9 protein-coding genes (1 of these 9 running past the window's edge) are annotated in these 57671 nt (G+C 45.7%); all 9 read right to left on the bottom strand.

The window, feature by feature from the left end; genetic code table 11:
• On the bottom strand, window positions 1-5165 hold the 5' portion of the coding sequence (locus D1136_RS09330; RefSeq protein ID WP_161877372.1) for a gliding motility-associated C-terminal domain-containing protein. Its footprint begins 763 nt before the window's first position; 5165 of the gene's 5928 nt are visible here — the first part of the coding sequence; its start codon is at window positions 5163-5165; the stop codon falls past the left edge of the window.
• Window positions 5166-5170: 5 nt separating this feature from the next.
• A complete protein-coding gene (locus tag D1136_RS09325; protein WP_161877371.1) occupies window positions 5171-11656 on the bottom strand; it encodes a hypothetical protein in 6486 nt (2161 codons plus the stop codon).
• Between the two features lie 353 nt (window positions 11657-12009).
• Window positions 12010-14376, bottom strand: coding sequence for a hypothetical protein (locus tag D1136_RS09320; protein WP_161877370.1), 2367 nt, complete (start codon window positions 14374-14376; stop codon window positions 12010-12012).
• Between the two features lie 80 nt (window positions 14377-14456).
• A complete protein-coding gene (locus D1136_RS09315; RefSeq protein ID WP_161877369.1) occupies window positions 14457-26114 on the bottom strand; it encodes an immunoglobulin domain-containing protein in 11658 nt (3885 codons plus the stop codon).
• 23 nt (window positions 26115-26137) lie between these two features.
• Window positions 26138-29164, bottom strand: coding sequence for an FISUMP domain-containing protein (locus D1136_RS09310; RefSeq protein ID WP_161877368.1), 3027 nt, complete (start codon window positions 29162-29164; stop codon window positions 26138-26140).
• Window positions 29165-29237: 73 nt separating this feature from the next.
• Window positions 29238-49466 carry a hypothetical protein gene (locus D1136_RS09305; protein ID WP_161877367.1) on the bottom strand — a complete coding sequence of 6743 codons (20229 nt, stop codon included), beginning with the start codon at window positions 49464-49466 and terminating at the stop codon, window positions 29238-29240.
• Between the two features lie 44 nt (window positions 49467-49510).
• Entirely contained in the window at window positions 49511-53026 is a 3516-nt protein-coding gene (locus tag D1136_RS09300; RefSeq protein WP_161877366.1) for an FISUMP domain-containing protein, read from the bottom strand.
• Window positions 53027-53049: 23 nt separating this feature from the next.
• Window positions 53050-56475 (bottom strand): FISUMP domain-containing protein, encoded by a 3426-nt coding sequence (locus D1136_RS09295; RefSeq protein WP_161877365.1) that lies wholly within the window; start codon window positions 56473-56475, stop codon window positions 53050-53052.
• A gap of 146 nt (window positions 56476-56621) precedes the next feature.
• Window positions 56622-57671: glycine-rich protein (locus D1136_RS09290; RefSeq protein ID WP_237567041.1), on the bottom strand; the 1050-nt coding region annotated here is incomplete at its 5' end.

Raw genomic sequence — 57671 nt, 5'->3', positions numbered from 1 at the left:
GTAATATCAGATTCTACGACAATCTCATCTCCTTCAACCTTACCATCCAAATCGGCAAAAATATACACCTTGGGATCTTTGATCGCCTTAATCTGCACAGCATCGGCAAAGACAGTATCCTGATTAAAACAAACTTCATCGGAAGGTTTCAGAATACATTTAATCCACATATCATCATTATCCAATATTGTTTTGGCATTATAAGCATATCCCAAATTCCAGTAAGGATAACCAATACTGCGGGTCCACTCGAAAGTCGGATTTTCACCGGCATTTTCCCATTGGGCTTCCAGATAAATCTCATCGTTCAGACAAGCCAGCGTATCCTCACACCAAATAGAAAACTTAGGTTCAACAATCTGTTTCACTCTTAAGAAAGCAGTGTCCAGATACTGAGGTTCACGGGTACAAATTTCAGGCGAAGGAGTCATAATCACTTTCACCCACGTATCTTGTTGTCCCATCACCATCACAACATTATCATTCTCCAAACTAACCACTTTATTATTAGGACACTCCTCTTCTGACAAATCAAAAATATCATTATACCATTTGTAAGTCGGATTCAAACCGGCTGTCTGGTTCGGGTCATCAATCCAGCAAGTAACGGTATCTCCCGGACAGAACATTCTCGGCTCATCAACAGAAGTCCTCAGCTTCCAGGCCAAATCAGCAAACGGAGTTGCTTTCAAACGCAGATAGCTCTTGCAAAGGGTATCACAGGCACCATCAATATAGGCACATAATCCAACGGTAATATTATCCTGCCACATCATCGGCGGAATCCAACTCAATTTGCTGGAATCAGAAATAAATACCATTTCACCCCAACGACCATCATCCGTACGCAAACCGTCAACGGTCCATTTAAAGACTGCATCCCGCATATCCACATCAACCTCGACATCTTCATCCAGCACCAGACGGGCACAGATACCAATCCGGGAACCCGGACAATACCAACCATCTACCTGAACGTCAGGGTCAACTTCCGGACGGATACCTTCACACATATCCCATTCTATATCCAGAATTTCAAAACATTCTTTCACATGCAACAAGAATGTAGTATCTGCCGTACCGCAATCATTCGTCACAACACATTGGAACTGGGCTCCATCCCAACTCTGCGGAACATCTCCCAATCTCAAAGAATCAGTCTGGGATCCTGCAATCGTCGGCATGGAACTATTGTCATCCGTCAAACCGAACCAAGCAGCTCCATCCCAGCGTTTCCACTGATATTTCAAATTTTTACCGGTAGATTTCACTGAAAAGACAACTCCCTTGCCAATAGCAATACTACGTTCCACCCGACCGGTAGAAACAATCATCGGAGGCTCATTCACATTAATGGTAACCGGAGCTTCCTGCGAACACCCGTTCACTGCCTCCGTACCCGTTACAATATAAGTAACCGTACCTCCCACATTCGGCTGCACTGTAATAGTTTCACCCGTCTCATCGTTATTCCAAAGATATTCAGCAGCACCACCTGCAGTCAGAGTAACCGATTCTCCAAGGCAAATATCATCATCAGAAGCCGTAATGGTCACGGTCGGTTTCGGTACCATGGTTACATTTACGGTAGAAGTAGACTTACATCCCTGCTCACTTGTTGCCGTAACCGTATAAACGCCGGAAGCTGTCGGGAAGAAAGGCTGACCGTTCTGTACATCATTATCCCACTCATAAACCGTATTAGCCAACTGACTGCTTGCCTTTAAAGAAAGCTCATCTCCTTCGCAAACAGATACCACATTCCCCTCTGCAATGGTAATCACCGGAGTAGAATGGAACAACGCTTCTATCTCCATCGGAATAACCTGACTCGGATTAACCTGCAATCCATTTTTAAAAGCTTTAAAGTCAGATACAAAATAAGTATCCTGATCTCCTAAAGATATCGGATGGGTCCATGGGCCTGCTCCGTCAAAATCCAGCGCAAGTCCTTTGTTATTCCGGAGGGTAAAGCTATATGTCGTACCTCCTGAGGGAGTCATGGTCAAAAGCATATCTTCTCCGGAATCGGCACATTTCCTTTCCAAAGACAATTCCAACAAACCACCGGTGTCAGGTTTCTTCACAGTAACGGTAACTGATTGGGTAGCTGTACAACCATCACCAGACCTTGCAGTCAGCGTAAAGGTATTCATTCCAGATACAGGTTTGGTATTTACTGTACTACCGTTCGCAGACTGCAAATCAGATCCTGTCTCCGACCAAGTGCAAGTTGCTGTATTCGGATCAACCGTACCTACCAATTCCAATAAATCCCCATAATCAGCCGTAGTGACATTCGTAGTTCCTTTCGTAAGATTATTTACTACTATAGAATTAATAACCGGTTTACGGGAAATGTTAACCGTAATATCTTTATATTGAGAAGGCGCAGGATCAGCACCGCCGTCCGTAACAGTTACCCTGACGGTATGAGAACCGACAGAACCGCCCGTAACAGACACCAGATTACCGAAAGTTGTACTCAACTGCAAATCTCCGCTTATCACAGTCCAGTTATAACTTAACGTACCCGAACCACCAGTCGCACTCGCACTCAATTTATTATTCGTCATATCACCTTCACAGATGGTGGCATTATTTGCAGCAATCACAATATCAGCCGTTTTTTCAACGACATTCACCAAAATGGTAGAATCGATGGAACATCCGTCAAGAGTTGCAGTAATTGTATAAGGATAAGCGCCACCTGCTGCATTAAAAGTTCCGGCATTAATTGAAGCCGTTCCTGCCGTTCCTACCTGAGCATCAGCAGGAGTACCAGCCCATTTCAACTCTGTCGTAGCCGGATTGGCGGAAGCTGTCAGCATCACTTTATTTCCTGCTTTCACCGTCTGAGGACTGACAGGCACAGCAGTAAATACCGGCATCGGTTTCACTTTTACCGTAAAGTTCTGTGTCGCTGTATTTCCTTTACTATCTTCCACTTCCACAGAACCATTATAGGTTCCAACCGGAGTATTCGCTTTCACCGTCAACGATGCTTTATCAGCCGACAAAGTATATTCCAATCCAGCACCGCAATTCCAGGTATAAGATTTAATCGGCTTCACCCCACCGTTAGTCTGAGCAGTCAGTGTTGTGGTTGAACCTTCACAAACCGATGCATTTCCCTGTACGGCCAAAGTAAATTCAGTACCGTTGACATTCAGGCAAACCTGTTGTTCATCGGGACATTTGTTATCAGCATTCGTCACAACCAATTTAACACAAGGATTTCCCTTTGTCAATGCTTTGGTGGTAACCGACAAATGGTCAGCTCCCTCGCTATCAACAATATGGCTTGCATCCGTCCAGGCATACTTGGTACCGTTAGGCAAATGAATACCTTGAATCTGAATATCCACCACACTTCCCGGCAAGATCACATCACTACTTCCCAACGCTGTACCATTCTTATAAACCGTTGCTGTTCCCAATTCAGGTTGGTCTCCGATGGTTATGGTAGCCTCATTCGAGGTTGCCTTCTGAGGTAGCTTCTCCACCTCTACTTTCACATGATAAGTACCCGGAGTAGTCGTCGTTATCTTAGGTGTTGCCGAATTCGCATTGTCAAAAGTCAGTCCATCGGAAGAACTCCACTTATAAGTTGGAGTCGCACTACCTGAACCACCGGAAAGATTACAACTTAATTGTTGTTTAACACCGGCACACACATACAAATCGGTCAGGGTCACACTCAAAGGTCCGCCTTGCATCGTATACACTACATTTCCGCTGGCTTCACACTGATAAGCATCAACTACCTTCAACGTATAAGTACCTCCTGTTGTCAAAGGATTAGTAGTCGCCTTCGTTTTATCGCTCGCATCCGTTCCCGAAGTCGCTATGCCTCCTCCTCCGGACCATGTATAGGTAGCACCCGTAGATCCCGAAGTCGGAGTAAACGTCACCGTACCTGTCAATGTAGCCGAAGCATTATAAGGAACAGTAGCTGTACTTCCGGCACCATTAATCTTGGCCTGTACACTCACTTCATGTCCCGTCAACTTCACAGCTGTGGAAGCATTGGATTTACATTTTCCGTCATTAGCCGTTACCGTATAATTCTGTCCGCTTGTCGGTACTCCGCTATGAGCGACATCTAAGGATTTCCCTGTTCCTGACGGTGACCAGTTATAGGTATAACTGTTATTCGCATTATTCACAGTTAAAGTAGTCTTTCCGCCATCTTTCCGGCAAACATCTGTTTTAGCAGGAGTAGCAATAACAGGAGCACTCGGAGCTGTCAATTTTTCCACTGTAATAGTAGCCTCTGCAGGACATCCTGCGCCGGCATTTTTCGGAGTCACCTTCACCGTATAATTACCGGCTGCTGTCGCATTCAAAGTAGCAGCCGTTCCCGTCCCGGCACCACTCCACTGATAATTATAATTGGCTATATTCGTAGCGGTCAAGGTTACGGAAGAATTATTAGAACCTCCGGAGCAAATATACCCCTTGCCGGCATTAGACAAACTCGGCGTGATAGCCAGCGTCGGACCTGCATTCACCGTAAATTGTTTCGTCCAGGGACCGGCACTTCCGTCTTTCGCAGTCAGTGTCAAAGTATGAGCACCGGCAGCAGCCGTATTGGCCACCTGAATAGAAGTTGTTGCCCCCAACGTTCCCAACGTAATTCCTGCAGAAGGATTAACCGTTAAAGTATATTTTGAAAAATCGGTTACATTCGTAATGGTGATATTCCCCGATGCTCCTTTACAAAGATTTGGTGCAGTAATCTCCGGATCAGGAGCAGCAGGAGGTGTTAAAGTTATATTCAAGAATACACCCACACCATCATTATATAAACACCCACTCATATCATAAGCTATAGTCACACTTCCCGAATAGTCTGCAGCACAATCGCTTGTCGATTTAATGGTGACAGAGATAGTCACAGATTCTCCGTCTTTATTAAATGGAGATTGTGCATGTAACTCCTGAGGATTTATTGATATCATATCCTCGTCTAACACCCAGTCAGTAGTCGAAGTCTCTGTCGCAGTTCCTCCCTGTTTTACAATAGACCAAGTGATATGGGATGGATCTGTTATTTGGCATGGTAACCCCTGCATCACTATCAAAGCAGAAGGACATCCTTGCCCGAAAATATTCAACTGAATACCAATAATAAATAAAACTACAACAAGTAATCGTTTCATAATCCTTATTTCCAAATTAATGAATTTTCAGCTGGAAGTAAATCCGTTGAAAATACTTCCAGAGGGATAAACGGAGATTTATTAGCACCTATAATAGATGTTCCTCCAGATATATTAGTTATTATCACTGTTTTTTGCTTTGCAAAATCCCATCGGTATAATTTCATAACCTTAGCAAAATCAGTTTTACACAAAGAAGTTAAATCTAATTTATCGGTTTTTTGCAGTAATGCATAAATCCAATTATAGTTTGTTGTCGTTGTATTCGTATGTTTTATTTCAAAAGAATTCTGCGACAATACACCATATTGCATAAACTTAGTTTTATTCGTAGGTCTGATAATAACATATCCGTTATCAACAGTTAGTTGTGTTCCATCATCCGGAATTAACTTGTTGAGAGTTGCAAGATATTTGAACATCTTGGTACTCTGAGTTGGATAATCATATAAGTAGAAACTTAAAGTTGTACCACCATCTCCTAATCGTTGAGCAAGATCCTTGATTGTTGAGCATCCCATTGCAGCAAAATCAAAATAAATTGCCATATAATTATCGGAGCTTAAACCGCTATTTACATTTAAATCAAATAAATAATACCCAACCGTATCACTTGTAACTTTACTTTCCCATTCACGGGCTTGTATCGTTTTGATAGAAGTAGCATAATAAAATTTTAAAGTATCGCTCATATCAGGCTCACTCCAAATATGATCAGAAACGGTTGCCTCTTTTTTATATACCTGATCACCCGTAAACTTTGTAGTCAAGCAATACGGATCCCACTTCCGGCTCCAGATGGTATACTTATCAGCTCCATCCAGGTAAAGAGCGGCATTTACCAGGCTTCCGTCCACCGTATCGATTCGGATGCTCGGTGCTTCCGGATAGAGGTAAAGCGGCATCGTATCGGAAACCATACAGGTCTCAGCTTCTTTATTGGCAATCCTGATATAAACTGAATCATCCTGCTGGATAGAATTAACGGTACAAGAAGTCTGGTTGGCAGAAGGAGTCAGACTTGATGTATGTTCCGCTGTCCAGTCGATATTTACGGCCGCCATGGCAGACGTAAGGTTCCAGTTTGCCTGATTCAAACTCAGGGTTACATTATCGTTTTTCTCTACCATCATATAAGGCAAACCGGTAGTTTCTCCATCCGGAGTCCAGGCTGCAAACTCAGCACGCGGCTTAAAGTAAATCTTACCTGTCACATCTTTAGTAGCCTTACATCCGCCATTTTGCGGAGTAGCTTCAACATTCACCGTATAAGAAGCCGAAGCTGCATTCAATATTCCCTGATAAACCACCCGACAGGTGTCATTATTCGCAGAAGCCTGAACAGAACCGGATTTAATCGTCCAGCTATAAGCAGCACCCGCTCCCGCATCTGCAACCAGGATAACCTGACCGCAACTATCGATAACCTGCAGTTTTTGTAATTCTACTGCCGGATCAATCGTAAAGTCATCTTCATAAGTAGTAGAAATACAGTGGTCCGTACTCTTTGCCGTTACCTTCACATGGTAATTTGCCGTCAAACCGGTCGCCGGCCAGGTATAGGTATTGCCTGTTACAGACTGCACTGTTCCGTTCACCGTCCAGGTATAAGTCAAATTCACACTACTACCGATATTATTGGCAGTCAAAACCAAATCATTTCCGGCACAATGTGCTCCCGAACCGGCATCCACCACCAGATTCGGAATAACACCCGGGACAACTACAATATCAGCACGTCCTGCAGCCACCATACCGTTTACATTTACCAATACCGTATAGGAATAATCTCCCGATGTACTTACCGGACCAAATTTCACACTGGCAGAAGATACATCCGCTCCCAGATGAGTTGAAGGTTTCCAACTATAGGTCGGAGTACCGCCAATAGAAGACCATACCTCGGCACGCAAATCCAATTCATTGCCTTCACAAATGGTATCTCTCGGAGGAATTACTTTTACAAACAGTTCCGGATCAAAAGTTCCCGGATTCAAACCGTTCATCATATTTACCTGAACATCGTCATCAACTCCGATACAACCGTTTCCATCCACACCGCAAACGGTATATATCGTCTGTGCCGACAACAAAGTAGTATAGGGAGAAGGCAACGTATTCTCTCCGGAAGCCAGTTTATTTTCCGGATACCATTTCCAGGATTGAATATCAGCAGTGGTATTAGCTACCAACGCTGTTTTGGTTCCGGTCGGAATTCTCATATCCACACCTGCTATATCAGGAGCAATTCCTGATTTTTGCGTCAAAGTAACAAACGAAGATTCTCCGGTTCTGGTCGCATCACTTTTCAAAGATACTTTCACCTTATACTGGTCTGTCGTATTCGGATTTGCCACAACCAATTCCGGCCCCGTTGCTCCACTAATCCGGATTGTTCCCTTATACCATTCAAAATTCACATTGGAATTGGCCACTCCAGTCACTTCAGCCTGCAATATAGCAGCACCTCCCTGACAGAATCCACCGTTCAAGGCCTCCAATTTTACTGACAAAGCAGCACCGTCTACCGTAATAATAGAATCTATTTCCAAAGACTCACAACCATTTCCATCCCTGACTTTCACTTTGAAATAATAAGGCTGTGTAGCAACATCAGCCGTTCCATCGGCAGTACTGCTTACTTCCGTTAAATTACCCGCTGTAGTACCTTCATCGGTAAAATGAACCGAACTTGAGGTGCCGGCATGATTCCACGTATACGTATATTGTCCGGAAGTCACCGGATCCAGATAAGCCGTCACTTTTACCACATCTCCTGGTGCAGCCTGAGCCATTCCAGCATCCCTCCATGCCAATACCGGCTTCGGATGTACAATTATTCCGACCTCCGTAGCTCCGGTAGCCGGACATCCGGCAGAAGACAATGCAGATACTTTGATATTCTGGAATTCATCAGCACTGGCTGAAGGTTTATAAGTAACAGAATTTCCTTTTTGTTTTTCAACCCCTCCGACATACCACGTACAAGTACCTAAAGCAACTCCGTTCGTTGAAGATACTCTCAAGTCTTCCAGGGAACAAATATTATTTGTACCACTGCTGGTATTAAAGCCGGTAATCTGTAAAACCGGAGCCATAGCATTCTGCAAAGTTACCGTAATCTTATCGGTTGCTGCAACATTGGCATTATCAGTCACTTTCACGATAATATCAGCAGAAGAAGCCGTAACATTCGTGATAGTAAAGAGAGGATTTTTATTTGTAACAGCATCAAAACTACCGTCTGCAGCAGCTAAAGAGGTTCCCCACTTCCACGCACTGATAGCCCGGTCCTGAGGGGTTACCACTGCATTCATGGTCACTTCACTTCCCCGGCACAACAAAGCAATAGGGTCTATCTTCACCGCCAACTTATAATTATGGTCATCCGTCACCCTGACAGTCACCTGATCTGCCGCGCTGGTACATTGGTTAGCATCCGTAGCGTAAGCAGTATAAATCGTCTCGCTTGTCAAAGCCACCGTATACGGATTAGCCGTATTCTTACCGGAAGCCAGCATAGCTGCATCAGCCCAGGTCCAACTCGTCGGATTACCGCTGATCACCGTACCCAACAAATAAGTCTGCGTATTATAAGCAATCGTCATCGGATCGCCGGCATCAATCTGAGGTGCAGTCAAATCATTTCTGACTTTAATCAATACGGTATCGCGGCTGATCAGTCCGGTAGCATCCGTTACCCTTACCACCATCTTCGTATCTGTCGTATAACTTCCCGAAGCAATATAAGTATTGGTCGTCTCAGCTGGTCCGCCTTGTTTCGTATACAAAATCGAACTTTCGTTCCCGGCCTGATACCATTCAAATTTATAAGAAGGAGTACCTCCCGTTACCGTAGCGGTCATAACCGGAGCACCTTGCCGGCACAAATTTACTTCATCCGGTACTGTTACTTTCAAACCTCCGGAAATAGTGTTTTCTACTTTTTCTTCAATGGTCTTGCTACAACCATTAGCATCCGTAGCAGTTACCCTGAAGGTATATTCCGGAGCACTGGCCCCGACCAGTTTAAAATTATTCGGATTGATTGTGTTCCCGCTCAAAGCCACACCTTCGGCAGGAGAAGTCCAATTGAAAGTATAAGGCTGTGCTCCGTTAGAAGCTGTAACCCCGGCCTCTATGGTTGCTCCCAGCTTATAATTGGACGGATGGGTTGTAAAGGCCAGATCAAATCCGTTTACCTTCACCGCAACTCCCTTACCGGTAGTATCAGAAGCACAGGCAGCCGTTTTTCCCGATACCCAGACATAATAATCACCCCGGGTTCCCAATTTGATAGTATCTTTCGCAGCCGAAGCCATTCTCGTATAAATAGCCCCGGTTGTATTATCCCGGATATACCATACATAACCCCCCGTCAGAGCAGCAGCATTGCCTCCGGTAACAGTCAGGACATTTCCCTCGCATACCGCACCTCCACCGGAGATTCCCAAATTGGGATTAGGAGTCGTCACAATCTGAACTACAGTTTTAGCCACTCCGGTATGTCCGGCTCCGTCGGTCACCGTCAATATTTTATTCACCAAACGGGTCGAACCGGTTGCAAATAACGCATCATCCTGGAAAAAACAGGATGCGGATGTACTGGAACCGTATTCGTCACTGCTCCAGCTATAAGTATAGGCACCATCACCACCGCTCACTTCTGCTTTTAAGGTAACACTACCTCCCTGGCAGACAATCGGATTCTCCGGTTTTATTTTCACATTCAACGCATCATTGGAAATCCTTACCCATGTACTATCCATCAACCAGCAGGTGTACTGATCCTGAGCATACACATAAAATTTAACAGGAGCAGAAAGAGAGGCTGTGGTCGGATACTGGGAAGTAGCACCCGTAGCTATCATACCGGCAGGCTCAGACTCCCAGGACCAACTGGAAATAGGAGCAGAAGGATTCGGAGTCAGCAAAGTACTTCCTCCACTGGTTACCAAATAGGTATCCGGCATCGTAATGGTTGCAGCAGCCTGGTTGCGTCTGGAAATCGTCACCGACTTCGTCAGCATTCCCCGGTAAGTATATACCTTCACTGTATAATCTCCATCCTCCACGGCATTGAAGATGTTCTTTTTCTCTCCTTTAGAAACCACAATGGAATCTAATTTTACTCCATTTCTGTACCACACATAATCCGTCACGGTTGTAGAGCAAGCATTTGTCAACTCAGCCGTCAGGCGACAGATACCGTTAGGCAGACAAATCCGGTTATTATCCGAACCGCTCAATGCCAATGCCGGTACACAAGAGGTATTTTGGGTTAAATTCACTTCCTTGGTAGCCGTACAATAAGGAGAAGTCTTGCTTCTCACTTTCAGGACAAGCCGGTAATTCGCTTCCGTAGCTCCGTAAATATTGTAAGTCGGGCCCGTCGCTAAAATTGTTCCCGAAGCATTCTCCCAGGAATAATCATATTTTGACGCATCCACATTTTTAGCCGTCAGGTTGATATTATCTCCCAGATAATACCTGTTATCAGTACTGGCTACAGAACTATTTCCCACTTTCACCGTTGCGTCAGCCAACGGTTGGGGATGAATGGACAAGTTCAGTTCGCCGCTTGCCGGACAAGCGGTTGCCGACTGCGCCTCTACCTTATAAGTAACCGATGTCACTGAAGACACAACAGGCAGCGTCGGAGTATAACTCCGGGTCGTTGCCCCGTTAATCAAAGTTCCGTTCAGATACCATTTATAATTGGTCAATCCGGCCGTTGCATTCAAAGTAATATTATCGCCTGTACACACTCCCCCGCTCACATCCGGCGTAGAAGTCACTGCCAAAGCGGGAGCAGCATTCACCGTAACAGACTCGCATTTCTCGTCACTGGTTTTATCTCCTTTCGTTGCCGTTGCACAAATCGAATACGTTCCGGCCGTATGATCTTTCCATTTAAAACTAACACTCTTTCCATTAGGTGTCATCGTTCCATCCACCACCGTCGAAGTCACATTCATCGTTCCCTGCTTCACCACCCAATTCAGCGTAACCCCATCTTCCACATCCGCCGTATAAGTAGCCGACGCTCCTTCACATGCCGCTAAATCTCCGGTAATACTGTTGATAACAGGAGCTGCTCCACCTTCACCAAACTCAATATCCAGAGAAGGACCAGTTTGACAAATACCAAACGGTACTTGAGTTTTATAATCGTATGCTTTTGACGGATAAGTTCCATCACCTTCATAACCACTTATAGTTGGTATACGCAATTTAACGCCTGTTTTCCCTCCTGTTACACCAGCCTTCAGTCTCCAACGAAACTTACCTACATACAAGTATTCTGAAGTTGATAAAGCAAAAGACCCCCCGTCACCAGTATCACTATATCCCAATACCCCTATAATCAAATTAGGTAAAGGCTTTGCTATCACAGTTTCGTTTCCAGAAACATAAGCGTCACGCCATGTCAAATCATCATCCTCATTATAATTATAATCAAGACATTCTATTGGAGATATTTCAGCCACAACATTTCCAAATACCTCTTGATTAAAATCTAAATAAATATCCAATGCACCTAAATACTTATTTCTCGCACTAACTTTAGAACCACTTTCTGTATACCAAGTTCCTAACGCTTTTAAATTTATAGTAAAATACAAATAAAAATATCCATCAGTTTCTTTCTTAACGCTTACATCCGAAAAATTAATCTCTACGTAATTATCTCCTTCCTGAGCAGCAGCAACATGAGAAGCAAAATTATTTGAGAAATCACAATCTGAAATTCCTAAGTTTTGCCCAAAACCTAAAAAATAACAAATAGTAAAAAATATTAGTATGATAAGTCTTCGTTGCATAACTTAATTTATTCCTAATTTTATTTTCTACAACCAACATCAAACATTCCTGTCGCACTTGGTGAATTTTTCAATAATAGCCTTCTATCCACAGCGCCTACAATACCATCAAAATCCAAATCAAAAACAACATAACCTGCTTGGGAAACTGCTGCTATCAACTTGGATTTATCCCCACCACCAACCATATTATCTTGATTTACATCTCCAACATAAAGACCATATATACCGGTTCCCAATAACTTAACAGCACCTCCCGCAACATTTGCAATATCTGAAAGATCTATTATTGTCGGAGTCGTTTTTAAAGCTGATATGTTATAAGCACATTTACTTCTCGTTATAATATGATTACGATGCTCTATAACAACATAATAATAATCCGAAGGTTTCAAGTTTTTAAATTTCACATAAGGATTCCCTAATGAATCACATATAGAACCATCTTCCAGAAGAAATACAGAAGATTTTCCAACAACTTCAGTCACATCATTTTCTTGTCTCAAGGATACCTGAATCCAATCTACAATTGCCTTTCCGGCAGGAAAATTCGCCAGAACAATTGTATTATCATAAGGAGAAACATGAGGCAAAAGATCATTATCCGAATAATAAGTCTTCATATTACCTGTAGAACTCCGGTAAGCCCCTTCCAGAAATACTTTCAGTGCAACATAATACCAGTCGCTGATATGTATGATTTGATTAACCTCCATCGTACAAGTTCCGGTCGGGGTACTGATATCGTATTTATATACAAGCGTATCGGCACAACCGAGAGGATTGGTACAAGAAACAGAAGAGGCCTGGTAATATTTAGGATTGGTAGATAATTCCAACAAACTTCCCAAAGCGGATTTCAATTCATAACCGGAATAAACGTAATCAGTATTCAGTTCCATCTTTTCGCCGCTGGAAACCGTCGTATCCGCCAAAGAGTTTTTAATATTGACATCTCCCTCAATATCCCGGATATGCACTGTATCATAAAGCACATAAGGCGCCCCGTTATCACATCCTTTGGCTGTGGAAATAGAGGTCACCCATACATTTACATTCGACACGGAATCCGGCAAATTCACCGTTCCCCGGAACAGACATTTGCCGTTAGGCGCTTTTACAGCAGCCTCAACTGCCCAGGATGTCAGATTCACACTTCCCAGTTTCCGGTTAGCCAATGCATCCTGAGTCATATAGTTAATGACCATCTCATTCCCGATAAACTCGGCATCCTCTCCGCAATCCGGTCCGAAAAAGAAGAAAGAAACATAAGATACTCCCGTAGGACATTTCAATATGGTATCTGTCCGGTTGTTTGCCCCTATAGGATTTCCGGTCACTACATCCGCCCGGTTATTGGGATCTGAAGCAGCAAACCATCCAAAAATACTATCCCGGACAATGACCTGCGTCTCACCCTCTAATGACTTCCGGTCGCCCACGCTCAGCGAGGGATCGGACAAGACACACTGGAAATACATGCTATCCAACCATTGGGGCGCATTCAATATCATCAGGGTATCTACCCGGCTATCCTTAGCCACATTCATGGAAGAAACTTCATAACTCAAGGTGCCATCGGGGGTTATCACGCTTCCCGTATAATGCACCTGGCTGGTACCTACCTTAGTGCCTGTAATATTGGAAGTAAACTTCACAGGATTCGTAAAGTTTTTATCTTTCGACATCAGCCAGGAAATGGATAATTCTTCTCCGGCTGAAAAGCCCTTGGCCCAGATTTTAGTCCTATCGCCTTCACACACATATACCTTTTTGGCATAATCTTCAAGCACGATAGCCGGATCAGGATTTTGCAGGATATCTCCTTTAAAAGCAATTTCCAGAGGTTCTCCGATATTGGAAAATCCTCCGGTAGCCACCGTATCCCACCGGAATCCCGGGTTGCGGTCCACATAATTCAACGGCATTTGTATCTGACACAATTCCACCGGTGTATTATAAGGTATCTCGATATACTTAGGCGCCATAGCCGCCGTATTTTTTGCCAGTTTCACCTGAAAACGTCCGGCATAATAATCTACCCGTTCAAAACGAAGAAAATCCTGGGAATGATCTATGTTCGGATGTTTTCGGGACACCGTCGGGAAAACGTCCTTATTGAAAACCATATCATTCATCCAGAAATACAAATCGACATCTCCCATTAAAGTATCCTGTAAACCACCTGCACCTCTCCAATCATCAACATGTCGGTAAAACATAATGGAATAAACGAGATTGTTTCCCACAATCTTGGCACTGTCAATTTTAAATGTGATAGAGTCTGTATATACTACATTAGCCTTTGCTTCCCGATGGGGAGCAAAGGAAATAAAAGCAGTAAAAAACAGGCTAATTATCAAATACTTAGCAGCAGTTTTCATCATAACTCATACATTATGCGGTATAAAATTAATACTTTTTTAGCAAAAAAAATCCTTTTATTTGATATTTTATTCATTTTTTATCAATATTCTTCAATTTCGGAATACCTGTCACGATTCAGGAACAAAATCCAGGCATCCTCATACCCCGCCGGACTTCCTGCCACAGGAGGCACGGTTACCTGACCGTCAAACGTAACATCCCAAATATGATACCCCGGTACCATCGTCATCAAGTTTACAAAGAAAGCCTTCGTGGAATTGGACAGACTAACCAGTTTATCGGTCTTATTGATTTGCTGGTAGGACGGAGCCATCACCCACAACGTTTGTCCGTTTACTGTCCAGAAATCCCAGACATGGTCCGACAACACGCCACCCCGGACATAGTAATTATTCGCACTTAGTCCGAAATCAATCGGCGTACCGATACCTGTCGTACTAAACAACGAGGGTTGATTGGTCATAACCGGTAAATGATTCCGGTGGAATACGGCAACATAGAATTTCTCTCCGACTACTCCGGTACCTTTCAACTCAATATTATTATTAAAATTACGATTCACAACCGAACCATCATTCAACAACAAACAAGTATCACGGTCAACAACCGACCAGCTGGAAGTGGTTACATCCAATTTCCGGGCTTCCACAAAAATCCAGTCTACAATCTGAGACTTCCGGATTGTAAAATTCGTCGCAAAAGCCGGGAAGCGGACAGCATCGGCATATTGCGGGAAATCCGGAAGATATGCTAAATTGGAAGACATGGTCGGCATATGATAGTATGCCGGTGTGGTTCCGGCCAGATTGGCCAAAGCACCACCCAAATACAGATGCCGGATCTTAATATATCCCGAAGGAGCATACTTAACAGTCCTCATCACAGCACCCCCCATAGGAGCACAGCCGTTCACCTCATTGCAAACGAAATGGAAGACCCCTTCCTTCTTCAACATCAAAGTGGTATCATGTGCATAAACCGTATAGGTATCTACACTATCAGCCGCAGCAGAAGAAGCGTCTTCCCGGTAAGCAAGGTTCAATACCCAAGGCGTGAAACCATTCATCGTTACCTTAACCCTCACACTATCATCGGTATTCAGACTATACAAAGAGGTATAAGCATCCCACATGCCGTTATTATAAGAAGGATGCATACCTTCAACCGTCACTGTCGGCAACTTGTGTACACGAACCAAAGCTTCATTTTGAAGTGCCGGATTCATGTGGCAACCATGGCCGTCCACCACATCCACAGCTACATAGCGGCTGATGGAATCCGAACAATTCGAGTTCATGCTATAAGTTACCCATTGCGGATTAGTCAAAGGCGTATGATCAGCCAATGTATACATTTGACTACCGGAAGTAGTCGTATGGTCATCCAGCAAGCGTTCCGTCCTTATCAAAAGGCTATCGAAAGGCACGGCTCCGCGCATGCTGGCATACAATTTCAGACCGGCACCGCAACACAAAGTCGTATCCGACGGAGTTATCACGGCATAAGGCAATGAATCGACAGTCAGCGTCAAGGCCGTATTGGTGGCTTCATCACAAACACCGCCCAAAGAATAGCGGATTTCATAAGTTCCCGGACCGTCACTCTTCAGGATATGAGCATACGCCCACGTCCGGTCAAAAGTTTCTACCGGATCAGTCTTTCCGGGGGCCAGCTTGGAAATATGGAAAATACCATTGGCCGGTGTCGGATTCAACAGAGCTCTCAGGTCTACATCAAGTTCACACTCTCCGATATTTTGCGACCAACCACCCCAATTGACACTCAGCTTGGCCGTCGATTTCACGTTAATCTTCTGGTCTGCCTCTACCGGGATGATACATCCTTCTGCAATCTTATTATTTGCTCTATCCGTTACAACTACAGTTAATTCCACATTATCAGCAACAGTCATATCAAAATAATACCCTTTCATCGCTTCCGAAGTCGACAAATTAAATGGATTAGTGTCAAACCACTTATTATAAATGGCCGGCTCAGTCATGGTATTATCTTGATAATATACCGCTACCCTATACGGTCCGGTCCCCTCCGTAATTTTAATATACATCGGTACTTTATCACCCGCACAAATCATCGTATCCCGGCCTCCGGAGGCAAGACCGAAATGTACTACACCTCTGGGCACATCGTATATGTTAAATTCCTTCATCACCTTATCCTTGTAATCACAGATACCGTCATACAAATCGGTAACTGCATAACTACCGGAAAGTAAACCATCCACGGTATCTTTTATATATCCGGCATCCACACTATAACTTGTCGGATTCAGATCATTCCTCTGCAGTTTGTAACTCCAGGCTCCGCCATCCCCGTTCAACAATTCCACTTCCACTCTGGCCGTCGAATCACAACACAACCAGGTTTCAGGAGGAGTGACATTGATCTCCCGGGGAGCAACAATTGACAATGTTACAGGAGTAGATAACGCTTCCCCACAATTATTCCTAACCACACACTGCAATTGAGCACCGTCATATTTAACATCTGTCAGCAATGATAACTGATCGGTAGCCTCCCAGTCATATCCCATTCCTCTGCGTACAGTATCCACCGAACCATCCGGATAGGTTATAAACCATCGGAATTGCAAATCACTACCCGTAGCCGTGAGCTTCGGAGAATAATAACTACCCTCACACATCTTTCCTCTGGCAGGAGTCAGGTCTTCGGTAATGACTACCGGAGTATTCACTCTAACCCAGCAGGCATTGGATACCAGACGTCCGCAACTGGTATTCGCCGTACAAGTATACAAACCAGAATGTTCCTTATCATACGGAATAGTATAAGAAAAATCTGAAGAACCCATTGCAACCGTATCTACACGTGCCGTAGAAGCAGGCGTAAAGGTCCATACATAATCAGAGACCAGTGTTCCGCTGATTTCCACTGTCACGGTCGTATCTGCCCGTTCACCTTCACAACCCGAGATCTCATCCGGCAGGTTCTTCACAAAAGCCACATTAGTAGCAATATTAACTTCCACATCCTGATGATTCAGAGTCGTATAATAATCTGCAGGACAGGAATTATAATAGTAAACCCTATAAGTTACATGCCCTGCTTCTTTCGGGAAGGGTGCATTGAAATCACTCCCCGAACCAATGTATTGTTCCCCGGAGCCTGAAATAATCTGATACCAGTCAAAAGTAACTCCGTCCATCGGAGAAGTACGAATAGACAAAGGTATATCGTGAGGCTGGCACAAATATTTATCTTCCGTATGCCATACATAATTGATGAGCGTGTCGACCTTTACCTTGGACACTGGTATCAAATCCTGTTTCCCGCAACCGTTATTGGACAATTGCACAGCGTAAACACCCTCATGAGAAGTATACATCGGTATTCTGGAGAAATTATACTTCGTTGCCTTGGGGATAATCTGACCATTCAGATACCATTGCACTTTATACCCTTCCGGCAACTGATCGCTTAAATTCAACGTCAGAGGAGAACCCGCACAAACAGTGTCATATCGTTGTACGATATTGGCATTTCCGATATTCCGCAGAACCGTAACTTTAATGGTATCATACAAAATATTACAAGCATTCTTCGACAAACTTCCACCCACACAAACATATTCTCCCGCCATATCCATGGTCACACTATCAAATTCCAGAAAACTGTTCCGGCTGAGGATAGAATCCTGACCCACTTTATACCAGGCATAATCGTATACATCCGTCATTTGGCTGTACAGAATAGCCCGTTCGCTTTCACAAAGACTCTGAGCTCCGACAGGGGTCATGTTCCCTTCCGGACGGACATTCACCTGAATATAAGGTGAAGTAGGTTTCATCTCACACGCATTGGCAATCTCACAATAATAAGAACCAGAGTTAGTTGCCGGCAGAGAACTCAGGTATAAATCCGGCTCATTCCCCACAATCTGAATTCCGTTATTATTAGACATCTTCCATACATACTTCAGACCACATCCGGCAGCTCTCGCTTTTAACAGCAAATCGCCACCTTCACAGAACTCATAATAAGGTTGTGTAACAGCCGTCAGGTCTACTTCCCCGTCCGCATACACCTTCACTTCCCCTTTCATCCATTTGGTACAACCACTCATCTGACTCCTGGCCAATATCCGGTAAGTCGTATAGCGGTCTATACCGTCTTTAGAACAAGCTGTATCTGCCAAAAGTTCTGTCCATGTCAGATTTTCTCCGTCATAAGTAGCCACTTTTCTCAAATCCGTAAAGGTAGTCGCCAGGTTTTCTTCTCCCTTGTACAATTCATAATCCACTCCCAACTGGGCATTCTCCAAAGTAATGGAAACTCCCGTTCCACCGACACAATAATGCAACTCATGTTCTGTGAAATCACAATAACGAATCGTATCTATATCATTCAATACCAACGTATCATCAGGTGCGAATTTCATCAACGTAGAACAATGAGGACGGTCATACTGAGTCGCTACAACAAAGTATTTACCCACATCGCAAACCCGGTAGGGGAACCACAAAGTATCCCGGTCTCCATATCCAAGGATATAGTTTTCATCATGCTGTACCGGTCCCTCATCCGTCACCCTCATCAGGGCATATTCCACCCTCGGTTCATCGCCGGCCACACCGATACTCATACACTCTTCCTCACAAATAGCCGAAGAAGTAGCCAAAAGCTCAAACTGCTTCGGCGGGTCTACTTTATACACCTTGAAAGGATGGCTGAAACGACATCCTCCACGGGTCGTAATAGTCAATACATAATGATCACCGGCCGGACATTTTGTCTTGAAGTCCAGGGTATCACCCCAGTAATGTACGGTATCTGATTCCAGAATTTTACCATACATTCCGGCATCTCTCAAATCAGCCTTGCACAATACCGGCGCTTCGAAAATCTCAATCTTAGCCCCGCCTTCCTCATCACGGCAATAGTAATATTCATCATACAATTTTAAATCCGGAATCTGATCCGCATACACAATGACGCTATCATCCATGATTTGCTCACAACTTCCCAACACTCCCTTGATTTTGTATTTTCCGGATTCTTTCACCGGAAATTCAAGGAAGCCTCCCTCTGAGCGGTGCTGCCATTCTCCGTATAAATTATCATCACCATCACGGCAAAGGATATAATCTACTGTAGGTTCAGAACCAGCCAATTTTATTTTCTCCATATTTCCGTCACAGAGATAAATTTCCTGTTTCCCGTCCAGAGCTGAAGAAACATGGAAAACTTTCGGAGCATCGCCAATTGCAAAAGTACTCAACATCGTATCACGGCAGATCGCAGTAAACTTCCCATTAGCTGACGGCTCTACATTTTCCACAATAACATAATAACGTCCGGCTTCTGTCTGAGAAGCAAATCCCAGATTGGCCAGGTTATCCCACAAGATCGTATCCAACGGTGTCTCCAATCCTTCCCTCATCAAATAATAATTGTAACCATCATTACTTTTCAGGCTGATATCCAGAGTCCCTTCATTCTGACATACACTCTGTCCGTTCAGTAACCCCGGCTGTGGCATTACCTTAAATACCATTTCTACTGTAAGAACCGTCTCACAATCACCGGAAGAAATATGCAACTGATATTCCTTATATCCCCGGAATATACCCAAACTTTGTTTATTGATATTTTCCGATGTAGCCACAAATTGCCTCAACGTATCGCGGTAATACATGGATTTCACTCCAATAAACGTACACTCCATCCCCTCTTTTATATTCGAAGCAAAGAATTCCATATCCTGATTCTCACAGGACGACATCTGAACAATGCTCATAAAATTAGAAGTAGCTGAATGACCTTCCACCTCCAATACACCGGAAGGTTTCTCACCCAGAGAAATCCGGATCGTATCCAATGCCACATCTCCACAGATATCCTTACCGTATAATACATACTCAGAAGGAATCCACTGGAAAGGATTCAGCCAGTGCGGACGGAAAAGATTAGTCGTCGTTCCCATCGAACTCCACCGCAGGGTTGCCCCATTTCCATCCTTAGTCTCACTGACCAACGGATTATAAGGGTCAGTAATATCTTTAATATAATAAGACCATCCCTTCTTGCTGCATGGATATACCAATTCCGTAGCATCCATCATACCACAAAGCGGATCAGTCTGCTCCAGGCTACATTTACCCAGTTCGTTGACAATCAGGTCACCATTCATCTTTTCGCTACATCCCGTCAAGGTGTCTATTCCTATCACCTGATAAACTCCGGTAATATTATGTTCGCCGAATTCCAGTTTCGCTCCCGTTCCCATCAAAGAATCCAGAAGCAACGTATCCCGATAGAGATAATATTCCACATTCTCCTGACTGGATTCCAGATAAAGCACTTTATTCTTCTCACAACTCATCTTAAAGGAGAAAGCATAGGGTGCTTCCTGGGCAATCACTTTGAAAGAAGTTTCAGCAAAACAGGAAGACTCATCATTTTTCGCCATGATAGAATAATTACCATCCGTTACGTTGGTAAAAGTTCCGGCTCCGGGACCCGTAATGGTCTGCTCCAATACACCGTCATGCCATAAATAATAGGTCACATCCGGTTCCAGTGTCGTATACTTCAGTTCCGTGCCTGCACTGGTTTTATCCATACCGTAAGCATAACAATACTTCACATCAGGCTGATCCAGTGCCTCAGGATTACGGTTAAAAGTAAAATAATCTATCAAAGTGGAACATCCGCCAAATTCTCCCTTCACCTGATAGGTTCCGTAAGAACGCCCGGACATATCAAAAGACTGGGAACCGCCGTTTCCGACAAACATTTCAGTCCGTTCCCCGGTCGGTGATTCCAAATAATAAGTGATTCCACTTTCCGAATTCGGAATCGTCAACACCGCATTCATCCCCTCACACGCCCCTGCTCCGTTATTGACAATCACATCCACCAATTGGGCCGAAGGAACTTTTTCTATAATCATCGGCAGAGTATCCGAACAAACTCCATTGAATCCTTTACGGGTATATACAATCTTATAATCCCCTGCCATCAACGGTTTCTGGAAATAATCCCGGGGAGCATCTATCGTTTCAAAATTGATGTTGCGGTTGGATAAAATAGAATAAGACATCCCGGCCGTCGGTTGTTGCAACTGGACAGTCATTAATTCTCCGTCGCAATAACTATTAGACACCAAGGCATCATGAGCAGGAGGAGTAATAAACTCTATCAATTCTGACAACGATTCACAACCATGGTCGCTAATCTTACCAACAGCCCTGACACGGTAGATTCCGGCATCTCTTACCGGCATAGTTACCCGGAATTCGATAGGCCCGCCTGCAGAATTATTTTCGCGGTCGTATTCCACAAAATTCTCCCCGTTATCATTACTATACTCCAGAATGTAATTGGCACCGACAACAGTAGGAGCTTCCACCCGGATCAACTCGGTTACGTTAGGTTGTACACATCTTACACCCGGATTTTTTACCACCGGCAAATCGGGACGGTCCTGCAAATTCAGGAATACGGTATCTTTAATAACGACACCGTCATTCATAGCCGTAAAAATAATATTCCCGCTTCGTTCCGGTTTAAATATCCACCAATGGGTACTTGGGCCGGTATAACCTTCTCCCCACCATTGCATAACGGTATTATCATCATCACCTCCGGCAGTATAACCATACAACCGGGCTTCTTCACCCTTACATACATACAGGGTATCAATCCGGTTTTCATCAGCATCCTGAACATAAGCGGTAAAAGGACGGCGCAATACATCAATCCAAATGCTATCCCGGACTTCCTGGCCCATACTGGTCACCTGCAAATAAAGCCATCCGGATTCCAAAGCCGTAAATTTTACGGTATCTCCCAACTTACCGGTCCAGCTTGCAGCGTTATCCTCCGGACAATAGAATGACCATTTCTTCACATAATTATAATCTCCTCCCCTGGCATCCGAACAGAAAAACAACTCATCTTTCCGGTAAACAGCCGTATCTTGCGCTTCATTGCTGGAACAGCAATAGTACAAATCATAATATTTCACATAACTTCCCCTGTACTCTATATACTCCGTCCGCTGATAAGTACAGTTTTCATGCTTATGGGCATGATATAAACGGACGCAATTGTTTTCATTACAACGAGATGAACAGTAATGGGGATAGCTATGCTGGGCATAACAAGGACAGAACGGATAAGCATAGTGCTTGTGCACCTCGGAAGAAATAATTTCTGCCCGTAATTTACCTCCCAGTACCCTCACTGCCACTTGGTCTGAATGGGTACATCCGGCCCCGTCCGTTACCGTTACCGTATAAATACGGTCCTCATTCACCGGTGTGGTCAGGCGATTGCGGAACGGATTGGTCGTATCATTCTGATAAAAATGCTCCTCTTTATCGGTACCGACTCCGTCCTTACAATAATACAGGTCATACCAAGGACCTCGTTTCCCATATCCGTAATTCGTATAAGTCTGGTATTCCGTTCCCACATAAGTACATCCGTTCTTGGTCGGATTATAATTGTGATAAAGGTAAGGACAATTGGTCATATTACACTGCGGACCATGCACATACTGATGAACCCAGGTATCTCCGTAGCTGGTATGATAAGCCGCACAAGGGCAGAAAGGCCAATGGTAATGCTTATAATACTGTACATTCGGCAGCGTCACCAGTCCCGTTTGCTGCAATTGCTTTTCATCATGCCATTGCACATCCAACGGTTCTACATAAGCTCCCGTAATATCTGCATGTAACCAGGTAGTCAACCCTTTCCCATCCAGAAAAATATCCGCAGGATTCATGGAAACCTGGTAATTGCTGGCCAGCATAGTATATTCTGCTTCGGAAGTCGTGGCACACATGCCCGTGGCATCCACAGCTTTTACATAATAAGTAGCACGCTGTGCCGGAACAATCACATCTTTAGGGGTTCCGGTTCCATCCACCACATCTATCAACTTAGCAGGTTCTTTCCGGTACACATAATAAGTTATTCCCAATTGGGTAGTATCCAATGTCAAGGTCTTATGGTCAGTCTCCGTATCTTCATCCGCACAAAGGCTACCGCTACCGGAAAGAGTGATATAGTCCGGAGCTTTCACATTATGAATTCTCACTTCATTGGTTGTTCCCTTACAGCCTTCCCGGGTTTCCACTTCCACATAATAAGTACCCTCATCAATCAGCGACCAGCCAATCGGAGAAGTACGGTCCGGCTGATGGTCCGGATCAGGCGCTCCGTTTTTATACAAAGTATATGTTGCTCCCTTGAGAAAGCGATCCACCTCAAGCTGGGCCTTCTCTTCATAAGGCTGACCGTTTACTTCCCGGTTACAATTCACGGTATCTCCGTTTACTGCGTACAGTTTATGTAAAGAGGGCGGAGCAATCACTTCAATGGAATCCTCCAAAGTCAGAATGGATTGACACCCGTTGCCCAGATAACGCTCAGCAACAATACGATAGGCACCGGCACCCATATTGGAATATACTTTTGGCTCACCTTCCACTGGTGAATTCATGGAGGCCAGCGGAAAATCATACTTTCCTCCGATAAAACGCTGGTCCGGCAAATCCGTCCATCCATTTCCCGTATTATATTGCAACTGATAAATCACATCTTTCTCCCACTTCGCCAACACCAGTTTTGCTCCTCCGCTACCCAAACAATAATAAGAAGCAATGAAGAAATTCGCCTTATTGGGAGCAGGTTTTTCATCCACCACAGGGCGACCGTCCATCTCCTGTATACATTCAGTCTTCGGATTCCGGGCTATCACATAATAAGTACCTCCAGGCTGATTCTCAAAGACAATGGAGTCACCGGTTCCCCGGAACGTTTCCACCGCCGTCTCATACTCCCGGTAAAGGGTATACACCTTAGAGGTATCCGATCCTTTCAAGACCAGACGGCTCACAGGGTCGGTCCCTTCACAATATTCCCCTTCACCGACAAAATCAAAATGCTCAAATTGTTCCACATTCAAGAAACCGCTGTCAATGGCGGAGCCACAAGCATTGTAAGCAAAGACAGAATATTTATTTTTTTCGACAATATCGTTTCCTTTGATTGTAACAAAATTCGTATCCGTATCATAAGTATGCTCATTCACAATCCATTTGTAATGAATAGGAGCAGAGCCATTCACGGAAAGAGACAATTTCTGCTCTATACCAGGACACAAAGTCATCTTGTAATCTTCCAAACGGCTTTGGAAAGACACTGGCATACCTAACTCCAACAAATTCACCCATTTACTATCGGTAGGTCCGCATTCATTATAAGCCCTTACCTGATACAATCCCACATCTGCATGGCTGATATGGTGCAAATACAACTCCGTATCATCAGTATGCTCGTAATGTCCGTTATCATAGACCAACTTACCGTTATACATCCACCTGACACTGTCCACTGCCGGCTCTATATCCATAGCTACCCTAAAACGTGTCAACGTATCTCCCAGACAAGCATTCCTCAACAAATAAGGGTCCCTTAAAAAGCGGGGCCGCAACTGCAGGTTCACTTTAATCGGCTTGCTCTTTACGGAACTCATACAGGAATTGTAAGCAACACATACATAAGTCGCTTCATCCTCTACAGTCACATTTTTCAATACCAGAACATTGGTATCAGCTCCATCTATACGCACACCATCCTTCTGCCAGTAATAACGGGTAGCACTACCGGAAGCCTTACACCATAATTTAATATCACTTCCCTCACAAATGGTCGTATCCTGGGGGAATTGATATACTTCGGCAGCAGGCGTCAAGAAACTGGGGCGTCCCTCCACACTCAGAAAAACATTGGCACTGAGTACCTCCCCGCACTTATTTTCAACCTTCCAGCGATAATACCCCTCCATACTCTTATTAACGGAATAATAACTTTTCGAAGGAGAAGCCAGATAAGAATTCGACTGCACCCACCACTCATCCTGTAAATCGTCATAAACAATGGATTGAAGTATAATCGTATTCGCCTCCCCTTTAATAATAGCCGACAACTTTAATTGTTCTCCGACACAGGTTGCGATAACATTGTCTACGGTATTTTGCCAAATAACTTCCGGTTTCCGGATAATCGGCAGAATCACGGAATCGGACACGGAACCGCACCCATTGGCAGCCGTCACCACATATAATCCCTCAGCATCCAGGGCGGCTCCCGACACATTCACAGTCAGGTTAGCCGTCGTATCAGGCAATAATGTACGTACACCCGAAATAGTATCAATTTTCGCCCAGGTGTAGCGATGATCATTTTCCGCAGACGATATACTGGTAATCAGGTCTATGCTCTGGAATTGATTGGCACAGATATATTCCATGGCCTCCGAATTGGAAATCCGCGAATCTACTTTCGGAACAGTATTGAGTTTTATCACAAAAATCTCGCTGGTATCAGAATCACAACTGTTTTTTACCAGACAGCGATACAATCCGTCATCCTGTTCCTTTTCCGGATTAACAATCTGCAATACAGGAGTCCCTAACCCGACATAACGGTTATCAGCCTGCAAATCCACATAGAAATTATCCTGAAATTTCTGCCAGAAATACTGCAAATTCGAACCCGTTGCATAAATAGCCATGGTAATGGTATCTCCCACACAGATAATCTCGGTCTCACTCAAAGTGGTTACCTTAGGAGGAACACACGACATAGTAGCTCCGTCACCTTTACCGCCGGTATATAACTGTCCCTGCACCGTATGCAGAGAGAATAATACTACCATCAATAAGAATATGCGTTTCATCGCTTATATTTTTAATTCTGTCGTTATTTTTTCTTCACACACCGTACTTTATGAGTCGTAGTCAACGTTTCCCCCGAAACACTGTTCTTCCCGAAGAAAGTTCCCCAGCCAGGGAAAACATTGAATGTATAAGAAGTGTTGTAATCCTTTGTCCAGAAGACATCATAAGGAGTCGACAAACCGGAAGCACCGGTGGTCACCTTATAAAGTCCGTTCACCAGATTCGAACAGGCAGGGTCATAAAGATATCCTGTAGAGTAACAGGGGAAAGTTGTGGAAGGTATTGTCAATCCGTCCCCATAGAAATACATCAGATTCTCCCAATCTCCTGCTGTCGGCAATTCCCATCCATCCGGACACAACTGGATTTTTCCGGCATAAGCTGCCTGAATCTGCGCTTTGGTGTAATTACCATCTGCTCCGCCGGCACCCCAGCTTGCTCCGGCTGCCACCTGATACCTTAAATCTTCTGCCATCCATACCCGGGAATCAGCCAGGGCATTCGTCTGGTAAACCTTCCCATCCCGGCCATCGTTAATCGGGTTGGCAATGGTCACATAAGCATATCTCTGCATGGACAACTCCCGTTCAATGGGGAAAGAACAACTTCCTATTGTCACGGTAGTACGAATAGTAATCACCCCGTTATCTCCATACGCCACAGCCGAATTAAACATATTCCGGTGCAACTCGTAATATTTCGTGTCCGTAACACCGGGGTCGTCATATAATGAATACCAAACACCCGGTTTCGAAGTATAATCATCCAGCCACTCAACCTTCACACTTGCAACAGTACCTAACTCCACATTCAGATTTACCAATTCATCGTACTGCCCCATCTCTATGGTCTTCTTGTTGTCATAGACAATCACTCCCGGTGCACACAGTGTCACCTCATTGGAATATCCCTCAGCATGGGCAGCAACGCTATGACGACGGAAAACATATTCATGCCAAGGCACGGAATCATTCAGAGGCCAGTCAATCACCAGTTCTCTACCTGTCTTTCCGGACAATTCCCGCCAACCATTTCCATCATTAATTTCCCATGCATAAAGCGCAGAATCCTCATCATCCTGCCCCACAGCCGTTTCTATAATCGTATAAGGATTAGCCGCACACATCACAGCCGTATCCCGTTTCAATTTGTTCTGTCCGGCAATCACTCCCGTCTGCAATTCCCTGACAGGCACAGCCCGTCCTCCCCGGAATCCCGCAAATAACAGCCGGGCATCTACCGATTTGTCTTTATAATAATCAGCATCTCCCCGGTAGGAAACGCTCATTTCATTTGCATGGGTGCTCTCAAAAGATCCTCCCCTCAACCCAAAATCCTGACAGGAATCCGGCCAGCTGATTGTCGGGAAAGGTATAGAATAATCGACATGCACAGAATGATAACCTCCCCATAACCCACCATTGAGAACCACACTGTGGCACACCATCGCAAACATCGGGTTTCCATACTTACTGTACACATCTTCATAAGGTATACACCAACGGATATGCATCGTATTCCAACCGGCCGGTACCCAAATTACAGTATCCAATCCAATCAGCGAATCATTCCATACAGTCGGGGTTGACCAAATGTTGCCGTCTCCGTAAATATCACCATTAAATGCAGTGGCATGTTCGGCATTGTAGTAAATTTCACCCAGATTACCTGTCATCTCCATTAATCCCCAGCGAGAAGCACCGGAGCCTTCCATATCCGGAACATCATCAGCAAACGCACCGCATTTCACCGGAAACATATCAGCTGCATTGACCGGTCCATTCAGGTTCGCTCCCCCGCTTACTTTCTCGTTTTCCTCTCCGGGATGTTGTATAGCGGTCCATGACAAAGAGGTATAATTCGGCGTTTCCCAGGCAAAAGACCGGTCAACGGCAAAAGCCGCAGGGTCGCGTTCACGACATCCTTTCTCATATTCCGCCTCCGTCATAGGACGCAAACCAGCCCAATCCAGGTAAGTATACATATCCTCAGGACTCATAAAATTACAAGCGACGCTTTTCCCGTCATCCGGATAATTGCTCGGAGTAGCCGGACTCAAATTAAACCCAAACAGAGCCGGCGTATCCAATGGTAAATATTTTTCCAGCAGGACAATACCGTTCCGATAGGAAGGTTCCTCCTGATTTTTGGTAGCCCCAAACACATAATCCCCGGGATTCAGGGATTCCAGGGAGCGACCGATCCGTTTCCGTTGGTCTCTCAACGTCAACCGATTCAGGAAATTGACATATTGTTCCTGCGACACTTCATATTTCATCGCATAGAAACCCGTATACCCCATCGGAAACAGGTCTGGTACTTTCCAGGCCTTATCATAAGTACTTCCGGCCGTTATTCCCATCCGGTAAAGCATCTGCTCATCATCGGAAGAGATCCTCAAAGCCCCGTCAGCCCCTTCATTGATAAAAGAATAAGCCGAAAGCCGGTCACCCAGATAATAAGGTCCAACCGGCACATACACCATTTCTATGGCTTGTACGGAAATCTCTATTTTCCCGTCCCGGATATCCTGGCGGGTGATTTCACTGTACAGGTTCAAGTCTCCTTCATTAAAATCCCACTCCAGACGAACAGGTGCATTTACAATATTTCCGGTTCCGGGTTTCTTGCGGAAAATCAGAACTCCAGGCACCACTTTCCGGTCCAGTCCCCTCACAGTATTTGGTATATCATTCCCGAAATAGAGAGTATCCATCCGTTGAGCCCAATTTTCGGTGGAGGTCACAGCCAGTACCTGCATAGCCGGCACACCCGCTGCAGAAGCAACCCTGTTGTTATCGGAATCTTTCAGATAAGCATGATGCCAAGGCTCGTTCACTCCTCTCCGCTTATATTTCACGAACACCCAAATTGCATCCCAATTCTCACCCTCCCGCCAGGAATGTTCCCAACTCACTTTAAAAGAAATCTGGGCCGTCGTCTCATCAAGGGGTTGCACGGATGCTTCTCCATTGATTTTTACATCATTGGCCAATGTACTGCCACATAAAATGACAATACATATCACTGTCCATATTACCTTAGACATAATAATCATTTTCCTTAATATACAACATAAAACGAGACAAAATTACAAAATTTTGTAAAAATATCCAATTTATTTAATCTTTTATCAATGAATGCATATCCCTGTTATTATAAATAATAGTCACATCGTTATTTCCAACAGGCTGTGCCATATTAGCCGGTAAAGTAACCACTCCATCCAAATTCACATCCATCAAATAATACCCTGCATCATTTTCCGTTTTCGTCACACTCTTGCTCGCATTGGCCATAGAAATCAACGAATTCAGCAATACATTTCCGGCCGGCATGGCCAGCATTGAAATACCGTCAACCCTCCCGACATAAATCATATTCTCATGGATTTCATCCTGTTCAATATTCTCATTGATTCGCAAATCCATGGTTTCCGCTTCGTCAGCATCCGCCTTCAGATGGAAAATCCGATCCGCCTTGGTCCCTACCGGCAAATGGTTCCGATGCCTTACCACGATATAATAAGCTTTCTCAAAATCTATGCCCGGCACAGCAAGTGTTTCTCTTCCTGCCTGGTCGATGATAGAACCGTCGCTGAGCAACAGGTAATCGTCCGCATATACTTTCTTCCCGTTCGGTCCTTTTTCATGTACCTCTACCGTCACCCAGTCGATCCCTTTCCGACCTTTCAGATCCGGCCAACGCTGCCACTTGCCAAGAGGCACTATGCCATTTTCAAAAATCCAGCTCTTCATGCACTTCAAATTCGCATCATAAGCTCCCTGCAAACAAGCTTTCACCTTCATATATCCGCTATCCAATACCGTGATAGTCCTGACCTCCATATTATCGGAAGAACATTGTGTCCCTTCCATGGTAAAGATATAAGTCCCGGGATCCTTAAAGCGCAGTCTCTCCTGAGGAGTCATCAGATTCAAGCGTTCCGTCAACGACTCGTTCCCTTCCTTATCAATATAGTTCACCCTGAAAGCCCATGGCATCTTGTTGTCTTCATTTTTCACAACAAAAGTAACTTCCTTTCCGGACGGGATAACAAAATCCAAGGCTCCCTGCTGATTATCAATAACTCCCGTAACAATTCCCGTAACCGACCACTGCGGCGGTCTTATGGTCTGCACCTTCACCTGGTCCACTTTATCCAATTCTGCACTACAACCATTTCCGTCAGTCAGCGACCACAATTGGAACACCCGTAAAGAATCATTCCAATTCAGTGCATGGTCATAACCTATCATAAAGGAAGAATAAGTCTCGGTGGAGAACATTGTCGGTTGCGGCATACCATCTATCTTCCCATCGGATTTATAAATCGTTGTCGTCAACATACCCGCAAATGGTTTAACTCCATAACATTCAACATATAAAGTAGTATAGCTACCGGAGCAAATCGTAGAATCCGAAGTATACATCTTCACCCGGGGCAGACTATCCAAATGAATGTCTACGTAAGCCGTATCCGTACATCCGGCCGATGTCTCTGTCTTATAAACCACCCGGTAATCGCCCGGTTGCCCCTGGAACAGATTGTCTGTCACCTCTTCGCCATTCACGTAGAACTTACCGATAGAAACATCCGGAATCGGCTGGAATGTCGCTGCCAGGTCAATGGTCTTGCAACTACCAAAATGATTCGGAGTCAGCTTCTGCAGGCGGGTTTCATAAGGTTGCTGTACTTTAAAGACTGCCTCTCCGGAAACTTCTCCGTCACAGGCGGCCGGATCCTGATACTGGTTCGCAGCCCCCAACCAGAACACCTCATCATGGATCAACAAACAGCTCAATACCGTATCCCTGGAATAAACCACAATGGGTTCTCCGCCCAATTCCGGGGCAATCTCACCATCGGTTCTTCTACGGATTTCCAACTGCCAGGGAGCCCTTCCGCCTTCTATATGTACCTGCATCTTCACACTGTCATTCCGGCAAATTGTTGTTTTACCCACTGCTGAAAGTACAGCTGTAAAAATTTCCCGGTTCTCAATACTTACGGTTACTTCCGAAGAAGGTTCTACACAACCGGTAGATTTAGTTTCAAAATTAAAAATACGGTATACTCCCGGAGAGTCAAATGTCAGGGTATCCTCATAAGCATTGTAAACCGAACGCGGATTATAAACCAATACTCCGTCTTTCTCCACATAATAATTCCAACTCTTGAATATAGCCGGTTCGGGTTGAACAGCAATTCTCACCTCAGCATCCGGATTATTGGCACACAGGTATTCCACAACCTTGTCTGTTTTTAAACGGACATTCCGCGTTATCCGCAACAACACCGTATCCGTACTGACAAAATCACAATTATTTTCCACCATGCACCATACCTGAGCACTGTCATTCTCAATAACCGGTTTCGGAATTGTCCATTGGGATGTCGACTCAAATTCCACTGTATTCTTCACCTGATAGGTCTCACTGCCATCCTTACGTCTCAGGTACCAGGTATAAGTCAGGTCACCGCCCCGGGCTCTTACATTAAACATTGCATCTTCCCCTTCACAGACAGTTATCGTCTGAGGTTGAGCCAGAATTTGCGGCACAGTATCTATCCGCAGGTCCACATCCGCAGAAAGTTTAATACCGCAGACATTTCCCACCTCGGCATAATACAAACCCCGGTTAGCTATTGTCAGACCAACCTTTAACGTATCAGTCTCCGACATCAGCACAGGCTCGCTGTCTGTTCGTTTATACCATTTATAGGTATCATACTCCGGATTATCTGCCTGAGCCAGGTCTTTCACTATAATCACCTTGTCCCCGGTTGCATCGCTACATACAATATCCGGACTTTTCATCTTAGCCAGTTCAACCGGAGCATCCACATACACATTATGAGAAATGGACCCTTCAGAACATTTATTCTTATAATTGACCGTATAAACAGCTCCGTTTTCTTTCGTTATATTGGCCGGGAAAGTATAGAAATTCTGACCGGAAACTACTTTCGTCAACCGCTTCCACCAAGTATATTCCACTCTTTCCTTCGGAGTCGCCACCACTTCCAGGCGGATATCCGTACTCTGGCAATAATGCGCACTGGCAGGAGGAGCACTCTGGATGCGGATAGAGTCATCCACCAGCAATTTCACGATATTATAGGTCTGTTCGGAACACAAATTCACTGCTTTAATCTTATAAAGACCTTCATCACCCAAAGTCACGTCCCCAATCCGGTACCTCAGATCATGCTTACCGGTAATCTCCACATCATTCCGATACCACACCACCGAATCACGGCTTTTTACCTGGATATCGTAGACAGAATTGACACAAACCGTATCCACATGATAGGTATAATCCGTTACCAGAGGTACCCGGTTAAATTCCAGCAACACAGTATCAGCAATACCGCCACATTGGTTCCAGGTATAGCAGATATATTCTCCGGCATCTTCCGGCGTAGCATCTTTCAATTCCAATATCCTCTCCCTGGAGATCGTATCTGTCGTCCCGGCCTTATACCAGGAATAATTTCCGCCAACACCTTTTCCGACCAGTTTAACATCCTGCATATCGGAACAAACCAGTTCATCAGCCATATATCCGTCAGGCATGGTCACCACTTCGCGAACTCCCAGCTCAATGGCTTCAGAGGTCACAGAACCGCAATAATTGGAAACCTTACAATAATATACGCCCATATCGTCAATCCCCACACTGTCAATATTATATCCGGCCTCATTCCCAACTACACGTCCATCATGAGTCCACTCATAAGATAACAGACAACCAAAAGCATCCATGGCTATACCCACCTTATCTCCTGTACAAGCCAATAATGAGCGCGGATAATTCCGGAGACTCACCGGATTTGTCATCACAATATTCACACTTCCGGCCATTTCTACTTCACAATGTTCATCAGTAGCCACAACCGTATAGACATTTCCGACATCATTATTTTCCACACATTCCAATCCCTCCAAACCTGACCAGGATAGTTTGTTTCCTCCGGCTCCTTTCAGGGATTTACCAGGCATTTCCCTACCATTGCAATACAACTTATAAGTAATATTGCTATTCTGACTCGAATCCAGAATTACTTTTCCGTTAGGTTCACTATCATTACAATATCCTGTAATGGCTCCGAGCAAACGGAATTTCTCAATGGTCGTGGAAACATACAAATGAACCGCATCTCCCATCTGTGAACGGCAAATCTGTCCGTCACTCAATATCTTCTCAGCTTTCACAAAGAAATAGCCAGTATCACATTGATTTCCCCAACTGATGGGTTTGCCGGTACCTTCATTCAAAGCAATAAAAGTCGTATCGGCCCCCTTCACCTGGAACAGAGAATAACTGGTACCCTTTTCACTGCCTGTCAAGCGCAACGGACGACATTCCGTAGATACGCATTTATAAGGATTACCGATAACCTCCAGTTTAAAGGGTGTCAGCTTAATCTTTTCTATCACTAACGAATCGACAGCCTCACATTCAAACCCACCGGTATTGCTTAACGTACGGATTTCATACTTCCCTTCCTTAAGCCACATATCGTAAGTAATCCGTCCTCCGTCGGCAGTAGGCCAGTCAAGCCAGGATTCATCCTCCGGTACATTCTTATCAATCAAAGCATACTGCACTCCCGGACTGGTCTCCGGTTCTACCGTAACCTGAACTCCCTCAGGCGAACCGCCTTCCGGATAACTGTAATAATGGTTAATATTCAGTAACGGTAACGGCAACTTCACTATCGCCACCTCTCCGTTCATTGTAGCCGAACACTCATCGCTCACAGAAGCCAATACCCGGTAAACTCCCGGTTTATAAACAGTACCCACTTTCAGGCGCTCACCGGTACCCACCACCAATTCACTACATAAGTTATTGCCTCCGTCCACGATATAATAAGTCACACCTACCTCTGATTGTTCCAATTCTATCGTCTCCTCGCTTCCCTCACAAACTTTTGCCGTACGTGAACCACCAACAATATTGAAAACCTGGGGAGGTTCGCTCAAACACTTCTTGCTCTTATCCAGATTCCGGTTACAATGGCCCGTAATACTGGAAACAACCACAGTATAACATCCATATTCATGCTGCGGTTTAAAGTATTTCTGGGTAGCCGGAGCTTTTGCCGGAATGGTATCCACATAGCGGCCCTCCAACCCCTGGTCCAGCCACAAATAATAAGCGGTCTTCGGCACCCGGATTCCTTCCAGACTGACTGTCAAGGTAGCAGCCTGACCGTCCTGTACACACTGCCCGGATCCTTCAACAGTAACCTCTTGCGGATAAAAGTCCAGAATCATGGTCATTGTGTCTACAAAGTAAGTACACCCGGTGGTATCTACCGTTGCATTTACCGTTACCAGCCCGGCATTATTCAGTTCACAAAGGATGAAATCTTCCCGCGCCACACCATCTTTCTCCCACTGGCTCTCACTTTGTGTAATGGTATAGGTTACGCCTGTCTCAGCCTTATCCAGTGTCAATTCATAATCCGTACCGTTACAGATCACACCGTCATGCAACCTGAGCAATTTAGCCGCAGCCGGCCGCAAAGCAGCTTCCACTGTAATTGTATCCATAGCTATCAGACTGTCGCATGGATTGGCTGCATACAGCACATACTCGCCGGCTTTAATTTCATGCCCGCCAATCTTCGTCCAGCTCAATACATCCTCACCACCCATCAAGACCTCTGACTTTTCAATACCGTCACTCAGATAATAATACCAATTCAATACAGAATGTGTGGCAGAAATCGTTACATCGCTTTCAGCACCCTCCCCGCAATCAATACCATTTACACTCAACTGTGCCAAACGGGGCGGAGCATAAATGATTACACTGCCATCCATCCACACACCACAAGTTCCGTCACCTTTATCAGCATAAACCTTATAAGCACCCACTTCCCGGAATTCTCCGAACTTCACTTCCCCATTCTGTGCAGTAACCGGACCGGCCATCTTGAAGAAATCATTCATATAAAGAGTATACTTCACTGAATCCCCTTCACAACCGTCAGCCAGACGAACATCCGCCAAGTCTCCGCATTCACCCACTTTAGCAGCATTGCTGACTGTAAATACTTTCGGTTTAGTAATTTCATGTATCTTCACTTCAGCTACCCGTTCGCTACAACCCGTCCCACGATAAGTACCCACAACAGTATATTCCCCGGCAGGATGGTCTTCGAAATACCCCGCTATTACTCCATACAACGTATCTACCCCCACACCCGCTTTGTTATAAAGCACATACTCAGCTTCCGTCTTCAAATCCTTCACGTCAATATTTGTTCCGTTCCCTTTCCCCGATTCATTATAACAATACTTGCCATCCGATGCGGAAATCAATGACGGGACTGGATTTACATCAAAAACCTTATAGTAAGTAGCCGGACAAAGCCCCTTATAAGTCATGGCTATCTGATAAGAACCTTCCGGTTTCCTGCCATCGAATACAATAGAACCACCATTCCCCGACAACGTATCAATGCCCATCTTAGTTGCGGTATTCATCAGCACGTAAATCACATTTTCTTCCGAATTGGCTACCTCTATTGCATTTGTACCCGTTTCACACAAAGTTTCCGGCGTATTCACCACCAAATCCTTCGACGGCATCGGATATTTTTCAATATTCAAAGTATCTGCCAGCCAGCACCCACCCCACAAACCAATTCGTTCACGGTAGAAGACATAACGCCCCTCCTGCAATTTTGCAGCAAAAGCAGTAGAAGTAGAAGAAGCCGAAATACTGTCAATCGTAGTTCCGTCCGTTTCTTTCAATACGTAAGTAACATTGAACGTATTATTGGATAAACGGATTTCCACACCGTCTCCGCCAGGACAATAAGCCAGGCGGCTGGTGATAGTATCTTCAACCGGAACAGCCCGCCGGATAACCGCATTCAACGGCAAGGAACGACAACCGGTTCTCGTATCATAAGCCGTATAAGCATAACTGCCGTTATCCAAATGAGAAATCAGGGTATCTCCTGCAAAGTCTTTAATTCGTATAGTATCTATCAGACCGGCCAACGTATACTGGTAATCCATGATTTGATTTTTCAGCATAACTGTTGCTTCCCCGTCCGGTTTACAGTCTTCCACTACAAAATCTGTCTCTGCCAAAACCGGAATGGCAATACCATCGAAATTGTAAGTACCTTTTTCAGTAACACAACTCAAGTGCGAAGCCACAACCGTATAAGCATGCCCGGCAGGTATTCCATGGAACATAATTTGTCCATTCTCAACCACTCCGGCATAAAGCGTGTCTATTCCCTGAGCCTGCAAGCTATATTTTGCTTTTTCATCCCATTCTCCGGCAGTCAGATATAAACTGGTCGTATCTTCAGCACACATATTGGCCTTCATTCCGGCAAGGTCACCGAACTGAACGGTCTGACCCGGCTGTACGGTATCATTCAGCGTCCGACGACAACCGTTCAGGTCTGCAACAACCGTATATCGTCCCTCCTCTGCCACCGGAATCAACCAAGCGACATCATTTCCGGCCAGGGTATCTTGTCCCGTCGGTAAGAACTCATGACACAATACATATTGTGTTCCGGTTTCAGGTTCTTCAACCCGTATCTGCATCATACTATCCACACAAGCTTTTCCCTGCACGCCCAGAGCCACCTCTTTCGGCAACGGCAACTGGGTAATATGCAGCGTATCCAGCATAGGCAGGTCACAGTAATCCGTCATAATCCGGTAAGTACCCACCGGATAGAAGCCACTGAACAACTGAGCATCCGTTCCGGTTCCCAACAACTCAGCTCCGGCATCTACCCAGGTTTCTGTTCCGTTCACGGTCACCACTTTCTGTAAACGGTAAGTGACACCGTCCTGAGTTCCCGTAATACCCAATTCTACGCCCTCTTCTCCTTCACAATAGGTAGTAGCCAATGGTGTATACAACTTATAAAATTCAGGTAACGCCTTAATCTGATATTCCTGAGTCAGACGCCGGTCACAACCTCCCGTATTCATTGCCATGACAAAATAGATACCTTCTTCGGAATAAGTACCGAATACATTCGTACCCGGTTCAAATTGTCCGAGGGAATCAATCTCCGTTCCCCGCTGGCGATAAAGTGTATAGGTTACACCTCCTTCAGGTGATTGGATTCCCATCCGCAATCCGTTACCAATACATCCTACCCGGTTACCCAGCAAAGCCTGGTCCAAAGGTGCCGTATATTTATGAATAGTTACTGTCGTATTCTGCGAACAACTTCCTGCATATACATGAATATAATAGGACTTCGAAATACTTTCCGTCACAGGAAGAATACCGTCATAATAGATGGTATCGTTCGTTCCGTGAGTCATAAAGCCCATAGATACCTTTTGAGCGGAGCCGTAATAGTCATCAAACACCTCATAATCCAGGTCCGGATTTGCTTTTACCAAAGTCAGTCGTTCATAACCCGAAAGATTATCGCAGTAGCCCAACTTACCTCCTAAAACTTGAAGAGAAAGCAAAGGTTCCGTCAATTTCAATCCCCTGACCGTATCCGTACAAACCAATAAACCGGCATCACCCATTCTCGCTTCAGCCACAATATAATATTGTCCCGCCGTCAATCCCTGGAACACAGCATGTTCAAAAACAACTCCGTCCACACTTCCCGGTTGCATATTCACAACAGCAGACTCACCCTCCTTATACAGTTTATAAGCAGCTCCCTGATAAGGAGAAGGAATAGTCACTTCTATCACATCCGAAGAACCGATACAATAAGCCTGCATGCCCGAAATATCTTCAATGACCGGCCGCTCATAAGAAGTGATGGTAATCTTTTCATCCATCAGCACCTTACACTCACCGATGCCTGCTTCCACCTGATAAACATTCTCACCCGGAGATTCTGAGTTATAATAGCCGGCAAAGGCAAACTCAGAGCCATCTCCGATATGACGCGCCACCTCCCGCGTACCATTCCTCAACAACCGGTACACCACCTGGTCTTCAGAAGAAGCAACATAGATCGAATCCATTTGAGTATCCACACAATAGGTGGTTGCACCTTTAGCGCTTACGTCAAATTTCTGCGGAGCCCGGCTCATTTTTGTCCATGTGAAATAATCCGTACAGCTAAACTGATCATCCGGATAATCTTTTACAGCTTTCACCCGATATAAACCGGCAGCCTCATCGGTATACGGAATGGCATACCTCCACTCTGTACCATCTCCTACTCTGGTAGCCCCGTCTACTGCCACATACTCGCCGGCAGTAACATCGAGGTGTTCCAACTGATAGCTTACTCCCATCTCGGTAGTAGCCATAACCAACTCCAGTGCTTCACCCGGCAATACACAACTCAACGCTTCATTTCCAAAATCAGGAACGGCAACACGGTCCCGGAAGATCACCCTCACCGTATCAGTAGCCTTCTGAGTAATCAGCTGACCCTCTGTATTGATCACATCCGATTCCACATACAAAACCACATAACCGTCGCCCGCTTTCGGGTAAGATATACGACTCTTGGACGGAACAGGAATACTATCCACCTGGTCATCACTCCATTTAAAGCGGTATTTTCCACTACCTCCGGTCAGATAACTACAAAGGGTCACTTCTTCGCCCTGGCAGAGGAAGAGAGTATCCAGCATCGTATAACAATCGCCGCCTTTAATAACTGCCCTCAAAGGCTCTCCCGAAACAGAAACATCAATAAAGGTATCGCGCGAACAATAGTCATCCTGTACATTCACCCAAAAACGTTCACCGTAGTCCAAAACCCGCGTCGTCGCAGTATGAGAAGCAGTATCAACAGAAGCAATCATGCTTTCCGGTTTCCACGTCACTACCGGAGCAGACATGGCTCCCTCGATTCCCACAGATAGAGTAGCCTGCGTGCTGGCAGTAATCTTTATCGGTGACTCTACTGCAAGTTCCAGATGATTTCCTTTTATTTCCACCCGGTGGCCTCCCATTTCCTGCACACAACCTTCCAAAGTATCTACTGCATTCACATAATAAACGGCATCACCCACCAAATCAACATCCCACCGCAGGAATCCACCGGTACCCCAACAAGAGGACAAAGTGTCTTCCTCAGCCACGGAATAAAAATCATAACGAATACCAGGAGTAGAACCCTGCAAAACAATCTGATGGGTTTGTCCTGCCTCTTCTCCGCAATATACCTTTCCGGAATTACTGGTAAACATAAATACATCCAGAGACGGTAAATCCGTCACCACCACATCACCCATTTCCTTTTGACAACCGTAATTGGTTTCGGCCATCACCGTATATTTACCTCCGCTAACCTTATCCCAGGCAATCAGGTTCCCGGTTTGTTCCCGTTCCGTTGATTCCCCGTCTTTGTATAAGGTATAAGTACAGGTCTTTTCACTGTTTTTCAATTTCAATACCACATCGCTCTCCATACCGAAGCAAGCAGTCGTGTCCCCATCCACCGCATACAAATCATACACCTGCGGATAAGGCCGTTCCATCACCGTATCCAATCCCATCTCCAGTGTACAGCCTGACACGGTATTCTTCGCAATCACATGGTAAATGCCTTCCGCTACCGGCCAGGTATAAGAACCACCGGTACCTTTATAGGCCGATCCCTGACTAACCCATCTCAGACGGGTAGGATGCCACCGTTCCAAACGATATTCTATATCCTTGGAATTTTCAGTACCCTCAAGTTTCACTGTAGCCCGGGATTCTCCCTCACACATCGGGTCGATGATATGGAACAGGAATTTCTCCGGAGTCGGTGCCCGGGTAATGGAAATCTCGCCATTCATCTGCATCGTACAGGTTTTCGTTCCATCAACAGCTTTCGCTTCCACATGATAAAGACCATACTCCATAGAGCCGAAAGTCAGTACCGGAGTACTCACCGTATCTCCATGGACTACTTTCACCGGAATATAATCAGTTTCTGCTACAGAAGCCCGGCGGAATAACGTATAAATCACTCCGGTTTCAAATCCACTAAGCGTAACTTCACGACCTTCATCCCCGCAATATGAGCCTGCCCCCAATACATCATAAGCAATCGGAGTAATTACCTCTAATTTCATCTCTGTGCTGGACACATTATCTCCGTTACAACTATTCTCGGCAAAACAGGTATATACACCCGCACTCTCATGAGTAACCCCCACTAAATCCAGTTTATTGCTGGCCCCGGCCTGAATCTGTTTACCATCTTTCAACCAGGTATAATAAACCGGAACTTCACCGGAGGTAGCCACAGACAAAGCCTTGGATTCCCCGGCACAGAGAGCCAGCCTTTCCGGTAATTTACCGCTATTGGTAAAGCGGGCCATCATATTCACTTTCAGTACCACTTCATTGCTGGCCGTATATCCCGGGCAGTCATTACTCAAACGCACCAGATATTTACCGGCATCAGAAGCCTGTAAATCCGAAATAGTCAATTGCGGTGTAGTACTTCCTGCCACCCGGTCATTATCATTGACAGCATAACGGGCATTATAAATCCACTCACATCTGACTTCACCGGCATCCGACATATAATCCGTCTTCAGAGTCAGCTTATCCCCTTCACACAAACCTTTTTCATTAATCGTCAGAGGCAAAATAATAGTCGGACGGGATTTCGTCCGGACATGGTATTGTTTAATCTGTTTCGGCGTACAAGAATGATAGGCATAGCAAATATAAACACCGGCATCTTCCGCCGTAATCCCTTTAATCGTATACTTCAGACTCGAACTTCCCTCAATCCTTTGCCCGTCTTTCTCCCAATAATACTTCAATGTATTGGTGGGATTTTCAATATTTTCCTCCTTGCTTGCCAAAAGAACCAGACTTCCGCCCACGCCTGCACAAACTGTGGTATCTATACCTTCAAACTTCGGAATAATCTCTTCTTCCACATCCAGGAAGAAAGGATTGCTCCGCACAGAATCACATCCGTTCCATACCGACCAGCAATAATATCCTTCAGTCACATCCGTTGCAGGGTCAAAAGTATATTCAGGCATCGTACCATGATCATAAATCAGACTCTTATACCTCACAAACCGCCGGGCTTCATCCACCTCTACGCTCCATAAAGAATAAAGATAAGTACCTCCACCCTGTGCCTCCGTAGTCAGCTTAATGCTTCCCCAGTTACAAACCGCCGTATCCCGGGGTTGGTGAACAAAAGTCGGAGCTTCCCAGATTTCCTGGAAAGCCGTATCATACACGGCACCGCAATAGTTAGATACCTTCACCATATAATATCCTTCGTTCTCTTCTTTCGGATATTCTTTCTTATAGGAAGGATAGTCATAATCTTCAACCGGCTTTAACTGATTGAAGTTGATATTATCTTTTCCGAAAAACCATTCGTAATGCAAACCGGTCCTGGTTCCTTCATTCGGAATTTGCACAGCAACACCGAACTGGAAACCGTCAGGAGTATTCTCGCAAACCTCCCCGTCCATCATGAAAGTGTAAATAGAAGGCGTACCTCCCTTTACCAATCGTATTTCGCGACTGTAAGACATTCCGTAATTATTCCCCACACAACAACGGTAACGTCCTTCATCTTCCGGTTCTATAGAGGTAAATACCAATATAGCCGTATCTATACCGCTAACGTTGGTCTTGCCGGGAATATTTCTCATCGGCTCAAACCGTTTATTAAGCTCGGAATACATTTCCCAGGTGAAATACAATCCCTCGGAAGCCAGCACATTGACCCAAAGCACAGCCGTATCGACATTACATCCCAATAACTCGTCACACTGGTCAAGCAACTGGGGCAAATCGTTGGGCATGGTAAATCCATCATCGTTACCACCGAAATAAACTCCCTCCTGACGCACATAAATATGTCCGCTTTGTTCAACCTGACAGCCTCCCGCGGTCTGAACCGTAAAATCTATCGTCTTAGTCAGGTTTGTCAGGTTCACCTCAGACACATTCCGGTAAGGATTACCGTCCACCTTCCAGTTCAATTGGGTAGAAGGCTGTCCGTTCAGCAACGCTTTTAAAGTCAGTTTATCCCCGTAGTCTACATGATAGATAGACTGCGCTTGCAGCAATGCCCTTTCCACAGTAAGCGAAAAAGTATCTGCCACATAACAGTCTCCGTCACCCACCAGCAACACATAATCACCCGAATTTTCAGCCCTTACGGTAGTAACGGCAGCCGTAGGTTCCTTTACTCCGACGCCTTGCCACAAATAAGTATAGGTTACCCCTTCTTTCAGCATGCTTTGCTCTGCCTCCAGTTTCACTTCACTATCATAGCATGCGGTTGCAGTCTCGGCCACAATATAAGTAACCGGCTTTTCCTTTACATGCAGGTAAACCCTCTCAGAAGTCCGCGAAATACTGTTGTTCACGTCCGTGACAATACAATAATAATAACCTTCATCCTCCTTAGTCACCGCAGGAAGACGACACAGGGAAGAATCAGAATATACCCTGTCGTTATCCACTTTATGCCATTCAAAATGGTAAAAATCATTACCAATCACTTCTGCCAGAATAGTGGCTTCCTCACCTACACAGACATAATCCGTCAATTGCAACTCCTTGATGTGGAAACTGGTTCCGGCAGAAATAAATCCGTCTTCCTCACCACCGGCAAATGAACGTACATCTTTAACAAAAACATGACAAGTATCATAGCCGCTACATCCGTCATGTTGCCGCTCCACAACAATCCGGGCATCCTCCGGTACATAATAACTTACCGAATCAGCTGTTACCATCATATCCGTCATTTCCTGCGACGGGTCGAAATCATAATAGAAATGCCACTTGATCGTATTCTGGTCCGTCCACGGACGGGCAACACCCAGTTCTACATCTGCCGGAGCTGACAGGAATACAACCGGCTTAATGTGAATATCCGGCCGGTACACATCCAGTGTAACCGTATCATAAGTCATACATTCTCCCATGGACACCTCTACAATATAGCGGGAATCCGGACCAGCCACAGCATTCACGATATATTGCTTCCCGGTATAGGAAATGTCTGCACCATACCATTTATAAGTATACTCATCATTCACAGACACCTTATTCTTCTCTGTAGCAGAAGCATCAATCTCTATAACAGACCCGTTACAAAAACGATAACCGTCTGCAGGCGAAGAAATCTTAGCTATCGGTCCGTTTATCATAGTCACCGTTGCCGTATCCGAAGAAATCGTTCTCAGGTGCATATTCTCTTCTGCCGGATCGGTTACCAAACAATAATACTCTCCTCCGTCATTCATGCTATTGGCCCGCATCACCAAATCCTTTTCAAAAGAAAGAATCGTATTGCTTCCTACTTTTTTCCACTGGTATTTCAAACTGCGGCCTTCGGCATTCACCCGCAGGTCAATCCGGATATCAGTTCCCCGGCAAACCTCCGGATATTTAGGATTGACCAAAGCTCTCAGAGTCGGCAAAGAACTGATAAAACCGTCATCCTCGCCACCGGCATAAGTAGTAGGCCACTTCACATAGACAAAAGTAGTATCGAAACCTGAACACCCGTTTTCTTCCAGCTCAGCTATCACCTTAGCATCCTGATTGATAGTCAACACACCCGGATTGCTTTCGCTTTCCACCTTGCTTCGGTAGTCAATGTACCATTTCAGGTTACCATGCCCCTCCACTTCCGCCGGAATTTCAAGCCTTCCCGGTTCGTAAGCAGTCATAAATACCGGTGTTTTCACCTTGGGAGCAAACATCTGCATCGTAAGAATAACCGTGTCAGCACAACCCTCCGGACGGGTATCTTCCGCTTTCAGGACAAACACACCATCCGTCTGCGGACGGGCAATAATGCGATTCTCATCGGTTGTAGGGTCAAAAACATTCCCTTCCCAAGAGTATCTGATAAACTCTTCATCAATGTTCGGGTTATCATTCGACCCAACCAATACAAACTTATCACCGAAACAAGCTTTGTCATGGTAAGGAGTAGAAGGATCAAAACTGATTTTTGCCAAAGGTCCGTCCTTCAAAACCAAAGTAACCGTATCAGTGGAATAAGTGGATTTTATTCCGGACCCGTTTTCCTGATTATCAGTCACCAGACAGAAATAACTTCCGGCCTTTTGAGCATTCACATGATCAATCAACAAAAGCGTATCCGTCACATCCAGGGGAGCCACAGTTTTATCTGCATATACCCGGTACCATCGGAATGTATAAGTACTCAATCCCCGAACATGAGCTGTCAAAGAAATATCATTATCCAGACACGCCACAATTTCTTTTGCACGCGGTTCTATCCATACTGTCGTCATGTCTTCCAGGACGGCAAAACCATCGTTTTCACCACCATAAAAAGTCTCCGGAAGTTTTACAAATACCCGGCAGGAATCCACCGCCTCACATCCCCGTTGCTGAATATGGGCAAACACCCAACCATCACTGGTCAGATTCAGCTGATTGCCGCTTTGCGGTATGTCACTCATTCCATCCGGACGGAAAACCCAGTCTACCGTCGCATCATCCGGAATATGGATATCAAATACATAAGCAGGATCCGGAGATGCCAACTGCACCCGGTCGGGTAGCCCAAAATCAGGTTTAAAGACTTCAAAAGTCACCGAAGCCGTATCGGAACAACCTCCATACCCGACACGCACCGTATAGGTGGCTGTCTGTTCCGGAGCCACCTGAATGGACTGAAAATCGGTCACCTCCGAAACAATATCCGTTCCTTCCCAACGATAGGTCACCTCATCCCCTACGCCGCTGGCCGACGTACTGGCATCTAAAGTCAACAAAGTTCCCCGGCAAATTGGCCCGTCACCCACCGGCATTCCATGTTCATCCGTTACCGTAATCCGGGCCAAAGGTCCCGTACCCACCGTCAGACTTAAAGTATCTGAGAAAACGTAAGGATTGCTTTCACTCAATGCCGGATCAATCACCCGGCAATAATAAGCTCCTCCCATACCAGGCTGTACGGGAAAACGGAACGTTTTTCCCGTTCCGAAGACTACCTCGTCATCCCCTACTTTCAACCACTCATATTTAAAATAAGGATATTCGGCATGAATAACACGGAAATCAATCACAGAATCCGGACAAACAGTCACATATTTCAACTCCGTCGGAATTACCGGTCTCGGCCGGTTCAGAATAAAACCGTCTTCCTCACCTCCATAATAAGAAGCCGGAGCTTTCACATAAATCCGGCAACTATCCCACGCTTCACAACCTCCTTCCGTCACCATCAAAGCCGTAACAATACCCGTCGTATCCAACTGCAGGCTCACCTTACCCTTGGAAGTCGCCTTTTCTACTCCGTTGAACGACCACGTAACCTCCCGGTTCATCTGGGCGCGTTTCGCTTCGAACTCAATCACTTTAGGTTCGTTCAGGTAATATACGGATGGTATCTGTATCTCCGGCTTCGTGATATTCAGCCGTATAGATGTTTCACTGGAACAACCTTTATCCTTAACAGCCTTGAGGGTATAAACCGGATCAGTACCGACAATGGCACTGATGACACGAGTCCCCTGCCCCTCAAAAATTCCTTCTCCCGTCCATTCCAGACGGTCGGCAACCATCAGGTCCGAACTACCTCCGGCGTTAAAAGCCACCGTCGTTTCTAAGGTTATCACCTGGCCGAAACAAACATTTTCCGCTCCGGCACTGGTAATTAAAATATTAGCCACAGGCCCCGCATTAACAGTCAGATGCAACGTATCGGAACGCAAACGTTCATTAATATCCGGATTGAAAGCCATACAATAATAATCTCCGGCATCAGAACTTTTCAGATGGCTCAGAACAATGGCAATACTATCCCCCGGAATCTTCTTATCCGGCGAACCTACCTTATACCATTCATAATCATACCTGTCATACCCCAAATATAAAACAGAGAGCATCACCTCCTCATCCATACAGGCTTCCACCTCTTTCTGCGTTACTTTCAGGACAGGACAGGAAATCGCAAAACCGTCATCCGGAGAATTATACTCCACGGGAAAGAAATTACGCATTAAAATCCGGCAAGTATCATAATAATGACACTCTCCCCGTGTCATTTCCACCACAACCTGCCCGCTTTCCTTCAGGTTCAGATGGACTGTAGCACCGGACTCCGCCTGTTTTACCTGATTGACATACCAACTATAACTGTCTCCCGATACATTCGATAAAGCAGCAAAAGCCACCTGGTCTGTCGGTTGTGCCAGAATCATGTCCGAAGGTATGTCTACCTTCTCCACTTGCGGAGAAATCAGAATATCAGCCGTATCTATACATTCCTCATAAGCGACGGTAAAAATGTAATACCCGTTGGTGCTGGCTGTTGCCACCATTTTGGTTGAATTGGCTCCGCTTTGAATACCGGCTCCTTTCCAATTGTAAATATTTTTATTGGCAGGAGCCAGTGTTTTATCCTTACCTTCAAAGCTTACCGGAATGCCCGCACAAAATTTCTCTCCTGCCATAGGTGTAACAATTGCCGCCTGCGGACGGTATTTTACCGTCACTTTCACAGGATTGGAATAAAGGTATTCCCCCTGTTCCAGGTCTGCCACACGACAACGATATTCCCCTCCCTGTTCTGCCGAAATCGAAGGGATATACAAAACGCGTCCGGTATCTACAACCGTCTCTCCCCGCATCCATTCATAAGTATAGCCGTCATAGCCGTCATAAGCCACTTCCAAAGTCAACGGCGACCGGGCACAAATCGTAGTATCGGTCTGCAACACCGTCAGTACTCCGCGACTCACCACAAATCCGTCATTGACAGATGTTGTGTAATTCATAGCCGGCAGACTATTCACTTCCGTTGTTACCGTACGGCTGCAATTCCGGGCATCCGTTACCTGTAAACTCACCGTTGTCTTCCCGTCCGGTACGATAAAAGAATAGGCAGGAGCCGAAACCGGAACCGCACTGCCCACCGGCGACCATGTATAAGTATAAGCAGGATTGTCAATGGCCGTACGAACCGTAAGTTCTTCTCCCTTTATCGCATAATATTTCTCAGGCAAGGCTATTTCCGGATAACTTTCCAATATCACCAGGGAATCTTCGGTCACACAACCGTTATTCACGATACGGGCTTTATAAACGGCCGAGTCCATCACCCGGATCTGCGCCGTTCGCCCTCCATCGGTAATCGTCATACCCTTTCCCGTCCACAAATAAATGTTCCCCGCAAAAGAATGCTTGTCAGACATATTCAGGGTAACCTCCTCACCCCGGCATATCGCCCACCTCGGACCAGACTGGCTCTTTCCATTTACAGTCACGGCCAGTTCGGGATATTCAGACACTTTTACATCTAAAGTATCGGAATAAAACGTCAGGTCGAAAATTTCATCATATACCTTACAGTAATATAAGCCGGCATCAGAGGGAGAAGCCGAACGGATAATATAATCCTCTTTTGTCGACAATACCGTGCCGCTTCCTTTACGATACCAGGCATAACGGTATTCAGATTCCTCGCTCACCGTCACCCGGTAACACAAAGAGTCACCCACACAAACGCGGGTAAATCCTAAAGCTTTCACCTGTACATCCAGGTCGGCATGCGTCACCTCCAGCTTAGTCGTATCCTTACGGGAACACCCCTGATAAGTCACCGTCAGAAATACCGCATCACTCTCCGGAGTAATGGTAAAAGTAACACTGTTCCCCTGCTCCGTCTGGGTGTAATCATCCTTCATCTCCCAGGCATAAACCGCTCCGTCCTGATAAGTATTGGTCAAAGTCACAGCCTCACCTATTGTAAGTGGCTGGAAACGAGGTAAATCTACTAAAGGAACAATAGGCGTCAGGGTGATTTCCGCAGAATCCTTACAGCCGTGATAGTCCGCAATGGCCCGGTATTTCACGGCAGCTTCCGAATCCATGTCCACTTTCAGCATCCCTCCGCTGCTCACCAGTTTCTTCTCTTCTTTTTTCCAGTCCCAAAGAGTTCCGGAATGTCCTGCCGTTTCATCCAAAGCAGTCAAAGTAACCTCCGAAGCAAAACAAGGTTTTTCCGAAGAAGCTATCAGTTTAGCTTTCGGATAACCGTATACTTTCAAATCCAAAGTGTCCGAATGGAAAGTCAAATCACGCAAAGGATCATAAACCGTACAGAAATACTTTCCTTTCTTATCATCTGTCACTTCGGTAAAAGCGTAAGTATCACTTTCCACCAAAGGGGTAGACCAGTTCACCTTATACCACTTATAGACATAACTACCTTCCCGGTCCACCGTAACTGTATAACTGAAAGACTGTCCCTCGCAACACTCCGTAATCCCGACAGCCCGCACATTTACCTTTTCCGTACTACGGTTGATTTTCAGCAGGGTGCTGTCATGAAAAACGCAACTGCCCACCGTAGTCTCTAATTTTACCTTCTCCTCACGCACCGGCGTAGTAAAAGCATCAAAACGAAGGGTTGCCCCTGCCGGTGTCGAAGCACTTTCTGCCGTCCAGACGAAAGAAGCTCCATTTGCAGGATTGGCAGTCAAAACCAGCTCTTCTCCGATGACTCCGGCCGTTTCCGCATTCAAACCCGACTGATAATCTGTCACCTCCAACACCAGGGTGTCGGAAGAAAAAGACAAATCGTAAACCGGGTCATAAGCTACACAATAATATTCTCCCGAAGAGCTGCCGCCCACTTTCTCCAGTCGGTAAGTCTGGCTGGTCGCTCCGGCAATCGGTTTACTTCCCTTAAACCACTGCCACGTAAAGTTCGCTTCACCTCCACTCACCGTATAATCGAACGACTCTCCCGCACAAGCCTCTGTCCGGCCGGAAGCGGCAAGCGTCACTTCTTTCTTCAGATGAGTAATATTCAAAATCGTCTGTGACCGAAATTCACATCCCTTATAATTCACCGTCAGATGCACCTCTTCCTCCCGGTCCTGTCCGGTGAAAGCATTAAAACGAATGATATGACCATCTACCTCATGCCCCGGTGTTGCCTGCCAGATAAAATTCGCTCCGGTTGCGGCCGCAGCCTCAATCTCTAACGGCATTCCGACGGTCGCTTCATACCGGGCATCCAATTGTGCCTCATATTCTGCAATTGACAAAACAGCCGTATCAGAGTAATAATACAGATCAGCGGCCTTATCCCACAGCCGGCAATAATAACGTCCGGTATCGCTGACAGCCAGATTCGTCAAAGTCAATAAGCGGCCTGTGTTTTCCAATGCCTGTCCCACCTTATACCAGTTCAGGACATAATTCGTCAACGATGCCGTACCGGTCACCGTAACCTCAAAAACCGTTTGCTGCCCCACACACCTCTGCCGGTCTTTCGACTTCAGGGACAAAGCAGGTATATCGTCCCCCGCTCCGTACGCCGATACGGAAAAAACCGGAAATAAAAGTAAGATAAATAATATGCCCGAAAGCAACAATCTCATTTTGTCTGCAATACGTTTTTAAAGTGTCCGACTATCTTGTAATCTTATTGGTTTTTGATACAACGAACCGACATATATTGTCCCGACAATACCAACGCCGGATCATTATTTAAAGAATAACCTGCTCCATGCACCGCACTACTATACATCCACGATTGGTTCTCGGCTCCGCTTTCCCATCCCAGAGCGTTCGTCAACGAAGCATAATGAGGCTGAGTACCATCCAGACAATTTCCTGTATAGTCTCCCCAACAATTATTATTCCAAGCTCCATGAGTTGTAGTTCCCAATCTCGCCCATGCAAAAGAAGAAGTCCACCAGAACGTAGCATTCCGCAAATGGCCGAATCCGTTGAATCCGGACATATAGGCCGTATTGTAATTCGTGGAATAAGCCCCGCTTCCCAAAGCAGAGAAACGGCTCTCGTTGGAACCTATCGTCGCTTTATTATACCCTTTGCTTCCCCCCCAGCTATTCAACTGAGATTTCAATTTAAAGACATCTTTCACATCCGTTTTCAATTGGGCCCACTCCGCATCCGTCGGAATATGCCATCCGTCCGGACAAATCCCCTGCGAACTGGAATGTACCGCTGTATTCCAGTTATACAAACGTCCATATAAATTACAATTCGCTTCTACACTACCATAACACAAAGACCCGTTCACACTTTTCCGCAGGTTCTCCGCAAACCAACAGCGATTACCGATTTGCACCGTTTTGTACCGGTGATTGTCCGCATCCCGGTTATCCACCAGAATCTTACCGCACTCAAAGGGCTGCACATTTCCGTCACCATCAAGGTTATACACTTCCTCCGGCATCGCCAGGATATGCACATCCACCGTATCACGTTCCCAACAGGTATGCATCACCTTCGCTTCCACCATAACCCTCACATCCCTGTCTTTTGTCTCTCCAGCTCCGAAATCGCTATATTTCAGAAAGTTCATTTGCGAAATGCTGTCCGTTAAAATATATTCCGGTTGCAATTCCGTCTTACTCTTATCTTCTTTCAACCACCACCACCGGATATCTGCCTTTTGCTTCACGGTGGCCTGTATACCCCACGAATGGTCATACACATCCACCGTATCTTTATGGCGGCTCAAGGTCAACTGATGGTCTACCACCCGGATTTTCACCGGCCGGGTTTGCAACACATCAACGCCATTGCTATAAATATACCGTTTATACTGATACTCCCGGAAATAATTCGTCTGGTTATTGAGATTCCGCAAATTGGAAATATGCAGGGAAGCCTCTTCCTCTCCCTCTATCAGGTCCCAGAACGTTCCGCCATCTCCGCTCACAAACCAGGCCACCCGGTAAGCACCTTCGATTTCCGCCGGTATAGACCCTTTGATTTCATAATCTTCTCCGGAACATATCGTATCGCACGGAAGTTCCATCTCGGAAGTCAACCCATTCTGCAAGGTCACTTCTCCTTTGATGCTCAGCACCTCAGCCGTTTTTCCCAACCGGAAAGTAGTGGTGCTATCCTTTCGGGCAGACACGTCATTGACCGAAGTATACACACCCCAATGATAGGTACGGTCCGAAATGGTCGTTTCTTCCTTTACACTCCGATAACTGCCTCCCCTCAGACAGAACGCATCAGCATGTTTCGGCCAGATACTTTCTGTCACATTTGCGCTTCCTTCCTCAGAGATGGAACCATCCCCATGATGATTGGCATCGCGGCCGCAGAATTTCCGTCCTTCCGTATTGGCATTGTAATATATCTCCGCTAAGTTTCCGCTCAATTCCATCAATCCCCAGAAACTGGCTCCCGCTTCCACCTGTTTTCCTCCAACAGCATAAGCACCGCAACGGGTTGGTCCGCCCAGTTTCCCTCCGGCATTTACATTTCCGTCGGGACGTTCCGTCTTTTTTCCCTTTTGTATTGCCGGAATAGTGGTCGAAGCCGTAAAACCGGAATTAGCATTCCAGGCATATTCTCCCCAGATACTGGGTTCCGGGAAAGGCCGGCGGGCCATCTTCTCAAACTCCATCTCCGTGAGAGGACGCAATCCGCACCAGTCGGCATAAGCCAGCATATCCCCGGCATTCAGGTAATTGCAGGCCAGTGTCTGTCCGTCTCCCTCCTGTGCATAGTCATCGTTCGGATTCAGGTCATTGGCAAATACATAAGGAGCATCGTTATTTCCGATCGAAGCCAGTTTTATACCATTACGGGCCGAAGGAACAGTATGGGTAGGCCCGAAAACATATTGTCCTTCATTCAGCTTCCGCAAGTCCGAACCGATAGTGCGTGAGCGCTGTTGGGGCGCTGTCAGCTTATTCAAAAACGACACATACTGCTCCTGGCTGATTTCATATTTCATGACCCAGAAAGCCGGATAACCGTTGGGATAGCTATCCCCGATCTTTCCGCTCCAGGTGTCCCCATCCTTCGCATACATTCCGATCTGATCGCTCAAAGCCGTTGTCGATTCATACACCAATACGGAATTGTCCACTTTCGAAAACAAATCTTCCGTGGTCATGGCAATATTTTTAATAACCGGAATATTGGTCGTACTCGTAATCTCTATCTTATAATATTTATAGGCATTTCCTTTCGTATCCACTTTTAAAGCACGGGTACAGGGATAAGTCCTCTGGGAATTTACGGCCCAATCATCTCCCGTTCCGGCATCCGTCCCGTCATAACGTTTCACCGAAATGGTTGCCCAATCTCCTCCTGACGGCATCATACCCATCAAGCGCCAGGTCTCCGGAACCCCGGTAGGAATACTTTCTATGGCCAGGTTCTTAATCTGAACCCCCTGGTCGAATTCCACCTGCCAGAATTCATTTCCTGTTGCCGGATTCGTTCCTTTCCAGCTGTTTGTTTCCGTTGTCCCCGGGTCATTCATGCGATTCACAGCAAATTCCGGCGGATTCGCAGTACGCACCCCGTTTTTCGGCTGTTCCATGGAAGAAAAATAGGCTCCCACCCGCTGATCGCTCAGAATATCCATATGGGCCGGAATAGAAATATCATTGTTCCGGAAAGTATTGGCCGACTGCGTATCGCCGATACGGAAAGCCCCACGGGGCACATACACCATCTCTATTCCCATTGCCGACAGGAACACCTTTCCAGCCACAAAATCACTGCGGTCCAGCAACTCCTCCGGATTGGAAGTGATTTTCCACTTCAATTCCAGCTTCACCTCCGAAGCGCCGAAACTTTTGGCATCCTTATAAATAAAAAGTCCCTCACAACGGTCCTGGATTCCCGTAGAGTTAGCCATCTGAAGTTTATAACCGGAATTCACCACCTGACACCCCGTACTCATCAAAAAAGCATGATGCCAGGTCTTCCCGTCTCCGTCCAATTTATATTTCAGAAAAAGATACACCCCATCATAATTAAAGGCATCCCTCCACGAATTATCCCATTTCACCGTAAACGTGACGGTAGCCACATTCGTTGTAATATCCACATTATCGGGGTCCACTTTCACATCCCCTTCTATTCTCACATTATTGGCACCTCCCGGTATCACCAACCCCATCCATATCAGAAATAATAAATATAGCCGCTTCATATTTATTTATTTTATTTATTATTTTATTCATTCTTCACACAACGGACGCTGAAATAAAAATTATTCTCCACCGCCGTCTGGGAATAATACTTCGAGTAGGCATCCACCGAAGCACGGTTTCCCAGATATTCATTTCTTCCGTAAAACAGAGAGCTTCCGGCGGAAGTACCTATTGTCTTATTATTTGCATAATCCACCGTAGCATAAGCCGGAATACGAATAGCCGCCATAGGATTACTCTTGGCCGCTGCCGTCGTATAAGTATCTACCGTATAGGAAGAAGACCACCACCAACCTTTCGTTGTCAGGTCATAATAACCATTTCTTACCCCCAGGAGATTACTCCCGTATTGTGTACTGTAAGAAAAGAAATATCCTCCCGACGGCAGAGCCGAAAAACGGCTGGCATTTGTCGCCAAACTAACCCGGTCACGAAATTTCCATAAATTCAACTGGCTCCGCAAAGCTGCTCCCGTAGCATTCTGCAATACAATCCACTCTGCTGAATTCGGAATATGCCACCCTTCCGGACAAATCCCCTGAGCCGTACCATTCGTCCACTCACCCACAGCCTGATTCCAATTGTAAAGCCTTCCGTACACATCACAATTCTCCTCTTCATCTTCATAACAACGGCTGTCCGGCACAAAATAATTCAGATTATCGGCCATCCAACACTGTGTCATCTCCCCCACCTGAATGGCAACCGTCCGGTAACGGCGCTGGTCCCGGACATCTATCATCCAGTCGCCGCACTTCACATCCTGAGACAAACGGGCAGCCGGTTGAGGCTTCACATAAGTCCGGATGGTATCTACCGTCACACAATGATTCCGGAAAACCGACTTCAGGATATAATAGGTATTTCCGCTATTCAACGACTGATAATAAGGGGCACCCACCTCATTCTTCCCTTCCCGGACAATATGGGATATCGCCTGGTCCTTACCCTTAAATATCCAGTGGAAATCTGCTTTCTCAGATACCTTCACCTCAATTCCCCGGGAATGGTCATAAACGTCAATCGTATCGATATGCGTATTCAGATAAGTCGTATCATCCAATACTTTCAATACGACCTTTTCCGATTTAGCATCCCCGCTCAATCCGTAAATTTCTTTCCTGAACCAATACTCTTTCACAACATCCTCGTCCGTATGAATGTTCCATAATTTGGTGACAGTAAAATTCTGATCTCCCTCTCCTTCCATCACCTCCCACGAAGCACCCTGATTCTCACTGACATACCAAGCCACTGCATACAAATCGTTTTTCAATTCCTCCGGCAAAGTTCCCCGTATCGTATAAGTATCACCGTGACAAACCGTATCGGCTACAGGTCCATCCTGGGTAGTCTGCCCATTTTGCAGGCTCAGGTAAACAGGAAAAGTATTCTGCCGTGCCGTATGCCCTAAACGGAAAGTCACCGTACTGTCCCGCCGGGAAATATTCATATTCCTGAACACCTCCCAATGACGCGTACGGTTGGAAATACCCAACAACTCCGGATCGGTATCAGCCCAATGTCCGCCTTTCAGACAAAAGGCATTGTGATGATTCGACCAATTGGCCTCTGTCATGTTGGTTGCCCCATTGGCACCAAGCTTTCCGTCCCCGTGCAAATGATTGGCTATCCCCCGGTAGCGACGGCCTTCCGTATTCACATTATAATAAATCTCAGCTAAATTTCCACCCAATTCCATTGCTCCCCAGAAACTGGCTCCCATATCCTGGCGGCTTTGCGCTCCTACGGCAAAAGCACCGCAACGCAAAGGACCAGTCTGTCTCCGGCCGAAATTGACATTCTCTTCTCCCAAAAGCGGTTTCTCTGAGCGAGTCCCGGGATTTTGAAGATTCTCCACAGCAACATACGTTTTACTGTTCCACGGATATTCTCCCCGCACTGCTTCGGAAGGATAAAAGGGACGGCACATTTTCTCATACTCCATTTCTGTCAAAGGCCGTAATCCGGACCAATCAGCATACGCCAGCATATCTGCCGGACTCAGGTAATTACAAGCCAGTGTAGGCCCCGTCCCGGTGCCGCTTGCCAAAAAAACCAGCGGCTCGCCGTCGGCAGGACGTTTTAACAGTTTCACCCCATTCCGGCAGGAAGGCTTTGTCCGGTCACTGCCAAACACATAATCCCCCTCCTTCAGTTTATCCAATTCCGCTCCGATGGTACGGGCCTGCTGTTGTACACGACTTAAACGATTCAGAAAAGACACATACTGCTCCTGACTGATTTCATACTTCATGACATAAAACGCCGAATACCCGTTCGGGTAATTCACATCGGTAATTCCCGCCCAGGTATCTCCATCATCAGCAGCTAATCCTCTTTGTCCTCCCAACGAAGATGTCGGTGCATTTACAATGACACTGTTATCTATCACCTCCGCCAAATCCACTGTTGTCATACTGATATTCTTGATAAGGGGAGGATTATTGGGATTTACCATATCCTCCTGAGACCTGATAAATACCCGATATTCAATAAAATTCTTTCTGTTTTCAATACGGAAAGCCCTGGTCGGCGGATAAGTACGAGTCAGGGATGTCTCCCAATCCTTTTCCGTTCCCGTATACAAAGATTCCCAAACCTGCGTTCCGTCGGATGCCCTCCCCTGAAATTCCCACCTTGCCGGCACATAACCGGGCACGCTTTCTATTGCCAGGTATTTTACACACACGGGCTTGTCAAAATGTACCGCCCAGAACTGATACCCCTGACCGGAACCTTTCTTATCCCCATACCATGCATTGGAAGGGAAACCGCTTTCTCCTTTTTCAGCCGACAGGTCATTCACACGATTAGCTGCCAGCAACGGGTCTGGATAATCCGGACCAACCGGAGAAGAAGTACGCACATCCGATCTCGGATGAATCAAATCATATTTCTCCGGCATAGCCAGGTAATTGTTACGGAAATGATTGACCGAATAAGTATCACCGATACGGAAAGCCCCCCTGGGAACATACACCATTTCTATACCCATGGCCATTAACAACACTTTGCCTTCTTCAAAATCGGAGATCCGGAGAGATTCATCCTCATTACTGGTAATTAACCACTTTAAAGAAACTTGTACTGAAGAAGTACCATGCCAGGGCGAGTCCGCCGGTTTGCGGTAAAGATAAAAACCTTCGTTCTTATTCAGCGAAGAGGTATTATTCACCAATTCCAGTGTATAATCTTCTGAAGAAAGTTCATGCCCCTCATTCATGACATACAGATGATGCCATTGCTTCCCCTTCTCATTCAGTTTATATTTCAAGAAAATATAAACTGCATCATAATTGAACATATCCCTCCACGAATTATCCCACTCCACTGTAAAAGTCAGGGTAGCTACATCTCCGGGATTGGTTATCTTCCTCGGATCTACACGTACATCACCTAATATTCTGACATTATTTGCCTGAATATTAAAGCAATACACTATCATAAGAATACTCAATATACACCGTTGGGTGATATGAAAGTACTGCATATACACATTTCCTTTATTAACCTCCAAAATTAACAGTATTTATTGACACTGCAAAATAAATACATAATTTTTTATAATTAATACAAGAAAGTTAATATGTGTTATTTCACCGTTATTTTAACAGCTCCGGCAACTTTACCGGCAGCACCTCCCTGTGTCATTTTAGGATTCTGAAAAATAATGCCACTGAAATGATTGGGTTGTCCGGTATGTGCGCCACTCTCATTAACCGCATTACATCCCTCCATACCCGAAACAAATCCCGAACCGCCGCCACCGCCACCACTGCTCCCCGGAGCTCCGTAACCGCCGTAATATCCGCCGCCACCACCACCGGCACCAGTATGTCCGTTTCCTCCGTTTCCTCCGACCGAAGCCCATCCGAAAGCAGCTCCCGAAGTCTGTGTCGCATTGGCACTGGAATTAGCTCTTACTCCCTGCAATCCTCCACCATTTCCTCCGGGACTGCTCCATCCGCATCCTCCGCCACCGCCAGCCACCATAATCCGGTTTCGCAACGAAACAGCATCATTCCAAGCTCCGCCTACCACACGAATATCCGATGCTCCGCCGCCACCGCCACCGGGATCATCATCCGAATCATATCCTCCCGTAGCCCCGCCGTTCCATCCGCCGGCCCCGCCGTTATGGCCCGAAGCACCTCCTGCCGCTCCGCCAACATACAAATAAAAAGGTTTCTGCTGCCCCAACCGGTATTCCCCGTAAGCATAACCCCCGTTTCCCGGAGTTCCGCTATTACTGCCGTTTGCATGAGCCTGAGATCCCCTGGCACCCCAACACTCAAAAGTATATTCCCCCGGCAAAAGATTCAGCGTATAAGCCCCGGCAGAAGCATAACTACGCGAAGGCTCATGCAGTTCCATCCGGTAGACCTTATCAGGAAAGTCCTCACACACCGCCTCCACCGTGATATGACTGCACATCGTCGAAGATACATTACTCACCAAACCACGGTCAGAAATCTCCAGCGTACCCAAAGAACCGTTCGTCAAAGTCCAGCGCTGTGCATCAGGACCGCTCCAGGTGTTCGCTATCTGATAACTGTTCTGACCATTATACGCATAAGTCACCACCTTGTCAGGAAAAGGGTTGCGCGTATAGGGCACCACCAAGACCTCCAAGCGGACATC

Origin of the sequence: Odoribacter sp. Z80, assembly GCF_009935865.1 — a bacterium.
Classification (GTDB): Bacteria; Bacteroidota; Bacteroidia; order Bacteroidales; family Marinifilaceae; genus Odoribacter.
The sequence above is the reverse complement of the archived record's forward strand: the minus strand, read 5'-3'. Positions and strand labels throughout refer to the sequence as shown.

Coding starts and splice junctions, on each gene's coding strand:
- D1136_RS09310 (WP_161877368.1), bottom strand. CDS start 29,164: ATGTCTAAGGTAATATGGACAGTGATATGTATTGTCATTTTATGTGGC.
- D1136_RS09305 (WP_161877367.1), bottom strand. CDS start 49,466: ATGAGATTGTTGCTTTCGGGCATATTATTTATCTTACTTTTATTTCCG.
- D1136_RS09300 (WP_161877366.1), bottom strand. CDS start 53,026: ATGAAGCGGCTATATTTATTATTTCTGATATGGATGGGGTTGGTGATA.
- D1136_RS09315 (WP_161877369.1), bottom strand. CDS start 26,114: ATGAAACGCATATTCTTATTGATGGTAGTATTATTCTCTCTGCATACG.
- D1136_RS09320 (WP_161877370.1), bottom strand. CDS start 14,376: ATGATGAAAACTGCTGCTAAGTATTTGATAATTAGCCTGTTTTTTACT.
- D1136_RS09295 (WP_161877365.1), bottom strand. CDS start 56,475: ATGATAGTGTATTGCTTTAATATTCAGGCAAATAATGTCAGAATATTA.